At 68.9% G+C, this 56260-nt stretch carries 49 protein-coding genes and 1 pseudogene (1 of these 50 cut by a window edge); 19 read left to right on the forward strand and 31 right to left on the reverse strand.

Annotation, left to right across the window (positions count from 1 at the left end):
- Nucleotides 1–241: pseudogene (locus CJ022_RS08530) on the reverse strand (hypothetical protein); the annotation flags it as partial.
- Between the two features lie 576 nt (nt 242–817).
- Nucleotides 818–1744, reverse strand: coding sequence for a 5'-nucleotidase, lipoprotein e(P4) family (locus tag CJ022_RS08535; protein ID WP_101926238.1), 927 nt, complete (start codon nt 1742–1744; stop codon nt 818–820).
- A 112-nt stretch (nt 1745–1856) separates the two neighbouring features.
- Here CJ022_RS08535 and CJ022_RS08540 point away from each other — a divergent pair, with 112 nt between their 5' ends.
- On the forward strand, nt 1857–2507 hold the full coding sequence (locus tag CJ022_RS08540; protein WP_101926400.1) for a YceH family protein: 651 nt from the start codon (nt 1857–1859) through the stop codon (nt 2505–2507).
- A gap of 233 nt (nt 2508–2740) precedes the next feature.
- Here CJ022_RS08540 and CJ022_RS08545 read toward each other — a convergent pair whose 3' ends face one another.
- A complete protein-coding gene (locus CJ022_RS08545; RefSeq protein WP_101926239.1) occupies nt 2741–4732 on the reverse strand; it encodes a UvrD-helicase domain-containing protein in 1992 nt (663 codons plus the stop codon).
- Nucleotides 4733–4960: 228 nt separating this feature from the next.
- On the opposite strand from CJ022_RS08545, the gene CJ022_RS08550 reads away from it, so the two are divergent.
- Nucleotides 4961–5584: a thymidine kinase gene (locus tag CJ022_RS08550; RefSeq protein WP_101926240.1), complete on the forward strand. Its 624-nt coding sequence runs from the start codon at nt 4961–4963 to the stop codon at nt 5582–5584.
- Nucleotides 5585–5590: 6 nt separating this feature from the next.
- Here CJ022_RS08550 and CJ022_RS08555 read toward each other — a convergent pair whose 3' ends face one another.
- From CJ022_RS08555 to mutM, 3 genes are all read right to left on the reverse strand, one after another.
- Nucleotides 5591–8401, reverse strand: coding sequence for a serine/threonine-protein kinase (locus CJ022_RS08555; protein WP_101926241.1), 2811 nt, complete (start codon nt 8399–8401; stop codon nt 5591–5593).
- A gap of 11 nt (nt 8402–8412) precedes the next feature.
- A complete protein-coding gene (locus CJ022_RS08560) occupies nt 8413–8976 on the reverse strand; it encodes an ECF-type sigma factor (RefSeq protein ID WP_101926242.1) in 564 nt (187 codons plus the stop codon).
- Between the two features lie 83 nt (nt 8977–9059).
- On the reverse strand, nt 9060–9872 hold the full coding sequence (gene mutM / locus CJ022_RS08565; protein ID WP_101926243.1) for a bifunctional DNA-formamidopyrimidine glycosylase/DNA-(apurinic or apyrimidinic site) lyase: 813 nt from the start codon (nt 9870–9872) through the stop codon (nt 9060–9062).
- A 290-nt stretch (nt 9873–10162) separates the two neighbouring features.
- On the opposite strand from mutM, the gene CJ022_RS08570 reads away from it, so the two are divergent.
- On the forward strand, nt 10163–11371 hold the full coding sequence (locus tag CJ022_RS08570) for a DesA family fatty acid desaturase (RefSeq protein ID WP_101926244.1): 1209 nt from the start codon (nt 10163–10165) through the stop codon (nt 11369–11371).
- A 14-nt stretch (nt 11372–11385) separates the two neighbouring features.
- Nucleotides 11386–11757, forward strand: coding sequence for an EF-hand domain-containing protein (locus tag CJ022_RS08575; protein ID WP_101926245.1), 372 nt, complete (start codon nt 11386–11388; stop codon nt 11755–11757).
- A 149-nt stretch (nt 11758–11906) separates the two neighbouring features.
- Here CJ022_RS08575 and CJ022_RS08580 read toward each other — a convergent pair whose 3' ends face one another.
- The 4 genes from CJ022_RS08580 to CJ022_RS08595 all read right to left on the reverse strand — a co-directional run bounded on the left by CJ022_RS08580 (nt 11907) and on the right by CJ022_RS08595 (nt 16161).
- Nucleotides 11907–12425 carry a hypothetical protein gene (locus CJ022_RS08580; protein ID WP_101926246.1) on the reverse strand — a complete coding sequence of 173 codons (519 nt, stop codon included), beginning with the start codon at nt 12423–12425 and terminating at the stop codon, nt 11907–11909.
- Nucleotides 12426–12564: 139 nt separating this feature from the next.
- Nucleotides 12565–14337, reverse strand: coding sequence for a sodium:solute symporter family protein (locus tag CJ022_RS08585; protein ID WP_101926247.1), 1773 nt, complete (start codon nt 14335–14337; stop codon nt 12565–12567).
- Nucleotides 14338–14347: 10 nt separating this feature from the next.
- Nucleotides 14348–14605: a DUF4212 domain-containing protein gene (locus tag CJ022_RS08590; RefSeq protein WP_101926248.1), complete on the reverse strand. Its 258-nt coding sequence runs from the start codon at nt 14603–14605 to the stop codon at nt 14348–14350.
- Nucleotides 14606–14763: 158 nt separating this feature from the next.
- Nucleotides 14764–16161, reverse strand: coding sequence for a DcaP family trimeric outer membrane transporter (locus CJ022_RS08595; protein WP_101926249.1), 1398 nt, complete (start codon nt 16159–16161; stop codon nt 14764–14766).
- Between the two features lie 220 nt (nt 16162–16381).
- Between CJ022_RS08595 and acs the strand changes: the two genes are divergently transcribed.
- Both acs and CJ022_RS08605 read left to right on the forward strand, forming a co-directional pair.
- On the forward strand, nt 16382–18340 hold the full coding sequence (gene acs, locus CJ022_RS08600) for an acetate--CoA ligase (RefSeq protein WP_101926250.1): 1959 nt from the start codon (nt 16382–16384) through the stop codon (nt 18338–18340).
- A gap of 166 nt (nt 18341–18506) precedes the next feature.
- Nucleotides 18507–19181: a response regulator transcription factor gene (locus CJ022_RS08605; RefSeq protein WP_101926251.1), complete on the forward strand. Its 675-nt coding sequence runs from the start codon at nt 18507–18509 to the stop codon at nt 19179–19181.
- A gap of 143 nt (nt 19182–19324) precedes the next feature.
- On the opposite strand, the gene CJ022_RS08610 is transcribed toward CJ022_RS08605, so the two are convergent.
- The 11 genes from CJ022_RS08610 to CJ022_RS17065 all read right to left on the reverse strand — a co-directional run bounded on the left by CJ022_RS08610 (nt 19325) and on the right by CJ022_RS17065 (nt 33181).
- The gene (locus CJ022_RS08610) at nt 19325–19963 is read right to left on the reverse strand and encodes an exopolysaccharide biosynthesis protein (RefSeq protein ID WP_101926252.1); all 639 of its coding nucleotides are present in this window, start codon (nt 19961–19963) and stop codon (nt 19325–19327) included.
- Between the two features lie 207 nt (nt 19964–20170).
- On the reverse strand, nt 20171–22783 hold the full coding sequence (locus tag CJ022_RS08615; protein WP_343125138.1) for a NahK/ErcS family hybrid sensor histidine kinase/response regulator: 2613 nt from the start codon (nt 22781–22783) through the stop codon (nt 20171–20173).
- A gap of 862 nt (nt 22784–23645) precedes the next feature.
- Entirely contained in the window at nt 23646–25073 is a 1428-nt protein-coding gene (cls, locus tag CJ022_RS08620) for a cardiolipin synthase (RefSeq protein ID WP_101926253.1), read from the reverse strand.
- 124 nt (nt 25074–25197) lie between these two features.
- Nucleotides 25198–26706 carry a GGDEF domain-containing protein gene (locus CJ022_RS08625; RefSeq protein ID WP_233198660.1) on the reverse strand — a complete coding sequence of 503 codons (1509 nt, stop codon included), beginning with the start codon at nt 26704–26706 and terminating at the stop codon, nt 25198–25200.
- A gap of 543 nt (nt 26707–27249) precedes the next feature.
- On the reverse strand, nt 27250–27414 hold the full coding sequence (gene rpmG, locus CJ022_RS08630; RefSeq protein WP_047137659.1) for a 50S ribosomal protein L33: 165 nt from the start codon (nt 27412–27414) through the stop codon (nt 27250–27252).
- A gap of 11 nt (nt 27415–27425) precedes the next feature.
- Nucleotides 27426–27662 (reverse strand): 50S ribosomal protein L28, encoded by a 237-nt coding sequence (gene rpmB, locus CJ022_RS08635; RefSeq protein WP_096209782.1) that lies wholly within the window; start codon nt 27660–27662, stop codon nt 27426–27428.
- A 674-nt stretch (nt 27663–28336) separates the two neighbouring features.
- Nucleotides 28337–29152 carry a DUF2894 domain-containing protein gene (locus CJ022_RS08640; RefSeq protein WP_101926255.1) on the reverse strand — a complete coding sequence of 272 codons (816 nt, stop codon included), beginning with the start codon at nt 29150–29152 and terminating at the stop codon, nt 28337–28339.
- Nucleotides 29142–29786 carry an OmpA family protein gene (locus CJ022_RS08645; RefSeq protein WP_101926256.1) on the reverse strand — a complete coding sequence of 215 codons (645 nt, stop codon included), beginning with the start codon at nt 29784–29786 and terminating at the stop codon, nt 29142–29144. Before CJ022_RS08645 ends, CJ022_RS08640 begins: the two co-directional genes overlap by 11 nt.
- On the reverse strand, nt 29783–32134 hold the full coding sequence (locus CJ022_RS08650; protein ID WP_233198661.1) for a DUF802 domain-containing protein: 2352 nt from the start codon (nt 32132–32134) through the stop codon (nt 29783–29785). The genes CJ022_RS08645 and CJ022_RS08650 overlap by 4 nt, the downstream gene beginning before the upstream one ends.
- A gap of 10 nt (nt 32135–32144) precedes the next feature.
- Nucleotides 32145–32861 carry a DUF3348 domain-containing protein gene (locus tag CJ022_RS08655; RefSeq protein ID WP_101926258.1) on the reverse strand — a complete coding sequence of 239 codons (717 nt, stop codon included), beginning with the start codon at nt 32859–32861 and terminating at the stop codon, nt 32145–32147.
- 170 nt (nt 32862–33031) lie between these two features.
- Nucleotides 33032–33181, reverse strand: a complete 150-nt coding sequence (locus tag CJ022_RS17065) for a hypothetical protein (protein ID WP_158238380.1) — start codon at nt 33179–33181, stop codon at nt 33032–33034.
- A gap of 430 nt (nt 33182–33611) precedes the next feature.
- Here CJ022_RS17065 and CJ022_RS16745 point away from each other — a divergent pair, with 430 nt between their 5' ends.
- The 8 genes from CJ022_RS16745 to CJ022_RS08690 all read left to right on the forward strand — a co-directional run bounded on the left by CJ022_RS16745 (nt 33612) and on the right by CJ022_RS08690 (nt 40940).
- Nucleotides 33612–34268: a hypothetical protein gene (locus tag CJ022_RS16745; protein WP_143703920.1), complete on the forward strand. Its 657-nt coding sequence runs from the start codon at nt 33612–33614 to the stop codon at nt 34266–34268.
- 274 nt (nt 34269–34542) lie between these two features.
- Complete coding sequence (locus CJ022_RS16750) at nt 34543–35253, forward strand: hypothetical protein (protein WP_143703921.1); 711 nt, start codon at nt 34543–34545, stop codon at nt 35251–35253.
- Between the two features lie 85 nt (nt 35254–35338).
- The gene (locus CJ022_RS08660) at nt 35339–35554 is read left to right on the forward strand and encodes a DUF4287 domain-containing protein (RefSeq protein ID WP_101926259.1); all 216 of its coding nucleotides are present in this window, start codon (nt 35339–35341) and stop codon (nt 35552–35554) included.
- A 489-nt stretch (nt 35555–36043) separates the two neighbouring features.
- A complete protein-coding gene (locus CJ022_RS08670) occupies nt 36044–36511 on the forward strand; it encodes a DUF695 domain-containing protein (RefSeq protein ID WP_101926261.1) in 468 nt (155 codons plus the stop codon).
- A 57-nt stretch (nt 36512–36568) separates the two neighbouring features.
- Entirely contained in the window at nt 36569–36901 is a 333-nt protein-coding gene (locus tag CJ022_RS16755; RefSeq protein WP_143703922.1) for a hypothetical protein, read from the forward strand.
- A gap of 466 nt (nt 36902–37367) precedes the next feature.
- Entirely contained in the window at nt 37368–37784 is a 417-nt protein-coding gene (locus CJ022_RS08680; RefSeq protein ID WP_101926263.1) for a DUF4279 domain-containing protein, read from the forward strand.
- Nucleotides 37785–38592: 808 nt separating this feature from the next.
- Entirely contained in the window at nt 38593–38982 is a 390-nt protein-coding gene (locus CJ022_RS08685) for a Na+:solute symporter (RefSeq protein ID WP_101926264.1), read from the forward strand.
- 191 nt (nt 38983–39173) lie between these two features.
- Complete coding sequence (locus CJ022_RS08690) at nt 39174–40940, forward strand: DUF2207 domain-containing protein (RefSeq protein WP_158238381.1); 1767 nt, start codon at nt 39174–39176, stop codon at nt 40938–40940.
- Between the two features lie 137 nt (nt 40941–41077).
- Here the strand turns inward: CJ022_RS08690 and CJ022_RS08695 are convergent, their stop codons facing one another.
- The 4 genes from CJ022_RS08695 to CJ022_RS08710 all read right to left on the reverse strand — a co-directional run bounded on the left by CJ022_RS08695 (nt 41078) and on the right by CJ022_RS08710 (nt 47222).
- On the reverse strand, nt 41078–44248 hold the full coding sequence (locus CJ022_RS08695) for an efflux RND transporter permease subunit (protein WP_101926266.1): 3171 nt from the start codon (nt 44246–44248) through the stop codon (nt 41078–41080).
- 272 nt (nt 44249–44520) lie between these two features.
- On the reverse strand, nt 44521–45510 hold the full coding sequence (locus CJ022_RS08700; RefSeq protein ID WP_233198662.1) for an efflux RND transporter periplasmic adaptor subunit: 990 nt from the start codon (nt 45508–45510) through the stop codon (nt 44521–44523).
- Nucleotides 45507–46802, reverse strand: coding sequence for a TolC family protein (locus CJ022_RS08705; RefSeq protein ID WP_101926267.1), 1296 nt, complete (start codon nt 46800–46802; stop codon nt 45507–45509). Before CJ022_RS08705 ends, CJ022_RS08700 begins: the two co-directional genes overlap by 4 nt.
- Nucleotides 46803–46856: 54 nt before the next feature.
- The gene (locus tag CJ022_RS08710) at nt 46857–47222 is read right to left on the reverse strand and encodes a DUF2946 family protein (RefSeq protein WP_101926268.1); all 366 of its coding nucleotides are present in this window, start codon (nt 47220–47222) and stop codon (nt 46857–46859) included.
- Between the two features lie 148 nt (nt 47223–47370).
- On the opposite strand from CJ022_RS08710, the gene CJ022_RS08715 reads away from it, so the two are divergent.
- A complete protein-coding gene (locus CJ022_RS08715; RefSeq protein WP_101926269.1) occupies nt 47371–47991 on the forward strand; it encodes a hypothetical protein in 621 nt (206 codons plus the stop codon).
- 44 nt (nt 47992–48035) lie between these two features.
- Here the strand turns inward: CJ022_RS08715 and CJ022_RS08720 are convergent, their stop codons facing one another.
- The 4 genes from CJ022_RS08720 to CJ022_RS08735 form a co-directional block, all read right to left on the reverse strand.
- The gene (locus CJ022_RS08720) at nt 48036–48962 is read right to left on the reverse strand and encodes a ParB/RepB/Spo0J family partition protein (RefSeq protein WP_101926270.1); all 927 of its coding nucleotides are present in this window, start codon (nt 48960–48962) and stop codon (nt 48036–48038) included.
- Entirely contained in the window at nt 48959–49774 is an 816-nt protein-coding gene (locus CJ022_RS08725; protein WP_101926271.1) for a ParA family protein, read from the reverse strand. The genes CJ022_RS08720 and CJ022_RS08725 overlap by 4 nt, the downstream gene beginning before the upstream one ends.
- Nucleotides 49775–49971: 197 nt before the next feature.
- On the reverse strand, nt 49972–50610 hold the full coding sequence (rsmG, locus tag CJ022_RS08730; RefSeq protein WP_233198663.1) for a 16S rRNA (guanine(527)-N(7))-methyltransferase RsmG: 639 nt from the start codon (nt 50608–50610) through the stop codon (nt 49972–49974).
- Nucleotides 50611–50649: 39 nt separating this feature from the next.
- Complete coding sequence (locus tag CJ022_RS08735) at nt 50650–51264, reverse strand: 4'-phosphopantetheinyl transferase family protein (protein WP_101926273.1); 615 nt, start codon at nt 51262–51264, stop codon at nt 50650–50652.
- 96 nt (nt 51265–51360) lie between these two features.
- On the opposite strand from CJ022_RS08735, the gene CJ022_RS08740 reads away from it, so the two are divergent.
- Nucleotides 51361–52752, forward strand: a complete 1392-nt coding sequence (locus CJ022_RS08740; protein ID WP_425490823.1) for an AMP-binding protein — start codon at nt 51361–51363, stop codon at nt 52750–52752.
- Nucleotides 52753–52856: 104 nt separating this feature from the next.
- Complete coding sequence (locus CJ022_RS08745; protein WP_101926275.1) at nt 52857–53114, forward strand: GlsB/YeaQ/YmgE family stress response membrane protein; 258 nt, start codon at nt 52857–52859, stop codon at nt 53112–53114.
- Nucleotides 53115–53343: 229 nt separating this feature from the next.
- Here CJ022_RS08745 and xth read toward each other — a convergent pair whose 3' ends face one another.
- Nucleotides 53344–54117 carry an exodeoxyribonuclease III gene (gene xth, locus CJ022_RS08750; protein WP_101926276.1) on the reverse strand — a complete coding sequence of 258 codons (774 nt, stop codon included), beginning with the start codon at nt 54115–54117 and terminating at the stop codon, nt 53344–53346.
- Nucleotides 54118–54230: 113 nt separating this feature from the next.
- On the opposite strand from xth, the gene CJ022_RS08755 reads away from it, so the two are divergent.
- Nucleotides 54231–54593: a VOC family protein gene (locus tag CJ022_RS08755; protein WP_101926277.1), complete on the forward strand. Its 363-nt coding sequence runs from the start codon at nt 54231–54233 to the stop codon at nt 54591–54593.
- 12 nt (nt 54594–54605) lie between these two features.
- On the opposite strand, the gene CJ022_RS08760 is transcribed toward CJ022_RS08755, so the two are convergent.
- On the reverse strand, nt 54606–56003 hold the full coding sequence (locus tag CJ022_RS08760; RefSeq protein WP_101926278.1) for a coniferyl aldehyde dehydrogenase: 1398 nt from the start codon (nt 56001–56003) through the stop codon (nt 54606–54608).
- Between the two features lie 61 nt (nt 56004–56064).
- On the opposite strand from CJ022_RS08760, the gene CJ022_RS08765 reads away from it, so the two are divergent.
- Nucleotides 56065–56260 carry the 5' end (the start) of a gamma carbonic anhydrase family protein gene (locus CJ022_RS08765; protein WP_101926279.1) on the forward strand. Its footprint extends 347 nt past the window's final position, so only the first 196 of its 543 coding nucleotides appear in the window; it begins with the start codon at nt 56065–56067; its stop codon lies beyond the right edge, outside the window.

Genomic DNA, 56260 nt, shown 5'->3' on the forward strand with positions numbered 1-56260 from the left:
GCGCAGGCAGCGGCGGCGGCCCCAGCGTCGGCGGCAGACCGTTGCCCGGCAATGGCGATGCCGGCCGGGGCTGCCCGGCTCCGGTCGGCGCCTGGCCCTGTGGCGTGGGCGCACCGCTGGTCGGCGTCGACGGCGCGGCCGGCGTGTCCGCGGGCCGGCCGGGGTTGGCGAGCACCTGGGGCCACATGCGGAAGGGCGCGTTCTGCATGAGATCGCCGAAGCTGGTCCGCAGGGCGCTCAAGGGGTTCCCCGGCCCCCCCAGGCCGGGCAGCGGCGGCAGCGGCAGCCTGCCTAGAATTCCTGGCAACGACACGGGAGGCCTCCGGGGGAACGAGCCGGCCTGACCAGCTGTGTGGGGCGGTGGGGGACATCCCGAGGGTAGGCGCGTGTCGTCGGCGCCGCACCCTGGGGTCGACCCTAGGCAGGATCGTTCCGCGATCGGCGCCCGGCTGGCGTGTGACGCAGGTCGGGTGGTGGCGGCATCCGCGGCCGCGCGACGGTGGCGCGGTCGGCAGCCTGACGCCCCGGTCGCCAGTACGAAGCGGACGCCGACGTGTTCCAAAGCGGGAAGTCCGGCGGCATGAACCAGGCCGTCTCGCGCGCGCGGCCGCGTCGGCAGGGGAGCATTTCGAGCTCCGGCGCCCCGGCGCCCCGGCGTCGCAGGCGCTGGATCTCCGGACGGCGGACAAAAAAAGGGAGACTTTCGTCTCCCTGCAAGCCGGCAGAGCCGGAGGACTGTGTTGTGGCGCCCGCAGGGTACCGCGGGCGAGGATCTGATTCAATACTTTAAGTTTGTATCGATAAGTGATTGATCGATCTAGTCCGCCAGTTGCAAGGCCTCGCGCTTGAGGGTCCGGCGCGCGTCGCGCGGCTGGTCCCAGGCATTGTTGAACTGGGCCGGTTCCCACCCGCCGTAGGTCGGATTGGCCAGCATCCACCAGCGTTCGCCGAACCAGTCGCCGTACTCCTCGAGCAGGCCGGTGCGGGCATCGCTCGTGTTCGCGATCACCTCGACGAAATCGCCCAGCTGGTCGCCGAACTGCATCAGCACGCGGTAGTCGCGACCCGCCAGGCGGCGGCGGCAGGTCTTCTCCGAGCCGTTCTGCTCGCATCCGTCGACATGGGTGCCCAGGCCGAGGAACACGCTGTCGTCCTTCACCGGCAGCCCTTCGGCGCGCAGGTTGGCGAGCGTCGCCTCCTGCAGGTGCTGGGCGCGGTTGGACAGGTAGAGGATCGTCACGCCCTTCTGTTCGGCCGCCCGCGCGAAATCGACCACGCCGGGGACGGGCTTGGCCTTCTTCTCGGCGACCCAGGCGGCCCACGTCACTTCGTCGTACTCCAGCCCGTTGCGGACCAGGCGCGCCTGGTAGGGCGAGTTGTCGAGCACGGTCTCGTCGATGTCCATGATCACCGCGGGCGGCAGCGCACGCGCGTCGCCGGCGAGCTCGCGCTCCTCGGGCACCAGGGCGTCCCAGTTCGGCTCGGCGAGCGCGGCGTCGAGATGATCGGCGGCCGCGCGGAAGATCGACAGGCTGTTGGCGCGGTATTCCTCCGAGCGCTGCACCCAGAGCACCGCATTGAGGTTGTCGTTGCCGGCGTCCGACGCGGGCGCCGGAGCGGCGGTCGCGGGAGCCGGCGCCGATGCGCCCGGCGCCACCGCGTCGTCCGTCGGCGGCGCGGGTTTGCACGCGGCGAGCAGCAGGGCGGCGGCGAGCAGGGAAACAGCGGGCGGCGTCAGGCGCATGGCGGGTCCGTCTTCGAAGTGGCCCCGGAGTCTAACGAAGGCGTCCGCTGCGGACATGACAGCGCGGCGCCGCGCGGCCATGCTGTCGGCCCCCACGCCGTTCGAGCCGCGCATGACCGATTCCCCCGACTGGCCCGTGCTGACGGCCGCCGAAGCCCGCGTGCTGGGTTGCCTGATCGAGAAGCAGGCGACGACGCCCGACGTGTATCCGCTGACCGTGAACGCCGCGCAGTCCGCGGCGAACCAGAAGACCGCGCGCGAGCCGGTGATGGCGCTGTCGCCAGGCGATGTCGCCCACGCGCTGCGCCAGCTCGAAGGCCACCGCCTGGCGCGGCAGTCGTTCTCGTCGCGCGCCGAGCGCTACGAGCACGTCACCGCGACCGCGCTCGACCTGCCGTCGCCGCAGGTCGCCCTGCTCGGCCTGTTGCTGCTGCGCGGCGCGCAGACGGTGCACGAGCTGCTGGCCCGCAGCGAGCGGCTGCACGCGTTCGCCGACGGCGACGACGTGCGCCACCACCTGTCGCGGCTGGAAACGGGCAAGGCGCTGGTCGTGCGGATCCCGCGTGGCCCCGGCCAGCGCGAGGACCGGTATGCGCATCTGCTGTCGGGGGCGGTGGACATTGCGGCGATCGCGGCGAAGGCGGGCGCGTCGTCCGGTCCGGCGACCGCGGATCCCGCGCTCGAGGCCCGGGTCGAGGCGCTGGAGGCCGAACTCGCCGCCCTGCGCGAAACCGTCGAGACGCTCGCGGCGCGACTGGCGTAACCCGGGTCGCGATCCGCGCGGCGCACCCGCACGTCGCCGCTCGGCACGTGTCCGTGCCGGCGCATCTTCCGTGTCCGCACGCCGCCATCCCGACATGCTTCGTCGTGCCTGCAGGAGCGCGCTGGCGCGCGAGGGCGGTCCCAGCGAGCCTGTCGCGCACAATGCGCTCCTGCAGGGGACCCCGTGTTCGGCAGGCAGTTGTAAGCGTGAACGCAGACGCGATCGAGGCGCCCTCAGCTGTCCAGCAGCGCCCGGATCGACGCGAAGCCGTGGTCCGCGCGCTCGCGCTTGCGCGCCGCATCGGCGACTGGGTCGGCGCCGTCGCGCTGGATCTCCGCCTGCGGCAGTTCGTCGAAGAAGCGGCTCGGCTTCAGCCGCAAGCGCTCGCCCCAGCGCTGGGTCTCGCGCGCGTAGCTCAGCCACAGCTGCTCCTTCGCGCGGGTGATGCCGACGTACAGCAGCCGGCGCTCCTCGTCGATGCGGCCCTCGTCGATGCTGGCCTCGTGCGGCAACGTCGCGTCGTCCATGCCGATGATGAAGACGTAGCGGAATTCCAGCCCCTTGGCCGCATGCATGCTCATCAGCCGCACCTGGTTGCCGGCGTCGCCCTTGTCGGCATGGGTCAGCAGCGCCAGTTGGGCGGCGAGCTCGCCCGGCCCCGCGCCTCGGGCCTGGCCCTGGCCGGTGTGCTCGAACCACGAAGCGAGTTCGTCGAGGTTGCCGCGCCGGATCCGGAACATGTCCTCGGTCTTGCACTGCGCGCGCACCGCGGCCAGCAGGCCGGAGCGCTCGTTGAGCCGGCGTACCAGATCGCCCGGCGCGAGCTGTCGCGATTCGCCGCGCAGGTCGCGCAGGATGTCGCCGAACTCGCCGAGTGCATTGGCCGCGCGCGGATGCAGCTGCTTCAGCAGGCCCATCGACTCGATCGCACGCGACATCGGCATGCCGGCGGCGCGCGACAGCTCGGCGAGCTTGGCGAGCGTGGTCGCGCCGACGCCGCGGCTCGGCGATTGCACCGCGCGCAGGAACGCCGAATCGTCCTCGGGATTGACGATCACCCGCAGCCACGACAGCGCGTCCTTGACCTCGCCGCGCTCCAGGAACGCCGTGCCGCCGCTGAGGTGATAGGGCACGCGCAGCAGCTGCAGCGCCTTCTCAAGCGGTCGCGACAGATGATTGCTGCGGAACAGGATGCAGAACTCGCTCCATTCGACCTTGCGCGAGGACTGCAGGAAATGGATCTCGCCGGCGACGCGTTCGGCCTCGTGCGCGCTGTCCTTGCACTCCCACACGCGCAGGCGTTCGCCATCGGCCTGCGCGCTCCACAGCGTCTTGGGATGCTCGTGCGGATTGTTGGCGATCAGCGCGTTCGCCGCGCGCAGCACGCGGTTGCTGCAGCGGTAGTTCTGTTCGAGTTTGACGATGCGCAGGGCCGGATAGTCCTGGCCCAGTTGGCTCAGGTTCTCGGGATTCGCCCCGCGCCAGGCGTAGATGCTCTGGTCGTCGTCGCCCACGCAGGTGAAGTTGCCAGCCGGCCCGGCGATCGCCTTGAGCAGCCGGTACTGCGCATCGTTGGTGTCCTGGCACTCGTCGACCAGCAGATAGCCGATGCGCTCGCGCCAGCCCAGCACCGCGTCCGGATCGGATTCGAGCAGCTGCACCGGCAGCCGGATCAGGTCGTCGAAATCGACCGCGTTGAACGCCGCCAGCCGCGCCTGGTACTTCGCATACAGCGCCGCGGCTTCGAACTCGCGCGCGGTCACCGCCAGCCCGTGCGCCTCCTCCGGCGACAGTCCCGAGTTCTTGGCCCGAGACACCAGCCCCTGCATCTGCTGGATCACGTCCGGCTTCGCGCCGGGCAGCAGGTCCTTGATCTGCGCGGTCGCATCGTCGGCGTCGAAGATCGAGAAGCCGCGTCGCAGCCCCAGCCGTTCGTGCTCGATCTGCAGGATCTTCAGCCCCAGGGCATGGAAGGTGCAGATCGTCAGGCCCTCGGCCGCATCGCCGCGGATGCGCTTGGCGACGCGTTCGCGCATCTCCTTGGCCGACTTGTTGGTGAACGTGATCGCCGCGATCCGCTTGGCCGGATACCGGCCGGTCTGGATCAGGTGGGCGATCTTCTCGACGATCACCCGCGTCTTGCCGCTGCCCGCACCGGCGAGCACCAGCATCGGGCCGTCGACATGCGCGAGCGCGGCGGCTTGTTGGGGGTTGAGACCGTGCATCGGAAGACCTGCGACTGGCCGGACAGTCTACCGGGGCGGTCAAGCGCGCCCGATGGCCCGTGCGGCGCGCCATCACGCCAGGGCAGGCGAGACGCGCCATGGCAGGGGCGGGGCCGCCGATGGAAGGCCGCCGGCGCTGCGGCTCGCGCGTCCCGATGCCGGTGCGTCCGGGACGATGGACACGGACGCACCGCGAGGACGCCGCCGGCCGGCCGTTAGACTTCCCCGATGGCCAAGCTCTACTTCTACTACTCGGCGATGAATGCCGGAAAGACCACGACGCTGCTGCAGAGCGCGCACAACTACCGCGAGCGCGGGATGCGGGTGGCGATCCTGACGCCGCGGCTCGATCATCGCGCCGGCACCGGGCGGGTCGCGTCGCGGATCGGGCTGTCGTCGGACGCGATCGCGTTCGACCAGGCCGACGACCTGCATGCGCGCATCGATGCGCTCGTCGCCGGTGACGGGCCGTTGCACTGCGTGCTCGTCGACGAGGCGCAGTTCCTGACGCGCGCGCAGGTCTGGCAGCTCGGCGACGTGGTCGACGCGTTGCGCGTGCCAGTGTTGTGCTACGGGCTGCGCACCGATTTCCGCGGCGAGCTGTTCGAGGGCAGCCAGTACCTGCTGGCGTGGGCCGACGAGCTCACCGAGAGCAAGACGATCTGCCACACCGGCAAGAAGGCGACGATGACGGTGCGCGTCGACGCGCAGGGCGATGCGGTGCAGGACGGTCCCCAGGTCGAGATCGGCGGCAACGAACGCTACGTCTCGGTCAGCCGCGCGGAGTTCAAGCGCATCGTCAGCGGCCACGGTCGACTCGATCCCCAGCAGGCCAGCCTGCCGCTCGACTGACCTCGCTCAGCGGCGCGCCAGCATCGTCCGGCAGTCGCGCCGGATCGCGTCGACCTCGCGCACGATCGCGCCGCCCTCCGGCTGCGCCTGGCGCATCTGCGTTTCGAGCGCGTCGAGGCTCGCCTGCGCCTGGCGCCGCGCCTCGCCGTCGCAGCGCGCCTCGCCGGCATAGGCGCGCGCCAGCCAGGCGAGCTTGCGCAGCTCGGCGTCGGTCTCCGGACCCGTGCCCATGCGGTCGAGCTGCGCCAGCGCAGCGGCGTTGCCGCGCCCGGCATCGAAACGCGCCAGCGACAGCTGCGCGCGCAGGGTGTGCGAATGGTCGGGACCGTAGTCGGCAGTCGTCAGTGCAACCGCGCGCGCCAGCGCGCCACGCGCCGTATCGACTTGCCCCAGCGCCGCGTCCACTTCACCGAGCAACCGCCAGGTGTCGCCGATCAGGCCGTGGTCGGCGCCGAAGCGGTCGCGCCGCAGCGCGAGCGCGCGCTGCAGCAGTGGACGTGCGCGCGCCGCGCGGCCGGCATCGTGCAGCACCAGCGCCTGGTTGAAGAGCCCGTCGGCATGCAGGCTGCCGGGGCCGGTGCGTGCCCAGATCGCCGTCGCGCGCTCCAGGTCGCGCAGCGCGCCGTCGATGTCGCCGCGCTCCCACGCGATGATGCCCAGGCTGTTGTGGATGCGCGCGACATCCGCATGCTCGGTGCCGAGTCGCGTCACCGCCCAGCCGAGCGCCTCGCGGAACTCGGTGTCGGCCTCGGCAAACCGGCCCTGGTCGACGTGGATCGCCGCCAGCTGCCGCCGCGCATCGAGCGTGCCCGGGTGGCGCGGGCCATGCAGCTCGAACGCGAGCGCGACGGCATCGCCGCAGGTGCGCTCGGCGGCGCGCATGTCGCTCTGCGCGCGCTCCAGCGCGCACTGCGTGCGCAGCAGGTCGATCGCCAGCGGGTGGCGTGGGCCAAGCGTCGCGTCCAGTGTGGCGCCCGCGGCGCGAATCTCGGCGAGTGCTTCGGCGTTGTCACCGGCCGCGCTGCGCAGCGAGGCGAGATCGGCCAGGGTCTCGACGGTGCCGGCATCGTCCTGCAGGTCGCGGCGCAGCGTCAGCGCGCGCTGGAACAGCACCTGCGCCGTCTGCAGGTCGCCGCCGTCGCGGTGGCAGCGGCCCAGCTGCGTGTAGAACTCGGACGCCTGCCGCGGCAGCACCTGTTCGCGCTGCAGCGCCAGCGTGCGCTCGCGCTGCATCCGGTCGAGACAGTCGTCGTGGCGGCCCATCATGCGCAGCGTGCGGCCGAAATCAGTCGCCGCCTGCAGCTGCAGGCCGGGCGGTGGCGCGTCGAGCGAGCGCAGGATCGAATCCTGCCGTTGCAGCAGTGCCAGCGACTGGTCGTAATCGCCCAGCCCGAGCCGCAGCCGTGCGATCACGCCGTAGAGTTCCGCGCGCGCCGCCGGTTGCCGCGCCAGTTCGGAATCGCCGCGCTGCACGCCGGCGCTCAGCAGCTGGCGCACGTCGAGCGACGCGCCGCCGTGCGCGGCGCCGGCATGTTCGAACAGGCCGATGACGAAATCCTGCATCGCTTGGGCGCGCGCCGATTCGCGGATCGCCTGGCGCGCCTGCCACGTCACGGCGACCATCGACGCCGCGACCATCAGCACGACCAGCGTGCCGCTGGCGACGGCCCAGCGATGCCGGCGCAGGAACTTGCGCGCGCGGTAGGCCACGCCCTGGGCGCGCGCCTGCACCGGCTTGCCGTCCAGCCACCGGCGCAGGTCGAGCGCGAGCGCCTCGACCGAGGGATAGCGCTGTTCCGGACGCTTGGCCAGCGTGCGCAGCACGATGTTGTCGAGATCGCCGGCGATCGCCCGTACCTCGCGGCGGCGGACGCTGCCCGATGGCGACTCGCCGCGCTGCAGGGCCTGCGAGGGGCGTACGGGATCGGCATCGAGGATCGCCTCTTCCCACTGCGCATCGCTCGGCCGCTTCAGCTGGTAGGGCTTGCAGCCGGCCAGCAGTTCGTAGAGCACCATGCCGAGCGAATACACGTCGGTCATCGTCGTGACCGGCTCGCCGCGGATCTGCTCGGGCGCGGCGTAGTGCAGGGTGAACGCGCGCACGCCGGTGCGCGTCTGCTCGAGCGACTGTTCGGGCGTGTCGAGCAGCTTGGCGATGCCGAAATCGAGCAGGCGCACGTCGTCGAGCGCGGTGACGAGGATGTTGGACGGCTTGAGGTCGCGGTGCACGATCAGGTTCGTATGCGCATGGCTGACCGCGGCGCAGACCTGCAGGAACAGCGTGATACGCGCATGGACCGATGGCTGGCGCGCCGCGCACCAGTCGGTGATCGGCTCGCCGTCGATGTAGTCCAGCGCGAGATACGGCTGCTGGTCGATGCTGATGCCGGCGTCGAGCAGGCGCGCGATGTGCGGATGTTCGAGCCGCGCGAGGATCTGGCGCTCGCGGGTGAAGCGCAGCCGCAGGTTGGGATCGGCGAGGCCCGGGCGCAGCAGCTTCAGCGCGACGCGACGCTCGTAGAGTCCGTCGGCGCGGCGCGCGAGCCAGACCTGGCCCATGCCGCCTTCGCCGAGCAGGCGTTCGAGTTCGTAGGGGCCGACGTGGTGCCCAGGCAGCACGCCGGCCAGTGCGGCGACGATGGACTCGGCGAGGAAATCGTCGCGGTCCGCTTCGAGCGCCAGCAGCCGCGCCAGTTCGTCGGCGAGCGCCGCATCGTCGGCGCGGATCGATGCCAGCAGCGCGTCGCGCGGGGCCGGCTCGAGTTCCAGCAGCGCATCGAGCGCGGGGGACAGCCGCTGCCAGCGCTCGGCGTCCATCGCGCGTGCGGTCAGTCGCTCTTGAGCGAGGCCAGCAGGTACATCCGCGCCTTCTGCCAGTCGCGGCGGATGCTGCGTTCCGACCGTTCGAGGAGTGCGGCGATCTCGACTTCCGACAGGCCGGCGAAATAGCGCAGCTCGACGATATGGGCGAGGCGCGCATCGACATCCGCCAGCCGGGTCAGCGCCGCATCGAGCGCCAGCGTGTCGTCGTCGAGCCGCAGGCCGCTTTCGATGTTGTCCGGCAGTTCGCTCACGCGGTGCAGGTTGCCGCCGCGTTTCTGCGCGAGCCGCTGGCGCGCGTAGTCGACGACGACGCTGCGCATCGCGGATGCCGCGTAGGCGAAGAAATGCGCGCGGTCGTCGAAGCGCGCCTCGTGGCGGCCGATGAGCTTCAGATAGGCTTCGTGGACCAGCGCCGTCGCATCGAGCGTCTGCCCGTGCTGGCCGGCGAGCTGCCGGCGCGCCATCTGGTGCAGTTCCTGGTAGAGCGTCGCGAGCACGCGATCGAGCGCTTCGCGATCACCGCCGCGCGCGGCATCCAGCCATTGGGTGATCTCGGCGCCGTCGCTCATTCCCGCTCCCCGCCCCTGCGCCGCGACTATAGCGCGATCGCCTGCGCGGCGCGGCGGGCGCTGCAGCATGGTCGCGGCCGACCTCAACGCTGGCAGCGCGGGCACCAGACCGTCGTGCGCTGGCCGATCGACGCCTGCTTCAACGCACCGCCGCAGCGCGGGCACGGTTGGCCCCCACGTCCGTAGGCCGCGAGCTCCTGCTCGAAGTAGCCGGGCGCGCCATCGGGGCTGATGAAGTCGCGCAGCGTGGTGCCGCCACGACCGATCGCATAGGCGAGGATCCGCTTCACCTCGTCGGCGAGGCGCGCATACCGCGCGCGCGACACCTTGCCCGCATCGCGCAGCGGCGAGATGCCGGCGGCGTGCAGCGCTTCGGCGGCGTAGATGTTGCCGACGCCGACGACGATGCGCTGGTCCATCAGGAAGGTCTTGACCGGCGCGCGGCGTCCGCGGCTGGCGAAGAACAGATGGTCGCCATCGAAGGTATCGTCGAGCGGCTCCGGGCCGAGCGCGCGCAGCAGGGCGTGGGTCTCGCCGGATGTTTGCCACAGCAGGCAGCCGAAGCGGCGCGGGTCGTTGAAGCGCAGCACCTGGCCGGAATCGAGGGCGAGATCGACGTGGTCGTGCGGGCCGACCGCGGTCTGCGGCGGCAGTACGCGCAGGCTGCCCGACATGCCCAGGTGCAGCAGCGCGCTGCCGGCCCCGGTGTCGAGCAACAGGTATTTCGCGCGGCGGCGGATGGCGTCGATCCGCTGGCCCGGCAGCTGCGTCGCGATCTCCGGCGGAATCGGCCAGCGCAGGTCGGGGCGGCGCAGCACGACGCCCGTGACCGTGCGCCCGAGGACGTGCGGCATCAGGCCAGCGCGGGTGGTTTCGACTTCGGGCAGTTCGGGCATCGGGTGGGGGCAGGGCGGCGTGGGTCTCCATGATCGGGGTCCGCGACGCCGAAACCAACGCGGCCCGCGCGGGACGGACGCGGCGCCGGCGACGCATTCAGCGGGCGCGCCGACGAACGGTCGGGTCGCGTCCGCAGCGGGGTTCAGGCCCGATCGCGGCCGGCCGCCGATGCAATGCTGCGGCCCCGCGGGGACTGAACCGGGCGGCCACGTGCGCGCGTGGGCAGGGATGGCAAACGTCCGGAAGTGCCTCCATCATGGGTCGTGTCCTGCCTACCGTTGATGCCGCCATGCCTGCTTCGCTGCTCGATTTCCTGTCCTCCGGCCTGCTGCAGTTCGGCTGGGTCGCGATGCTCGTCTATCTGCTGGTCGCCACCCAGCTGACGATCTTCGCCGTCACCCTGTATCTGCATCGCAGCCAGGCGCATCGCGGCGTCGATTTCCACCCGGTGATCGCGCACTTCTTCCGGTTCTGGACGTGGCTCACCACGTCGATGATCACGCGCGAGTGGGTGGCGATCCACCGCAAGCACCACGCCAAGTGCGAGACCGAGGACGATCCGCACAGCCCGCGCTTCAAGGGCATCAAGACCGTGTTCTGGCAGGGCGTCGAGCTGTATCGCGAAGCACGCGGCATGCGCGCGGACATCGAGCAGTACGGCAAGGGCGCGCCCAACGACTGGATCGAACGCAAGCTCTATACGCCGTGGGCGACGTTCGGCCCGACCCTGCTGCTGTTCATCAGCTTCGCGCTGTTCGGCTTCAAGGGCATCGCCGTGTGGGCGATCCAGATGGCGTGGATTCCGTTCTGGGCGGCAGGCGTTGTCAACGGTCTCGGCCACTGGTGGGGCTACCGCAACTTCGAGACCACCGACACCGCGACCAACCTCACGCCGTGGGGCGTGTGGATCGGCGGCGAGGAACTGCACAACAATCACCATGCGTTCCCCAGCTCGGCGAAGTTCGCGCTGCGCAAGTGGGAATTCGACATCGGTTGGATGGTGATCCGGGGCCTCGAGTCCGTCGGACTGGCCAAGGTGCTGCGCGTCGCGCCGTCGCTCGACGTGCGGCCGAACATCCATGTGCCTGACACGGACACGATGAAGGCGCTGCTCGCGCATCGCTTCCAGGCGATGACCGACTACCAGCGCAACGTGCTCAAGCCGGCATTGCGCGAAGAAGCGCAGGCCGCGGGCGCGCGGCTGCGTCAGCTGCTGCCGCGCAAGCTGCGCAAGGGCCTGGTCGACGACGGCCGCTGGTTGCAGCCCGACGCGCGCCAGCAGTTGCAGCAGTGGGTCGAGCAGCGGCCGCGGATCCGCACCCTGGTCGAGCACCGCGCACGTCTGGCCGCACTGCTCGAGGCGCGTTCGCAGAACGCCAGCGAAGCGCTGCAGGCGCTGCAGGCCTGGTGCCGCGAGGCCGAGGCCAGCGGCAATCGCGCGTTGCAGGAGTATTCGGCGCGCCTGAAGGGCTATTCGCTGCAGAGCGTACGCGCCTGAACCGGCGCGCGCCGATGCGCACCACGCCTCGGCGGCCGATCCGGCGACGGATCGGCCGCTGTGTGTCTGCGCTGCTGATCTATGGCGTCGGCTTCGGCGCGTCCGCGCAGGTCACGCGCACCAGCGAATATCTCGCGCACATGGACAGCGACGGCGACGGTCGCGTCGCGCTGGCCGAATACCAGGCGTGGATGCGCTACGCCTTCGACCGCATGGACGGCAATGGCGACGGCGTGCTAACGCCCGACGAATTGCCGGGCGGCAAGGGCAAGCCGATCACGGTCGCCGAACACCTGGCCAAGCTCGCCGCGACGTTCAACCGCCAGGACACGAACCGCGACGGCTTTCTCGACGCACGCGAGCTGTCGGCGCCGCCGCAGCGCTGAGCGCACAGGCGCTGCGATGCCCCGTCGACGGACAGGGCATGACGTGCGCTGCCGTCCCGACATCCAGCCGTCGGCGCCTGCGTTGTGCTCCTCCGAGTCGCACCGCCTGCGATCCGCGTGACGCACCGCCGGTTGCGGTGCGCGCCGGATCAGTTGCTGCAGGCCGCGCGCAGCACCGGGTCGTCGGCCTCGAGCTGATTCCACTTGGCGTTCGCAAGCGCGCCATCGTCCTCGAACACCACCTGGTCGAGCAGGTCGGCGCGGCGGTGCCCGGCGCAGTCGAACATCGCGCCGAACTGCCGCGTGGGTTCCCAGCGACCGGCCAGCAGCACGTTGGTGAGCACCATGTCCGGATGGGCGGGATTGCGCTTGTCGAAGCGCTGGTCGATCGCGATCAGGCGATTGGTCAGCGGGACGACATAGGTCCAGGGGCGGTACCAGGAGCGGGTCTGGTTGGTCGACGCGATCACGATCCCGTCGGGATACGCCGAGGTCGTGCGTTCGAGCCACGAGTACTCGAGCCAGATCGCCATCGCCAGCATGCCCGCGCCGGCAGCGGCGGGCACCGTCCAGCCCGGCAGGCGTTTGCCGACGAGGAAGTTGAGCATCATGGCGAGGCCGGCGAGCCCGAGGCCCCCGGAGATGATGGCAATGAATTCGAGCAGCATGGAAGACGGTTCCGGCAACGGGCGAAGGCGCCCTCGATTATCGAACAGTCCCGGGCTGGGCATGCATCGGCGCAGGCCCGGAAACGAAACGGCCCGCCCCGGGAGGGGCGGGCCGCGTCACATCAGGATCGCATTGCGGTCAGTGATCGATCGCCGCGCCTGCGCCGCGCGGAACGCGGATGTCCTCGACCATGTGCTCGATGTGCGCCGGCACCGGTGCGGTCATCTTCATCGTGATGTAGGCGGCGAGGAAGTTCAGCAGTGCGCCGATCGCGCCGAAGCCCAGCGGCGAGATACCGAACAGCCAGTTCTCGGGCGCGTCGGCCAGCATGTTCGTCCCCGGGATGAAGAACCAGCCCTTGTAGGTGAACAGGTACACGCTGGTGGAGATCAGGCCGACCAGCATGCCCACGACCGCGCCGGTGGAGTTCATCTTCTTGGAGAAGATGCCCATCATGATCGCCGGGAACAGCGAGCTCGCCGCGAGGCCGAACGCGAACGCCACGGTCTGGGCCGCGAATCCGGGTGGATTCATGCCGAGCCAGGTGGCCACGACGATGGCCGCCGCCATCGACACGCGTGCCGCCAGAAGCTCGCCCTTGTCGGTGATGTCCGGCTTGAACGTGCGCTTGATCAGGTCATGACTCACCGCCGACGAGATCGCCAGCAGCAGGCCTGCCGCCGTCGACAGCGCCGCTGCCAGGCCACCGGCCGCGATCAGGGCGATCACCCAGCCGGGCAGACCTGCGATCTCCGGATTCGCCAGCACCAGGATGTCCTGGTTGAAGGTGATCATCTCGTTGCCCTGCCAGCCACGTTCGGCCGCCACCGCTGCAAACTCGGGGCTGGCTTCGTTGTAGGACTGGATCATGCCGTCGCCGTTCTTGTCCTCGAACGCCAGCAGGCCGGTCTTCTCCCAGTTGTGCATCCAGTCCGGGCGCGCCTCATAGGTGAGCGACGGTGCCTGGGTGCCTTCGGGGTAGATCGTCGTCATGATGTTCAGACGCGCCATCGCGCCCACGGCCGGGGCCACGGTGTAAAGCAGGGCGATGAACACCAGCGCCCAGCCCGCGGACTTGCGGGCATCGGACACCTTGGGCACGGTGAAGAAGCGGATGATCACGTGCGGCAGGCCCGCGGTGCCGACCATCAGCGACAGCGTGAACAGCGTCATGTTGAGGGTGGAATCGTGCAGCCCGGTGTAGTCGTTGAAGCCCAGGTCCACCAGGATCTGGTCGAGCCTGGCCAGCAGCGGCATGCCCGATTCGGTGTGGGTGGAGAACAGCCCCAGCGGCGCGATCGGATTACCCGTCAGCTGCATCGAGATGAACACTGCCGGGATGGTGTAGGCGATGATCAGCACGATGTACTGCGCCACCTGGGTGTAGGTGATGCCCTTCATGCCGCCCAGCACCGCGTACACGAACACCACGCCCGACGCGATCAGCAGGCCGGTATTGGTGTCGACCTCGAGGAAGCGCGAGAACGCCACGCCGGCGCCGGTCATCTGGCCGATCACGTAGGTGATCGAGATCATCAGCAGCGACGCCACCGCCACCAGGCGGGCCGTGCGGCTGTAGTAACGATCGCCGATGAAGTCGGGCACGGTGAAGCGGCCGAACTTGCGCAGGTACGGTGCGAGCAGCATCGCCAGCAGCACGTAGCCACCGGTCCAGCCCATCAGGTAGGCGGAGTTGCCGTAGCCGACGAAGGCGATCAGGCCCGCCATCGAAATGAACGAGGCGGCCGACATCCAGTCCGCGGCGATCGCCATGCCGTTGGTGACCGGGTGGACGCTGCGGCCGGCTGCGTAGAACTCGGAAGTGGACGCGGCGCGTGCCCAGATCGCGATGGCGATATAGACCAGGAACGAGCCGCCGACGAAGATGAGATTGAGCGTGAATTGATCCATGGCCGGCCCCTTATTTCTCGTCCACGTCGTACTCGCGATCGAGCCGGTTCATGTACCAGGTGTAGAAAACGATGATCGCGATGAAGGACAGGATCGAACCCTGCTGCGCGAACCAGAAGCCGAGATCCGTGCCGCCGATGCGGATGCCGCTGAGCAGCGGGCGCAGAAGGATGCCGAATCCGTAGGACACCAGCGCCCAGATCCCCATGCAGATGAAGATGATCTTGAGGTTGGCCTTCCAGTAGTTGCTTGCGGTCTTGTCTAACATGCGTCCCTCCTCGGAAGGTCTGTGTGGCGTTGGCCTGATGGCGGTCGTGGTGTCGCTGCTGCGGATCCGTGTCTGTCTCTGTTGGATGCACTGCGCTGGCGTCCTGCCCGGTGTGACGTCCGACGGGAACCGGCCTGCGCCGGCTCCCGCGGTCGGGATCAGAACGAGTAGCGGGCCATCGTGTGCAGGCGCATCAGCTCGCCGTCGGCGCCGGATTCGAGCGTGCGCTCGCCCCAGATCGCCTCGACGCCGAAGTCGAGCTTGGGCACCGGCGACCAGATCATGTTGGCGTGCAGCGAATGCACCTTCTGGGTCACGCCGAGGCCGGTCCATGCGGTGTCGTTGTCCCACTGCGAACGCGCGTAGAACAGGTTGCCGCGGACCTTCGGGCTGAACACCTGGCGCAGGCCGAAATAGCCGGCCCAGCCGCCGAGCGCGTCGAGGTTGCCGGACGCATCGACCATCGCGTCCTGCTGGATCGTGGCCAGGCCGATGTAGCGGCCGATGCCGTCGCCGCCGCTGACCTGGTAGCGGATGTCGGTGCTCTCGCCCAGCTTGACCAGGCCGCTGACGGTCGCGCCGTAGCCGGTGTCGGTGCTGTCGAGGCCCGGCGCGGGTTCGTACTTCAGCTGGCGCGCCATGCCGGCGAAGCTGACATGGCCCCAGTCGCCTTTGTGGGTATAGCGGGCGATGACGTCCGGGATCGCGCTGTTGTCGCCGGCGATGACGCGCGCTGGCGCAGGGCCACCCGCGCCGCCGAAGGGCTGCACCGTGGTCTCCGGGCTTTCGACCGAGATCGCCCACGGGCCGTTGGTGTAGCGCAGCTGCGGCTGGCGCACGAAGACCACCGCATCGGTCGGGCCGACGAAGTCGACCGCGTCCAGCAACGCGTTGGTGTCCATGAAGTTCGACCAGGTCTGGCCGACCAGCCAGTTGTTGTAGGTCAGGTAGGCGTGGCGCAGCGTCGCGCCGTAGGTGTTGGTCGCCGCCGAGTTGCCGAGCGCGCCGCCGAAGAAGTCGAGTTCGACGCGTGCGCCGAGCTTGTCGCCGGAATCAAGCACCGTGCTGGCGTCGAACCACAGGCGCGAGAACTTCAGGTGCGCGTCCGAATAGGTCTCCGGACCGTCGCCGCCGACCGGGATCGCGCCGGGCACGTAGAAATCGCGGCCCGCGGTGCCCTTGCCGATGTCGCCGTCGGTGGTCTTGGTGACCAGGCCGTCGGTGCGGATCATGCCGCCGACGGTGAACTTGGTGCCGGGGTTGGCGCCCGGGGTGATTGTCGTCGCCTGGATCGGCGCGGCGGCGCCGGTGCCCGCGGCCACCGCCGGTGCGGCCGGCTGCGCGGCCTGCGCGGTGCGCACTTCGGTCACGGCGGTTTCGGTCTGCTGCTGTTGCGAGACCAACTGCTGGACCATCTGCTCGAGCTGCGCGACGCGCGCTTCGAGTTCCCGTTCCTTGGCGGTCTGCGCGAATGCGGTACCCGGCAGCGCGAGTGCGGCGAGCACGGCGACGGCGAGCAGGCGTGGACGTGCCTTCACGGCGGATGGTTGCGTCATGGGTCCCCTCCCGAGGGATGAAATAAGCGGAGCACAATCGAACGGCGCGGGTCCGGACATCGGGACCCGTTCGCCCAGACTGCACCCATGGGACACCCACGCCCATTCGCCATTGGTCGATAGTCGTAGACACGGCGACGCTTAGACGAAGGTCTAGCCTGCCGTCCGGACGAATGCGTCACACTGGTGCGGCACGCTTTTCCGGAGGTCCCCCGACGTCATGAGCACGCCCACCCCCCTGTATCCCGTTCCCGCCGGTTTCGCCGGTCCCGACACCATTTCCGCCGACGATTACGCGCGCGATTACGCCGCCTCGGTGCGCGATCCCGACGCCTTCTGGGCCAAGGCCGCGACGCGTCTGGACTGGTACGTCGCACCCACCCAGATCCGCGACGTCAACTACGACCCGCAGGATTTCCGCATCCGCTGGTTCGCCGACGGCGAGCTCAACGTCAGCGTCAACTGCATCGACCGCCACCTGGCGACGAAGGGCGACAAGACCGCGCTGATCTGGGAAGCCGACGGCCCCGACACCGCATCGCTGCACGTCACCTACAACGACCTGCATGCGCGCGTCTGCAAGCTCGCCAACGCGCTGCGCAACCTCGGCGTGGGCAAGGGCGACCGGGTCACCATCTATCTGCCGATGATCGTCGAAGCGGCCGTGGCGATGCTGGCCTGCGCGCGCATCGGCGCAGTGCATTGCGTGGTCTTCGGCGGGTTCTCGCCGAACTCGATCGCCGACCGCGTCGCCGACTGCGGCAGCAAGCTGATCATCACCGCCGACGAAGGCCTGCGCGGCGGCAAGAAGGTGCCGCTCAAGGCGAACGTCGACGCAGCCCTGAAGCTGCCGGGCACCAACACCGTCGAGACCGTGCTGGTCGTGCGCCACACCGGTGGCGCGGTCGACATGCAGATGCCGCGCGACCGCTGGTACGACGCCGTCGTCGACGACCAGCCCGCGACCTGCGAACCCGAGCGCATGAACGCGGAAGATCCGCTGTTCATCCTCTACACCTCCGGTTCGACCGGCAAACCCAAGGGCGTGCTGCACACGACCGGCGGCTATCTGCTGTTCGCCAGCTATACGCACGAAGCGATTTTCGACCTGCGCGACAGCGACGTGTACTGGTGCACGGCCGATGTCGGCTGGGTGACCGGCCACAGCTACATCGTCTACGGTCCGCTGGCGAACGCCGCGACCTCGCTGATCTTCGAAGGCGTGCCGAACTACCCCGACGCCTCGCGCTTCTGGCAGGTCATCGACAAGCACCAGGTCACGATCTTCTACACCGCGCCCACCGCGATCCGCGCGCTGATGCGCGAGGGCGAGGCACTGGTCAAGTCGACATCGCGCCGCTCGCTGCGGCTGCTCGGCAGCGTCGGCGAGCCGATCAACCCCGAAGCCTGGCGCTGGTATTACGAAGTGGTCGGCGATTCGCGTTGCCCGATCGTCGACACCTGGTGGCAGACCGAGACCGGCGGCATCCTGATCTCGCCGCTGCCCGGCGCGATCGACGCCAAGCCGGGCTCGGCGACCAAGCCGTTCTTCGGCGTGCAGCCGGCCCTGGTCGATGCCAACGGCACCGTGCTCGAGGGCGCGGCCGAGGGCAATCTGGTCATTACCGATTCCTGGCCCGGCCAGATGCGCAGCGTCTACGGCGCCCACCAGCGCTTCATCGACACCTACTTCAAGGCGTATCCGGGCAGCTACTTCACCGGCGACGGCTGTCGCCGCGACGAGGACGGGTACTACTGGATCACCGGGCGCGTCGACGACGTCATCAACGTCAGCGGCCACCGCATCGGCACCGCGGAACTGGAAAGCGCGCTGGTGCTGCATCCCAAGGTCGCCGAGGCCGCGGTGGTCGGCTTCCCGCACGACATCAAGGGCCAGGGGATCTATGCCTACGTCACCCTCAAGGATGGCGTCGAGTACAGCGAAGAGCTGCGCAAGGAGCTCGTGAAGCACGTGCGCACCGAGATCGGTCCGACCGCGTCGCCCGACCACATCCAGTGGGCACCCGGCCTGCCGAAGACGCGCTCGGGCAAGATCATGCGCCGCATCCTGCGCAAGATCGCCGAGAACGCGCCCGACCAGCTCGGCGACACCAGCACGCTGGCCGACCCGGGCGTGGTCGACGCGCTGGTCAAGGACCGCTACATCCCGAAGGCCTGATCGTGGCGCGCGCGCTGTTGGTGGAGGTCCGTGCGGCGCGAGGCTCCGCCGTGCCGCCCGCACCGCGCGCGCTGCTCCGCCCGTCGGCCAGGGCGGCGACAGGCGAGCCGGGCCGCGCCGCACCGACGCTCCACGCCTTCCCTCTCCAAGGACAGCCCACGCGCCAATGACCACCCTGCTGATCGCCGACGACCACCCGCTGTTCCGTGAAGCGCTGCGGGGCGCCATCGCGCGCGCGGTGCCGAACGCACGGCTGCGCGAGGCCCACAACATCGATGCGCTGTACGCGATGGTCGAAGCCGAGCCCGATGCCGATCTGCTGACCCTCGACCTCAACATGCCCGGTGTGCACGGCTTCAGCGCGCTGGTGCACCTGCGTGCGCAGTACCCGCAGCTGCCGGTGTTGATGGTGTCCGCGCGCGAGGAACCCGCGGTGATGCGGCGGGCGCTCGATCACGGCGCCGCCGGTTTCGTGCCGAAGTCCGCCGATGCCGAAACCCTGGCCCGCGCGGTCGCACAGGTGCTCGACGGCGACCGCTGGATTCCCGAAGCCGCCGCGTCGGCGCCGGGCGTCTCGTCGAACGAACACGACGTCGCCTCGCGCCTGCGCGACCTCACGCCGCAGCAGTTCCGCGTGCTGCAGATGCTCGGCGACGGCATGCTCAACAAGCAGATCGCCTACGAGCTGGGCGTCTCCGAAGCGACCGTCAAGGCGCACATGACCGCGGTGCTGCGCAAGCTCGGCGCGTCCAATCGCACCCAGGCCGTGCTGATCGCCGGCAAGCTGTCGGTCGATCCGGACACGATGACCCTGCCGCCCGAGGACGCCGACGGCGGTTGAGCCCGAAGCCGCTTTAGGATCGCGTCTGCAGGAGCGCGCTCGCGCGCGACAAGCGACCGCAGCAGGCAGGGGCCAGGCGCACCGCGCGTCGCGGCAGGCGCGTCGGGGGGAAGCGTCCTGTCAGCACGCGACCCGCGCCGGCGTCAGCCGCTGACCCGCTGCCACAGCCCCGCGGCCAGATACCCGCCGCCGCCGATCAGCACGCCGAAGTACACGACCGTCGCGATCGTCGCGACATGGCCGAGCAGGATCGCCCCGCCGTCGCGCTGGATCAGGCCGATCGCATAGAACAGCAACGCGATTGCCGGGAAGGTGTTGCTGAAAGGCACGAAGCCGAACGGCGCCATCAGCAGCAGCGCGGCGAAGATGAAGGCGAGATTGTTGAACAGGTCCTGGGCGCGGCCCTCGGACAGCGCTGCCAGCCGTCCGGGCCGGCTGACGCGCTCGAGCCGGCGCACCCAGCCCAGGCCGCGGCCGAGTCCGGCGCGCAGCTTGTCGGCCGGCAGATGCCGGTCGCGCAACCGGCCCGGCAGCCACAGCGGTCGCCCGGTCAGGCGGCTCAGGCCGATCAGCACCAGTGCCGCGCCGAACACCGTGCTGACGCCGGGAATCGACACCGGGATCAGGAATACGATCGTCAGCAGCATCGACAGCATCAGCAGGCCGTCGTTGCCGATGCGCGCGACCATCTCGCCGAGCGTGAGCCGGCTGCCGTCGAGGGTGGCGATGATGCGTTCGAGGCGGTCGCCGAGCGCGTCGGGCGTGTCGTGGGCTGCAGTCATGGGCGGAAACCGGAATGGGAGCGGAGCGCCGGCCTGACCGCACCGGGCGCGCAGTCTAGCAGCGGGCCGTTCGGTGGCCGTGGTCGCAGGCCGGGGACTGCCTTCGCGCACGGGCGCGCTTCGGCACAAAAGCGGCCGGGCGTGCAGACCAAGGGGGCGAGACGGCTCCGTCTCGACAGCAACCCGAGCCACCGCACACCGCACGCATTACCGGGCCGTGCGCAACCGCTGCTGCGCGGCGAGGAAGGCACGCATCGAGGCCGGCTTCACCGGCTTGGTCAGCACGCGGTAGCCGCGGATGCGTGCGGTCTGCTTCAGCGCATCGCTGCCGTCGGCGGTGAGCAGCGCACCCGGCACGTCGGGCGCGATGCCACGCAGCGCATCGAGCGTGTCGAGTCCGTCGAGCCGGTCGTGCAGGTGGTAATCGACCAGCAGCACGTCGGGCTGGGCGTCCATGCAGGCGATCGCTTCGTCGATGGTCTTCGCGCACAAGGGCTCCACGCCCCAGCGTTGCAGCAGCGCGCGCATGCCGGCGAGGATGTCGTCGTCGTTGTCCACGCACAGCACGCGCAGGCCGCTCAGCGACGTATCCGGCACGGTGCTCGGCGCCGGGGTCGGCACCAGCGGCTGGGTGCTGCGCGGCACCGTGATCGAGAACATGCTGCCCTTGCCGACCGTCGCGCGCGCATCCAGCGTGTGGCCGAGCAGGCGCGAGATCCGCTGGCAGATCGACAGGCCCAGGCCGAGGCCGCGGCCGTCCCAGTCGAAGGGTTGCTCGTAGCGGTGGAACTCGTCGTAGATCTGCCGCATGTGGTGGTCGGGAATACCGGGGCCGGTGTCCCAGACCTGCAGTGCGATGGTGTCGCCGCGGCGCCGGCAGGCCAGCACGATGCGCCCGCTGCGGGTGTAGCGCAGCGCATTGGCGAGGAAGTTCTGCAGCACCCGGCGCAGCAGGCGGCGGTCGCTGCGCACCGGCGTCGGCGGCAGGTGCAGGCGGATCTCGAGATTGCGCGCCGCGGCCATCGGCGCGTACTGGCCGGCGAGCTGGCGCAGCAGGTCAGCGGCGTCGAAATCGACGATCTGCGGCTGCAGCGCGCCGGCGTCGAGGCGGGAAACGTCGAGCAGGCCGTCGAGCAGTTCCTCGGCCGCGCGCAACGAGGTGTCGACGCGTTCGGCCAGATGCTTCTGCTCCGCGCCGTCCTGGGTCTCGCGCAGCGCCGAGGTGAACAGCCGTGCGGCGTTCAGCGGCTGCAGCACGTCGTGGCTTACGGCGGTGAGGAAGCGCGAGCGCGATTCCTGGGCGACTTCCGCTTCGCGCGTGCGGTCGGCGACGCGCTGCTCCAGCGTCTCGTTGATCTCGCGCAGTTCGCGTTCGGCGCGCTTGTAGTCGGTGACGTCGCTGTAACTGGTCGCGTAGCCGCCGCCGGGCAGCGGCTGGCCGCGCAGCTCGACGACCTGGCCGTTGCCGAGCACGCGTTCGGACACGTGCGGCGAGCCTGCGCGCATGTAGGCGATGCGCTTGTCGATCTCGCGTTGTAGCGGATCAGGTCGGCGACCGGGCGGCCGACGTAGAGCATGTTGTCGGGATACCCGAACAGGCGCTGGTAGCTGCGGTTCCACGCGACCAGCCGCATCGTGCGGTCGACGACGCTGACGCCGTGGTCGATGTTCTCCAGCGTCGACGACAGCACCTCGCGGTTGAAGCGCAGCTCCTGGCCGGCCTCGTCGAGCATCGCGACGACCTCGTCGACCTCCATGCCCGAGCCTTTCAGCGCACTGGTCATCAGCAGGCGCGCCGACGAGGCGCCGACGGCCGCGGCGAGCTGGCGTTCGGTGAACTGCAGCCAGGTGCGATCGCCCGACACGTTGAGCGCCAGCGGGCGGCCCTGCAGCTGCGCCTGCTCGTCGAATGCGCGCTGCGCGTTGCGGTCGCCGATGATGCGGCCGGTCAGCGTCAGCAGGTCGCCGACGCGCACGTTGCCGTGCCAGTCCTCGGAGGCCAGCGTGCGGCGTTCCGCATAGGGATCGAGGAACGGCGCCGCGCGCAGGCGCTCGTCGAGCGTGGGCCGCCAGCGCGCAGACACCAGCAGCAACGCGCCGACATTCAGCAGCAGCGACCAGAACGTGCCGTGGGTCAGCGCGTCCCAGCCGTCGAGGCCGAACAGCTGCCGCGGCCGCAGCCAGCCGATGCCCAGCGGCCCGGTCGCCAGCCAGCCCGGATCGAGCCAGCCCGAATCCGTCAGCGTCGGCAGCAGCAGCGTGTAGATCCAGACGCCGAAGCCGATCAGCATGCCGACCTCGACCCCGGTCCGGCTGGCACCGCGCCAGTACAGGCCGCCGATCAGCGCCGGTGCGAACTGCGCGACCGCGACGAAGGCCAGCAGGCCGTAGGCGGCCAGCGTGGTGTCGGAACCGCTGACGCGGTAGTAGCCGTAGGCCAGCGCCGCCAGCCCGACGATCGCGACCCGGCGCACCCACAGCACGGCCGAGGCGACGTTGCCGCCGTGGCGCTCGGCGTAGCCGCGGCGCAGCAGCAGCGGCATCACCAGGTCGTTGCTGATCATCGTCGCCAGCGCGACGCTGGTGACGATGACCATGCCGGTCGCCGCCGAAAAGCCGCCGATGTAGGCGAACAGCGCCAGCGCGTTGGCGTTCTCGGCCATCGGCAGCGCCAGCACGAAACTGTCCGGCGCCACCGGACCGTCGCGGCCGAACAGCTCCACGCCGGCGCTGGCGATCGGCAGCACCATCAGGCAGATGACGATGAGATAGCCGCCGAACAGCCAGCGCGCGCGGCGGATGTCGCGCACGTCGCCGCATTCGACGATCGCCACGTGGAACTGCCGCGGCAGGCAGATCAGCGCGGCGAACGCGAGCAGGGTCTGGGCGACGAAACTCGTCGGCGGTGCCGATTCGATCAGCGTCCGCGTCGCCTCGACGACGCGCAGGTCGCGGTCGTCCAGCCACAGCACCGCGAACACGCCCACCGCGACCAGCGCCACCAGCTTGACCAGCGATTCCAGCGCGACCGCCAGCATCATGCCGGGACGATGCTCCGTCGCATCGACCGTGCGCGTGCCGAACAGGATCGCGAACAGCGCCATCAGCGCGGCGACGTAGAACGCGGGGTCGCCGAACGGCGTGACCGGATCGTCCGGCCCGCCGAGCACGCCCAGGCTCGTCGCCACCGCCTTGTACTGCAGCGCGAGGTAGGGCACCGCGGCCATCAGCGCGATGCCGGCGATCATGCCGGCCAGGCGCTGCGAGCGGCCGTAGCGGCTGGCGAGGAAGTCGGCGATCGAGACCGTGTTCTGCGACTGCGCGATCAGCGCCAGGCGTTCGAGGATGCGCCAGCCGAACAGCAGCAGCAGCAGCGGGCCGAGATAGATCGGTAGATAGCCGATGCCGTAGCGCGCCGCGGTGCCGACCGCGCCGTAGAACGTCCACGACGAGCAGTAGACCGCCAGCGCCAGGCTGTAGACCACCGGTCGCAGCCACGGGCGGTCCGGGTAGAGCGGGCGCCGGTCGCCATACCACGCGGCGCCGAACAGCAGCGCGGCGTAGCCCAGCGACACCAGCAACAACATCCAGCCCGGCAGCATGCCGTCCCCTCGCTACCACGATCGCCGGAGTTTACGTGGCGCGCCTGCCGCCGCCTAACCCGGTGGCACGATGCGACGGCTTACAGGAACGAATCGGCGAGCCGCGCGATGCCCTCCACGCTGCGCCGCCAGGTCGGGCGACGCTGCCAGGTCGCCGCGTCCAGCACGTCGGCATCGGCCAGGTAATCCGCTTCGATGGCGCGCAGCCGCGCGACCACCGCGCGGTCGTAGCACAGCAGGCCGGCCTCGGCGTTGAGCAGGAACGAACGGATGTCGAGATTGCAGGAGCCGACCAGTGCGATGTCGTCGTCGATGCTGACGTGCTTGGCATGCAGGAAGTGCGGCCTGTACAGCGCGATGCGCACGCCGGCCGCCAGCAGTTCCTCGTAGAACGCCGCCTGCGCCCACGCCGTGAGCCGCTGGTTGTTGCTCTGCGACAGCACCAGCTGCACCTCGACGCCCGACAGTGCGGCGATGCGCAGCGCGCCGAGCGTGGCCTCGTCGGGCACGAAGTAAGGCGTGACCAGCACCGCGCGCCGGCGCGCGCGCTGCAGCAGCGCGACGACGACGTTGCGCGCGTTCTCGAACGGATACGCCGGACCGCTCGGCAGCAGCTGCGCGACGACCATGCCACCCGGCGCCGCCGGCGCGCCGTCGACGGCCAGCACCTCGCCGGTCTCGATGTACCAGTCGCTGGCGAACAGCGCCTGCAGCTGGGCGACCACCGGGCCTTCGACGCGCGCGACGACCTCGCGGTTGGGCCGGCCGCGGACGAAGCCCGCGTCGGCCAGGTTCTGCGACCCGGTGTGGCCGATCCGGCCGTCGATCACCGCGATCTTGCGATGGTTGCGCAGGTCCAGCCGCGCGCTGCGGCGCAGGGCCAGGCCGCCGTTGGCGAGTGTCGGCTGCACAGTCACGCCGACCGCGCGCAGGCGACGCGTGTACGCGCGCAGGCCGCGTTTCGCGCCGACCGCGTCGAGCAGCACCCGGCAACGCACGCCGCGCGCGGCGGCGGCTTCCAGCGCGGTCGCGAACGCGGCGCCCACCGCGTCGTCGTACATCAGGTAGTAGAGCAGGTGGACCTCGCGCGTCGCCGCTGCGATGTCGTCGAGCAAATGCTGCAGCGACGCGTCGTAGTCGTCGAGCAGCGCGACGCGGTTGCCGGTCATCGGCATGAAATCGCCGAGCCGTTCGGTCAGTCGCGCGATGTCGACGGCATCGCTGCCGGGCTCCGCCGGCGCCCAGCGCAGGGCCGCCAGCGGCTGCTGGCCTTCGCGGATCAGCGCCGACGCCTGCTGCTGCCGCAAACGCCGCCGCGCCGACAGCCACGGATGGCCGAGCACCAGGTAGAGCGGCAGGCCGAGCAGCGGCACGAAGCCGATCAGCAGCAGCCAGCTGCGCGCCGCCGCCGGCCGCGTGCGCGACGGAATCCACAGCAGCGCCGCGATCCGGATCAGCCAGTCGGCGATCAGGATCCACAGCCCGGGATGGTCGGCGAAGAAGCGCATCCCGGGATCATGCGTGGCGGCGCGGCGCGCGCCAAATCGCCGGCGGAGGCGCTCCCGGCGCGCACCCAGGCAGGAGGCGTGCGCGGGCCGGCGGACGAAGCCGCGAGGCGGTCCCTCGCGGTCGTCAGCCGGGCGCAGCCATGCTCCGGTCCTTGCCTTCGCGCTTGGCGCTGTACATGGCCAGATCGGCACGCTTGAGCAGCGATTCGAAGGTCTCATTCGGGCGCCGCATCGCGACGCCCGCGCTGAAGGTCATCGCGATGCGTGCCGCGTCGTGCGCGACGGACCGGCGCGCCAGCACCGTACGCAGACGGGCGAGTGCGGCCAGCGCGTGCGGCATGCTGGTGGCCGGCATCAGGATCACGAATTCCTCGCCGCCGAAGCGCCCGATGACATCGCGGTCGCGCAGCGTCAGCCGGGCCACGTCCGCAAAGTGACGCAGCGCCGCGTCGCCACCCAGATGGCCGTGCACCGCGTTGAGCCGGCGGAAATCGTCGAGATCGGCGAGCGCCATGCACAGCGGGCGATCCTCGCCCATACGGGCCGCCTCGCGGTCGAAGGCCTCGTCGAAGCCGCGGCGATTGAGGCAGCCGGTCAGTTCGTCCTCGCGCGCCAGCCCGGACGCGGCGCTGAGTTTCTGCTCCAGCTGGAGGATGCGACGTTCGCTTTCCTCCAGCTCGTGACGCGCGGCCACCAGGTCGTCACGCGCGCGAATCGCGCTTGCCTGGATTCGGCCGGTATCGTCGAGCACGGTGTCGAGCAGGCCGTTGAGCTCGGCGATGCTACGTGCCTCGCGGATCTTGCTGGCGTGGCCGGCCAGCCGTTCCTGGTACTCGCCGGTATGCGTGGCCATGCCGTCGAGACGCTCGACGAACGTGCTCATCATCGAGCGCATCGCGGTGCGGGACTCGTCGATGCCCTTCTTCAGCAGCGCCTGCTGGTACAGCACCTGGCGCAGGCCGGCGCACGCCTCCCCGATCGTCGTCTTGTTCATTGGACCCGCGAGCAGGCCGCGGATCTGTACGACCTGGCCATGCAGCCAGCTCTTCTCCTCCAGCAGTTCGCCGACGTTGTCCAGCAGCACGTCGAACAGGCCGATCAGCAGCGAGATCTGTTCTTCGTTGTCCTGGGTGTGCATGCCGACGCTGTGGCACAGGTTGGTCAGCCGCCGTGACAGCGCAGACAGGTCCTGACCCGGTGTCCAGGTGCGGAACGCCGAGGCGAGCGATATCGCCTCGTCCGACAGCGCGGGATCGTTTCGGAGCAGCGCCGCCAGCGCCGCGCCGAGGGTGTGCCGCAGCAGGTCGCGCAGGCGTTCGGCGTCGGCGCTACCCGGCGCAGGCGTCTCCAGATCGACATGCCGGACGTATTTGTCGATCAGCTGGCGCATCGCGCGGCCGTAGGTCAGCCAGTCGCGGGATGCGCAGGCCGACTTCAGGTAGCGTCCCAGGTCGCCGAGTTCATCGTGCAGGCCGGCCATGCCGTCCGCGAAGGCCGCCAGCAACCCCTCCGGCTGATCGACGCCCTGGAACCGCGCGAGCAGCGATTCCGGGCTGATCGCGCCATCGACGCCATGCGCCCGCACCCGGGGGTCAGACGAGACGCTGGTCGGGGAGGCTTGCGACCTGGACATGGGGCTCACGGCGGGATGAGGGCGAGGACAGGCGCGGCAGCCGTCGGACAATAACGCACGACGCGTTAGCGGCTCAGCTGCGCACCACTTGAGTGCGGGGGCGCGGACGTGCCGGCGGGTTCGTCCCATGCATTCCCGGCGGGCGGTGTCCGGCCGCAGACGACTGCCGCAGGGGTGACCGGCGCGACACGGGGCGTGTTGTTTTTGGCGGGGCCCGCGTTACGCGACCGTCCTGGACATCAGCGTGCCGCGTTCGCATGCGGGTGGGGAGCCGCATGACGGAGGCCGCGCACGTGGCCCTTGGCGGCGATGACGCCGTCACAGGCGATTGCCGGCTGCCGCTTTCCGCGCATGACAAAGCCCGCCTTGCGCGGCGGGCTTCTGGAGGACCCGTTCTTCGGACTGTCGAGACGCACTCCCCGCCTGCGCGGGGATGACGCGTGGGCAGCCGCGCGTGTCTACGCGAGGGCCACAAAACAAAACCCGCCATGCGGCGGGTTCTGCGGAGGCAACGTCAACCGCGCTGACGCGCGGGTCGTGGCATCACTTGATCTTGCCTTCCTTGTAGATCACGTGCTTCCGGACGACGGGATCGTACTTCTTGATCTCCATCTTGCCGGGGGTGTTCTTCTTGTTCTTGTCCGTGGTGTAGAAATGCCCGGTGTTGGCCGAGGAAATCAGACGGATCTTGTCGCGCTTGCCTGCCATGTTCTAACTCCTCAGACCTTTTCGCCGCGGGCACGAAGCTCGGCGAGGACGACGTCGATGCCGTTCTTGTCGATGGTGCGCAGGGCCTTGGTGGAAACTCGCAGCTTGATCCAACGGTTCTCGCTGGCAACCCAGAAACGACGCTCATGCAGGTTGGGCATGAAGCGACGGCGGGTCTTGTTCATGGCGTGCGACACATTGTTGCCATGCGTCGTACGCTTGCCGGTGACTTGGCAGACTCGGGACATTGCGCACCTCGAAGTGTGTTTGGTATCGCCCTTAGCCAGGGAGATGGCGGCCCCGATGGCAAGGCCATCGCGCGGTACGGGAGGGGTGAACGCCTCGCTGCACACTGCCGGGAATCGCGCTTCCGGCGGGCAGGTCAGGCCATGTCGCCATGGCGCTGGACGCAGCGAGCCGGACATTCTGCTGATCTTCCCCTTGCGGCGCAAGGCCTTGGGCGATTTCGGCCAGTCCTGGATGCCGTCAGCGACCTGCGACCCGACCGGTTCCCCGCGCCTCAGCCGTGCAGGAGCGCGCACGCGCGCGACCGGGTATTCGCAGGGATTCCTGTCGCGCCCGAGGGCGCTCCTACACAGGCGGCGACTGGGTCCGGGCGGCCCGAATCTCTGCGGAATCAACGTGTTACGCCTAACTAGTGACCGATCGACGCTCGCCCCTTCGTCGTAGAAGCGCGCTTGCGCGCGACCGGGCGGTCATCGGGAATGCCCATCGCGCCCGAGGGCGCTCCTACAGAAGGCCGGGCTGGCCTCTGGCCATCGGCCGGAACGACGCGAGGCCGCCGGCGCTGCACGCTCCAGACCCCATCCCCGGCCGCAACCCGGCCGCAACGGCCACTCCGACCTCGACCGCCACGCATCCCGACGGTATCCCGACCCCGGAACGCACGCTTCCCGTTCCGCTACGCCTTGCGCTTCCTCGGCTTCGCCTTTGCCCGCGGTTTGCCGCTGGCGGTCGGGGTGGCCTCCTTGCCGGTCAGCACGCCGGCGTCCTGCAGCGTTTCCAGCCAGGACAGGGTGTCGGCGTAGGCCATGAACGCACGCAGGTAATCCGGCGACAGCGTGCGCATCAGGGTCAGGGCGCGGTGGGCCAGCGCTCCGGAATTCAGCGGCCCGGCGCCGGTCGGGACCCGGGCCAGCGACTGCCGGACCTGGCTGCCGGTGCGCAGCTGCGACCACAGCTGGCGGAACTCGTCGAGCGCAGGCAGTTCCGGGTACGCCGCTGCGGTCAGATCGTCGCTGCCCCGGTTCCGGGCGACCAGCGCGTCGGCCAGCTCGCCGAGCAACGAGCGCGCGTGCACGCCGGCAGGCGTCGCCGGGAGGTCGGAAGCCGTCGAGTCGTCAGCCTTGGTCAGGGACGCAGGAGCCGTCGAGCCGTCAGGCGTCGTAGAAACGCCGCGAGCCTCGGAACTGTCGCGTGCGGTGGGATCGTCAGAACGCGCTCGGCCGCGGCGCCGCGACCGGTCGCCCGTGTGGGCATGCGCGGCATCCGCATCCGCGCCACCCAATCTATTCCGCGCCGCGTCCAGCTGCGCCGCATACCCCGCGACCAGTCCGGCCAGGTGCGCTTCCAAGGCCTGCCGCACCGCGCCATCGCGTCCTGCCGCACGCCGCTGCAGGGCGGCGATGCGCTGGAACGCCAGCGTATCCACGCGGTCGGCGCCGGACCGGCGCCAGTCCGCCAGCACCGTGGCGATGTCGGTCGCGTCAGCGGCCATCGGGCTGGGCGGCGGCCTGCCGTCGCGGCACCGGCGCCATCTCGACGCGGCGGTTCTGCGCACGGCCTTCGGCGTCGTCGTTCGAGCCCACCGGCTGCTGCGCGCCGAAGGCGGCGGCGAAGACCGAGTCGGCCGGCACGCCGTCGCCGATCAGCGCCCGCGTCACGGTCAAGGCCCGCTGCGCCGAGAGCTCCCAGTTGTCGGAGAACCGGTTGCCGTCGCGCACCAGGCGGTCGTCGGTGAAGCCGCTGACCATCAGGATCTCGTCGCGCGCGCCGAGGTATTCGGCCAGCGGCCCGGCCAGGCTCTGCAGCAGGTCGCGGCCTTCCGGCTGCAACTGGTCGGACGCCTGCGCGAACAGCACGCTGCCGCGGATGCCGATGCGGCCGTCGACCAGGGTGATGCGGCCCGCGGCCAGCGGCGCGGCCAGCGCCTGCTCCAGCGTCTGCCGGCGCTGTTCTTCCGCTTCGCGCTGGGCAATTTCCGCGTCCAGCTTCATTTCCAGCTGCAGCTGCACGCCGATCACGCCGACCAGGATCAGCACGAACACACCCAGCAGCACCGACATCAGATCGCCGAACGCGGCCCAGACCGGCGCGGTCGAATCGTGGTCGCCGTCCAGTTCCACGCTCATGCGTCGCGCGCCTGCCGGCCGCCGAGCTGCTGCAGGTCCTCGAGAATCTGCTTCTGCGCCAGCACGCTGAGATCGACGACCTCACGCGCCTGCGCCACGTAGTACGCCAGCTGTTCGTCGCTGCGCGCCAGCGATTTTTCCAGCGCGTCCTCGATGCCCTGCAGGCGCTCGGCCAGCGCCTGGTTCGAGTCGCCGAACACCGCGACCGCGGCGCCGAAGGCCTCGCCGAGGCTGGCGACTTCGATCGCGCCGACGCTCAGATCGCTGGCGATCGTGCCGAGCTTGCCGGTCTCGGCTTCGATGTGATCGGTGAAGCGCGTGCCCACGCGTTCCAGCAGATCGGCCGAGGTCGCGACCAGCGCGTCGATGGCCGCGCGCTGTTCGGTCGACGCGTGGTTGACCGCGCTGAGCAGGGTGTCGAGCGTCGACAGCATCTGCGTGCGTTCTTCCAGCATCGCGGTGTCGCGCACCATGCTGTCCGACAGCGACTGGCGCAGTTCGGCGATGACCTCGGCCGCCGCGCGCGGCGCTTCCGATGCGGTATCGACCAGGCGCGAGATCTCGGCGATGGTCTCGCTGGCATGCGCCTGCGTCTGCGCGCCGATGGTGTCGGCGGTGCTCGCCAGCGTGTCGCAGATCGCCTGCTGCTGGCGCGTGGTCTCGGCGCCGGCCTGCGCCCAGTCCTCGCGCAGCGCGGCGCCCATCGCGGTGAGGCTGTCGGTCCACGCGGTGAGGCGCTGGGTGTCCTGCGCGGCGAGTGCGGTCTGCAGGTCGGCGTGCGACGCGTCGAGCTGCTGCAGCAACGCCGCCGAATGCGTCTCGAAGGTCGAAGCGGCCGCGGTCAATGCCTGCTGGTGCTGCGCGCTCATGGCCTCGTTGGTCGCGGCCTGGGTCGCCAGCGCTTCGCTCCATGCGGCGCTCACGCTGCCGGCCGTCGCATCGAGACGCGTGGCGACACCGTCGACCAGTGCGGTCGCGCGCTGCTCGAAGGTCGCGCCGATGCCGTCGAGCGTGCTGCGCAGATCGGCGGTCAGGCTGTCGTGCGACGCCTGCTGCGCGCTCAGCGCCTGCTGCCAGCGCTCGGCGACGCTGGCGGTCGAGGCGTCGAAGCCGGTCGTCAGTGCAGCCAGCTGGCGATCGACGGCGCCGGTCACGGTGTCGTGCAGCACGGTGGTCTGCGCGGTCGCCGCATCGAGGCGGCTGGCGACGTCGCCGAGCAGGCCGCTCGCGCGCTGCTCGAAGCTCGCATTGAAACCGTCGAGTGCGGCGCGCAGGTCCTGCGCGAGTGTTGCGTTCGCCGTCTGCTGGCCGTCCACGGCCTGCTGCCAGCGTTCGGCCACCGTGGCTGTCGAGGCTTCGAAGCCGGATGTCAGCGCCTGCAGCTGCCGCTCGACGGCCGTGCCGACCGTCGCCTGCAGTGCGGCGGTCTCGCGCGCCAGCGCGGCCATCGTCGTTTCGAACACCGGCTGCAGCGCGGCCGTCGCGGCGCGCGCGCTGTCGGCGACGCTGGTCTGCAGCGATCGCTCGACCGACGCGGCCAGCTGCGTGTAGACCGCTTCGGTCCGCACGTGGAAGGCGTCCTGGCTCGCGGCGTGGCGTTCGCCGGCAGCCGCGCTTTGCTGGCCCATCGTCGCCATCATCGTCTGCAGCGTATCGACCAGCGCCGGCATCACCTCGGTCTGCTGCTGCAGCAGGCGCAGGGTTTCTTCGCGCTGGTGCGCCTGCGAATGCGTGCGCAGCGTGGTCGCGGCGGCCACGTCCAGCAGCTGCACCGTGCGCGCGCGTTCGCGGCGCAGCAGGGCGGACGCCAGGCCCAGCATCGCCGACGTCGCGATGCCCGCGATCGACGTGCCGAACGCGACACCCAGACCCTGGATCGGCGCGGCCAGCGAATCGCGCATCGCCTGCAGGTCGGTCGCCGTTTCCAGCGCCATGCCGGTGCCGCGCAGCATCACCATCATGCCCAGCAGCGTGCCCAGCATGCCCAGCAGTACCAGCATGCCGACCAGATACGGCGTCAGCGCCGGCACCGGCAGCGCGACGCGCTCGCCTTCGACCCGCAGGCGCACGGCATTGCGCAGGCTCGTGTCCAGCCCGCCCAGCCACTCGCCCAGTGACGGCGGCGGTGCGGACAGCGTGTCCACGGCCTCGGACAAGGTGGTGGTGGCGCGCCGGTAGCGCAGCAGCTCGACACCGCCGGCGATGTAGCACGTGGCGATCAGCAGCGTGACGGCGAGCGCCAGCGTGTTCGAACTGATGTAGCCGATGGCGATCCAGCCGACGACGGCCAAGCCGAGGGCGAACACGATTGCGGGAAGGAGGGTGGTGCTGCGACTGCGTGAGGACATAAGGACTGCGTCAGTGGGTGCGAAGCGCTGCGAGCAGCCCCTCGACCGGTTGGAAACGGACATCCAGCTCGGCGATCAGCACGCCCTGCATGTCCCTGCGAAAACCATCGAGCCAGGCCGCGGACGGATCCGTGGCCGATGTACCTGCGGCGGCCCGCAGCCGCTCGAAGTGCGTCTCGAGCAGCGCCGGTACCGCGCCGAACAAGGCGTGCTCGCGCGGACTCAGCGCGCCTTCCATCACCGCGTCGACCTCGGCCAGCCGCGCCATGTCGGCCGAGCGCTGCGCCAGCCGATCGCGCAGATCGCCGCGCAGCCGACCCGTCGCCATCTGCATCGACCGCTGCAGCGCCAGGTGTCGTTGGCGGAACGGCGCGAAGTCGAACGCGGCTGCCGGCGCGGCGTCGGCTTCGGCATAGCCCGGTGTCCCGGCCGCAGGCGGTTGCGGAATCGCCAGCTCAGGCGCCTCGGCGATCGCCGCCAGCAGCGCCGCCCGCGCCCTCGCGCAGAAGGCGGCGTCATCACGATCAATCACTTGCGTCGCTGGTTCAGCCTCGGCGGGCTTCGCGTCCAGCACCTTCGACAGCACCACCGCCCGCGTCCAGTCGATCCACTGGCTCAAGCGGTCCGCCAGCGCCGGGCTGCCAGGCGGCAGCTCGGCATCGGTCAGACGGGCCAGCAACCGGACGAAGGTCGGGCCGCGGACAGCGGGGCGGGGCAGGGAATCCAAGGGTGCGGCGCGCAAAAGACGGCGATTTTACAGTGCCGGGCGGGGCGGTACCGCTCCGACCCTCGACGCCCGCTAACTCACCCATGGCGACGAGGCATGGACGGAGCGTCAGCAGCGTGAGTTCTTGCGTCCGTTGCCGCGACCCACCGGTTCCGCTTCCCGTGCATATTTCACTTTTCGAGCTGTTTCCGGTCAAACACCGCAATTTGTTCGATATGCAATATCACGCTGGCAATGCGCAAACGGAGGAGGCCAGCGATAAGCGGCTGATTTACAAAGTCTTGCTCGCTGTTGACACCCACCTTTGCGTTGTCGACCATCGACGCATATCGCGCTTTTCGGGCGCTACTTGGTGTTAGGCCCCTAATGCTCCCTCAGCACCTGCTGACAGAATCTACAGAGAGCCGTGTCACTTGCCTGGAGTCCGGCCAGACAGGGACACTCCGCGTCAGAGTCGTGTATCAGGCTCGTGGCCGTGAGCAGCAGAGATCGCCTCTGTACCTCGCGCTCTTCACCCCTGACGATGAATATCAGCAGTGGGATGAGGAGGATCAGGATTACAGCCGAACCAGCATCGCTGCCGAATTCAAAACGCGAGATGAGTTGGAAGCTTATGTGTCCGGTGGGTACAGTTCGGCTTAGGCATCCCTCGCCCGGTTGCAGCGAGGCACGTGGCCTAACAATTCATTCAAGCCGATGCCGCTTCGCGGCACGGCTTAACTCAAGCGTTAGAGGTCACAGGAGACGTTCATGCCAGATCAGGATGCTCCGGCCGACGATCTTAGGTCGTTCAATGAGCGCACCTTCTCGGAACTTAAGACTGAGCTGTTCAAGCGTCAAGTCTCGAACGCAGAAAACTTCGATAAAGCGATACTTACCTTCTCAAGCGGAGCACTCGCGCTTTCACTTGGCTTTCTTAAAGACTTTGTTTCTCTCGACACGGCGAGTTTGCCTTACTTCCTGTACGCATCATGGTTCTTGTTTGTTTTCTGCATAATTATCACAGTCGCATCCTTCCTTGTCAGTCAGATTGGGATCGAGAAACAGCTTAAGCTTGCCAAGCGTTACTACCTCGACTCTGATGAAAGCGCGCTGCAAGAGAAAAATGGTCCGTTGAAGTTAAGTAATGGCCTCAACTGGATTTCCGGAGCGCTTTTTGGACTGGCTGTTTTTTCAACTGCGGTTTTCGTAGCCACAAATGCTGAGGAGGCTTCAATGACAAGCTCACGGAACAATCCGTCCGACGAAGTTATTTCAAAGATCATTAGCGGCGAGACTAGGATCATAAAAGGAATCACTGCCGCTGAGATTACCCCAAGACCGGCGTCATCTAAACCTGTGCCGACACCTGAAACAACTCCAAGCGAAAAGCCGGGCGCACAAGACACCACAGGTAAGCCTCGATGATGACGGCTTGTGACCTCTAGCAATTCATTCAAGCCGAACTTGCTTCGCAAGTCGGCTTAATTCAGGTGTTAGCGCTCACTTCATGCCCACAGGAATTTGCCGTCTCTGCAAACGCGAAGCTGATCTGCAACTCAGCCACGTCGTGCCCGCCTTCGTCTTTCGATGGCTGCGGGAATCATCGGGCAACGGATACATGCGGAGCACGGCATCCCCGAACTTAAGGGTACAAGACGGGCCGCAGAAGCACTGGCTTTGCTCCGAGTGTGAGGCTCGGTTGGGGCGTTCCGAAACTGCATTTGCAAAAGAACTGTTCCATCCCTACCTAACGGAATCGGGGCGGAGATTCCGCTATGGTCCCTCGCTGCTGCGGTTCTGCGTATCGGTATCTTGGCGAAACCTGCTTATTCAGATTGAGCATCTAAACGATCAAGATTTCACAAAGAAAGAGCGAGGTTGGATCGCCAACGCCGAGTTGGCGTGGCGTCAATTCCTGCTAGATGAAGCGCCTCACCCGGGAGCATTCCGCCAATTTCTGTTGCCTCTGGACCGCATCGAGAGCGCTCGTAGCGATCTGCCCCCGAACATAAATCGATACTTGATGCGCGCCATTGATATCGACCTTTGTCACGGCGGCCAAGCGCTTTTTACCTATACAAAGCTCGGCAGATTCTTCATCCTCGGTTTTGTCAATGAGCCAAACCAAAGCCGCTGGATTGGCGGGAGAGTAAACGCAAACGAGGGAACGGTAGAGCCTCGGCATTACACACTTCCCGCGCCGTTCGGCACTTATCTAATGGAGAAAGCCGGGCGGGTTCGAGAAGCCATGCAGGGAATCTCACCCCGACAAACAGCAAGAATTGAACAAGCATTTCGAGCAAACGCAGATCAGATCGTGGGCAGCGACTTCTTCGAAGCCATGCAGGCTGACGTTGAAATGTTTGGTTCAGCGGCATTCACTCCGCAAGATGGCGGCGGTGAGCGCTAACAATTCATTCAAGCCGAAGCCGCTTCGCGGCACGGCTTAATTCAGGCGTTAGCCCCCCCTATGACCGTCCACGGAGACTCAGGCCATGGCGAGTGACGAGAAGCCCAAGGGTCCGGCTTCGTACTTCCCCTCCATCGAGAAGACGTACGGGAAGCCCGTAGCGCACTGGTTCAAGGTGATCGATTCTCTGAAGCACTTGAAGCACATGGAGCAGGTGGCGCATCTCAAGCAAGAGCATAAGATTGGCCATGGCCATGCCAACGCCCTTGTTGCGTATCGCCGTGCGCAGTCGGGGGCCTAACAGTTCATTCAAGCCGACGCCGCTCCGCGGCGCGGCTTAATTCAGGCGTTAGAGCGCACGTGAAGCTATTCGGTCGGCATTTAATCTACATCCAAGTCTTCCCTGACCACTTCACGGGGCGGGTGCTCGGTGAAAAGCGCACGATCCGGCGAGACTGCCACTCTCTTGATAATCGTCGTAATGAACTCAAAGATTTCTCCCGCGTCAGAGTGACCTTGAATGCCATGTTCACGGAGCTTTCGCCCGGCTTCTCGTTGCGGAGGCCTGTTGCTCTTATGCACTTTGTGCCAGAGCATTACGTCCCTACTCAGACGGAGCTCGAGCTGTTCAAGAAGACCGCGGAGCGTGCGGGCGTGTCCTTCTGCTGGATGTCAAAGTGGGAGACGCCACACAGGAACCGAGAGCTGGAGTTGGTCTGGAGTGCGCTCTAACAATTCATTCAAGCCGAATCCGCTTCGCGGATCGGCTTAATTCAGGCGTTGGGCGTCTATGTCCGAAGATTCCGTGACCATCGTGGTGCCAGATCCGCACTACACGCTCTTCAACGGCAGTCGCGACGGCCTGCCCGAAGTAGTTGTGGTAAACGATGCTCTGCTGACTTTCAAGCATACGGATATCTTCGCTTGGCACCTCGAGGTAACGCTGCATGCCGTCGATTTGGCTGACGAAGGCATGCCGGCCCCTGATGAGAGCAAACTTCTCTTCGAGGCTGGTGACAAGATCGAACAAGCCATAGTTGGATACAACGCGCTATTCCTAGCCCGGAGCACCTGGAACGGCCTCAGGCAGCTCACGTACCGTGTCTACGACCCCGACGTGGCGAATGAGGCGCTTCAAGAGTTGTTGAAGGGCGAGCAGCCACGCTTCTGGGAGTTCCGTATGGACCATGATCCGTCATGGGAGCGAGCCGGCTTTTACTTTCAGCTGTTTCCGTTGGCGTCAGGCAATGACGCCTAACAATTCGTTCAAGCCGATGCCGCTTCGCGGCACGGCTTAACTCAGGCGTTAGGCCCCATGTTGAGACTCACCGCAGCGTTGCTAGTGGTTCTCACGCTTGCAGGCTGCGGCGATGGCAGCACGGCGTTGGCTGTTGAGAACCGGTCTTCTTCCAAGATCGAGTCAGTCCAGGTACGCGGACCCGGATTCGCGGCATTCGTTGGGGACATTGAGCCAGACCAGCGGAAGAAGCTGAGGATCTATCCCCGTGGCGAAGCTGGCGTGGGCTTGACGTTCTCCGTATCCGGACAAGAGCACAGCTCTCCTGTGTCGGGATACTTCGAGCCTGGCTACGAGGTGCTAGCCGTGGTCGCAGCGGATATGACGGTCTCGGTAGACGCAGAGTTCTAGGTGGGGCCTAACGAGTCGTTGCAGCCGACGTTGCATCTGTCTGTGGCCCCGGGCGGCAGGTAAAGCTTGCCACCTGGTCCCCAGCCCGCTACAACGCGGCTGAATTCTGGTGTTAGGCCCTAATGAGGTTTTGCATATGACTCTTGGCTGGTCCCTGTTCCTTGTTGGCGTTCTGCAATTCCTCGCGGCTTGGCTATTCTTCCGTCACCCCGGCCAAAGGTTTTGGGTCATTGCGCCCATCTGGCGAGCTGGTCAGTTTTTGCTGCCTGCTGGGGTTGCGCTATGGGTCGGGGGAATGACGCTCATGGCCGTGGGCTTGGTGTCCAACGTTGCGGACCGCATCGCGTAGCAGTCAAAGAACTCGGCCCTTCAAGACTTAGTCCCAGGAAACTCCGGGGCGGGGCCTAACAATTCATTCAAGCCGCACCCGCTTTGCGGGTCGGCTTAATTCAGGCGTTAGCGCGCTATGGGAATTCCGGACCACTCGATAGTCTCATTCCGTATCTTCGGAGACGACCTCGTTCCATCAGAAGTCACAGGCCTGCTGGGCTGTGAGCCAACAGAGGCCTTCGCAAAGGGAGATGTCCGTGTCGGCTCCAAGACGGGGAACCGGTATGTCGAGAAAACGGGTCGGTGGAGCCTTGCAGCGGAAGACCGCCACCCCGAAGACATTTCCGCTCAGATCTTAGAGATCCTCAGCAAGCTGGCTGAGGATTCGGCGGCCTGGGACTCGTTGCGGTCGCGCTTCACGATGGACTTCTTCTGCGGGGTCTTCATGGGTTCTACCAACGATGGGTTGGAATTCTCCCCGGAGGTGCTTGGGCAGCTTTCGTCACGTGGCATCTCGCTTGGCCTAGACATCTACAACCCGAGCGAAGACTGAGATGCATGGCGCGCACGCTAACAATTCGTCCAAGCCGACGCCGTTTCGCGGCGCGGATTAATTCAGGTGTTAGGCCGCTATGTCGATCTTATGCAAGCTGTTAGGTTCTTCAACTGTTTTGCTGTTACTTGTTGCGTGTGCAACTCAGGCGCCGTCTGCTCTTGAAGCAAATGATTGCGATATGTCGTGGCTGGACGAGAGTGCTATTTCTTCACAAAAGGCGTGCGAGCTGCGTGTTCTGGCCAAGCGTTGCGCGGTTTCTGACCGCTGTTACATCAGGTGCGAGGCAAGAGGTGGCGCTCCGACTGTCGGTGGTGGCTGTGAGCACATATGCACGGGTGGTGGTGCAGCACAGACTGACGAGGAAATTGCAAGGAACGGTGGTTTGTATGCAACGGAGGAGTCAGTTGCTTGCTATAACCAAGCCCGGTAAGCGACTTAACAATTCATTCAAGCCGAGCCCGCTTCGGGGGTCGGCTTAATTCAGGCGTTAGGCGCCACAGACCACTTACTCGCGACTAAGCAAGGAAGCTAGTGAAGTCGGAACTCGCTTAGGAACAGCGCATTTAGCAGCGTGTCCGCCATCCTTGAGCAGAGAGATCATCGGCATGGCTCGACTGAAACGAGATCTCGCACGAACGGAGCGTCCCGCCGCACGCGCCACGCGCCTGAGTGGTGAATGTCATGCGTTATGCGCTTGCTGTGAGGCTTGGCAGCGTTGCAACCGCGTCGGTTACGATCGGTCACCGACGCGCGCCCGGGTAGAGCAGGCGCTGCCGCGGATCGGCCCCACTCGAACGCAGGTTTCATGCTCATTACCCATCGACGCGCAGTTCTCATCGGAATCGGGGCTATCGCCTGCGTGGTGGCGCTGCAGGCGTTCAACAGCTTCGCGTGCTACCAGCACGATCTGCTCGAGTTCCTTTCGGTCACGGGCATGTTCCTCGCGCTGCCGCTGCTGCCTGCGCTGGTGTCGCTGGTCACCGCCAACCCGCTGCGGGCGGTCGGTGCATGTCTCGGCGTCGCGCCGTGGCTGATGACCGCGTACTACATCGACTGCGTGCAGCCCTACTCCGGCGGCGGCGCGTCGATGATCTACGTCGCGGTGGTGCTGTGGGGCACGCCGTGCGCCATTCTCGGCGCCCTGGTCAGCGGTCCCGTGTTGCGGGCCTGCGGCGTCTCGGTGGGCAAGCGCTAGCGCGAGGTCACGCGGATCGCCGATTGCCGATTGCCGGAGTGGCGCATCGTCGCGACCGGGGTGGAGACGACCGCGCATTCCGGGCGATGCCGACCATGCGACGCCTGCACTGCATCGCGTCCGCGTTAGCATCGCCAGCTGGACGCGTCCTGCCCGGGTGCCGGATGCGCATGACCCACTGGAGTTGCCCGATGTTCCGTCTGCTGCTGTCGATCCTGCTGTTGCTGTGCGCTGCGCCCCTGCTGGCGCAGGAACGCATCCTGTCCTACGACAGCGATCTGCAACTCGATGCGGACGGCAGTCTCGATGTCACCGAGCGCATCCGCGTGCGGGCGGAGGGCGAGAACATCCGCCGCGGCATCTACCGCACGTTCCCGACGCGCTACAAGGACCGGCTCGGCAACCGCATCGCGGTCGATTTTGAGATGCTGGGCCTGCAGCGTGACGGGCAGCCGGAGCCGTTCTTCATCGAGAACCTGGCCAACGGCGTGCGCATCAACACCGGCAACGACGATGTCCTGCCGGTGCCGGCCGAGTTCACCTACACGCTGCGCTACCGCGTGACGCGGCAGATCGGGTTCTTCGACACCCACGACGAGCTGTACTGGAACGCGATCGGCACCGGCTGGGACTTCCCGATCGACACCGGCAGCGCGACGCTGCGCCTGCCCCGGGCCGTGCCCGCGGCCGACCTGCTGGCGGAATGCTGGACCGGTCCGCAGGGCTCGCGTGCGCAGGCCTGCCGTGCGGCGGTCACGGCGCCGGGCGAGGCGCGCTGGACGCTGACTGAACCGCTGCAACCGGGCGAAGGCCTCACGACGACGCTGGCGTTCCCCAAGGGGCTGATCCCCGAGCCGACGCGCAACCAGCGCCTGCTGTGGCTGCTCGACGACAATCGCGCGGCGTTGATCGCGCTGGCCGGGCTGCTCGCGATGTTGGTGTTCGGCGTGCTGCGCTGGCGCCAGGTGGGTCGCGACCCCAAGCCGGGCACGGTCGTCGTGACCTACGATCCGCCCGACGCGCTGCCGCCGGCGACGCTGCGCTACATCGAGAAGAATCACGTCGACACGCGCGCGTTCTCGGCGGACGTGCTGGCGCTGGCCGTGGCCGGACACGTGACCGTGCATCGCGAGGGCAAGTTGCTGGACGAGGACTGGCACGTCGCGCGTGCATCCGGTGGCGGCACGCTCGATGCCGGGCAGCAGGCGCTGCTCGCGGACCTGTTCAAGACCGGCGACACGCTGGCCTTCGACAAGAAGAACGCCAGCCGCATGCAGACGATCCTCGCGGCCCACCAGCGGCGCATCAAGCAGGCGATGGGCACGCGCTTCCGGCAGGGACTCTACAAGTACAACGCCGGCAGCATCGGCGCGATGGCGCTGATCGCACTGGCGTTCTCGGTCGCGGCGGTCGTGTTCGGCGTCGGCACGGGCACCGGCCTGGTCCTGGCGATTCCGGTGATCGGGGCGATGGTCGTGACGTTCATCGTGTTCGCGTTCCTGTTGCCGGCGATCACGCCGGAAGGCCGCGCAATGCGCGATCGCATCGAAGGCTTCCGCCGTTACCTCACCGTCGCCGACAAGCAGGACCTGCAGCGCCTGCAGGGCCCGGGCGACGCCGAACCCACATTGGACGCGGGACGCTTCGAATTCCTGTTGCCCTACGCGGTGGCGCTGGAGGTCGAAGATGCATGGACGCAGAAGTTCACCGCCGCCGTCGGCAGCGCCGCCGTCGCCGCCGCGACCTCGTCGATCGCCTGGTACCACGCGACCGGCCGCGGCGGCGGCACCGGCATCGGCGATATTGCCGGTTTCAGCAAGGCAATCGGCAGCGGCTTCGCCTCGCAGATCGCCTCGTCCGCGTCACCGCCCGGTAGCTCGTCGGGCAGTTCGTTCGGTGGCGGTGGTGGCGGGTCTTCGGGTGGCGGCGGTGGGGGCGGGGGTGGTGGCGGGCGCTGAAGACAGAAGCGTCGCGGGAAGTGCCCTCACGCATTTCTCCCATCGGGCGCGATCGCAGCACCAGGTGCCCGCGTGAGCGAGACCTTCGGGTTGCCGGGCCCGGTACCGGCCGTCGAGCCGGCGTTCTCCGGTAGCGCTCATACAGGCGCGTCCCGCCGATGCACCCACCGGTACAGCACCGGCAACACCAGCAGGGTCAACAGCGTCGACGAGATGATGCCGCCGATGACCACCGTCGCCAGCGGGCGCTGCACTTCCGCACCGGCGCCGACGTTGAACGCCATCGGCACGAAGCCGAGCGAGGCGACCAGTGCCGTCATCAGGACGGGGCGCAGGCGCCCGAGTGCGCCGTCGACGATCGCGGTGTGCAGGTCGAGACCGTCGTCGCGCAGCTTGCGGACGAAGGTCAGCATCACCAGGCCGTTGAGCACGGCGACGCCCGACAGTGCGATGAAGCCGACGCCGGCCGAGATCGACAGCGGAATGCCGCGCGCCGCCAGTGCGAGCACGCCGCCTGTGAGCGCGAGCGGCACGCCGCTGAAGACCACCAGCGCATCGCGCAGCGAGCCGAACGCCATGAACAGCAGCGCGAGGATCACCGCCAGTGTCAGCGGCACGACCAGCGACAGACGCTGGCTGGCCGAGGCCAGCTGTTCGAACGTGCCGCCGTAGTTGATCCAGTACCCGGTGGGCAGCGTGACCGAAGCGGCGACCGCGGTCTGCAGCTCGCCGACGAAGCCGCCCAGATCGCGCCCGCGCACGTTGGCGGTGACGACGATGCGGCGCTTGCCGTTCTCGCGGTTGATCTGGTTCGGCGCGAGTTGCGTGCCGATCGTCGCCACCTCGCGCAAAGGCGCGGTGCGTGGCGTGCCACTGGCCCAGCTGCCGCTGCGGTCGGATTCGTCGGCGCTGTCGGCTGCGGTGCCCGCGAGCGGAATCGGCAGGTCGGCGAGCGCTGCGGGATCACCGCGCAGCGATTCGGGCAGGCGCACGACGATGTCGAACCGCCGGTCGCCGTCGAACAGTTGCCCCGCCGTCTCCCCACCGATCGCCGCGGCGACCACGCGTTGCACATCGCCGGGATTGAGCCCGTAGCGCGCCATCGCACGCGGCTCGGGCGCGATCTCGAGCAGCGGCAGGCCGTCGACGGCTTCGATGCGCACGTCGGCGGCGCCGTCGATGCCCTGCAGCACACGTTCGGCCTCGGTCGCCACGGCCTGCAGGGTCTCGAGATCGTCGCCCTGGATCTTCACCGCCACGTCGCTGCGCACGCCGGAGATCAGTTCGTTGAAGCGCATCTGGATCGGCTGGGTGAACTCGTAATTGTTGCCGGGCATGGTCTCGGCGATCGCTTCGAGTTCGCCAACCAGCGTGGCGCGTGGCTTGCGCGGATCGGGCCAGTCGGCGCGTGGCGCGAGGATCAGGAAGGTATCGGCAACCGACGGCGGCATCGGATCGTTGGCGACTTCGGCGGTGCCGATCTTCGAAAACACGCGTGCGACTTCCGGCACCTGCAGCAGACGGCGTTCCAGTGCACGCTGCATCGCCACCGATTGTTCGATGCCGGTGCCGGGCACACGCATCGCATGCAGTGCGATGTCGCCCTCGTCGAGGCCCGGGATGAACTCGCTGCCCATTCTCGTGGCCAGCCAGCCGCAGGCCAGCACCAGCACCAGCGCGCCGCCGACGAGCCAGCGTCCGTGTCGCAGCGCCCAGTCGAGCGCGGGCGCATAGCCGCGACGTGCCGCGCGCATCACCCGGTTGTCGTGCTCGGCGACGCGGCCGCGCAGCAGCAACGCGATGGTCGCCGGCACGAAGGTCAGCGATAGAAGCATCGCGCCGGTCAATGCCAGCACGACGGTGATCGCCATCGGATGGAACATCTTGCCTTCCACGCCTTCGAGCGCGAACACCGGCAGATAGACCGCGGCGATGATGCCGAGCCCGAACAGACTGGGCCGGATCACCTCGGCGCTGGCCGAGGCCGCGACCGCGTGCCGCTCGCGCGTATCGAGCAGGCGGCCGAGCCGCTGCTGCGCTTCGCCGAAGCGGCGCAGGCAGTTCTCGACGATGATCACGGCGCCGTCGACGATCAGACCGAAGTCCAGCGCGCCCATGCTCATCAGATTCCCGGACACGCCGCCGTGGCGCATGCCGATGACGGTGAACAGCATCGTCAGCGGGATCACCAGCGCGGTCAGCAGCGCCGCGCGCACGTTGCCGAGCAGCAGGAACAGCACCACGATTACCAGCAGGGCGCCTTCGATGAGGTTTTTGGCGACGGTGCGGATGGTGCGGTCGACCAGCGCCGTGCGGTCGTAGACCGCGACTGCGCGCACGCCGTCGGGCAGGCTTGCATTCGTCGCCTCCAGCCGCTGCGCCGCAGCCTGCGCCACGGTGCGGCTGTTCTCGCCGAACAGCATCAACACCGTGCCGAGCACGACTTCCGCACCGTTCTGCGTGGCCGCGCCGGTGCGCAGTTCCCGGCCTTCGCCGACGCTCGCCACATCGTGCACGTGGATCGGCACGCCATCGCGGCGCGCCATCACGATGTTGCCGATCGCCTCGACATCGGCCACCTGGCCCGGCACACGCACCAGCAACTGCTGGCCGTTGCGTTCGATGTAGCCGGCGCCGACGTTGCGGTTGTTGTTGGCGACCGCGGTGACGACATCCTCGAACGTGAAATCGAGCGCGACCAGCAACGCCGGATCCGGCGTGATGTGCACCTGCCGCGCGAAGCCGCCAATGGTGTCGACCTCGGTCACGCCACGCACGTTGCGCATCTGCGGCCGCACGACCCAGTCCTGCAACGTGCGCAGATCGGTCGCCGTGAACGGCGTGCCGTCCGGCTTGCGTGCATCGGGTGCGGCCTCGACCGTGTACATGAAGATTTCGCCGAGTCCCGTCGCGACGGGGCCGAGCGTCGGGTCGACATCGTCCGGCAGTTGCCCCTTCACCTGCTGCACACGCTCGGCCACCTGCTGCCGCGCGAAATACAGATCGGTGCCGTCCTCGAACACGACGGTGACCTGCGACAGGCCGTACGCCGACAACGAACGCGTGTAGTCGAGACGCGGCAATCCCCCGAGCGCGGTCTCGATGGGAAAGGTGACGCGCTGTTCGGTTTCCAGCGGCGAGTAGCCCGGCGCCGAAGTGTTGATCTGTACCTGCACGTTGGTGATGTCGGGCGTCGCGTCGATCGGGAGTTTGGTGAAACTCCAGCCGCCGACGGCGATGAGCAGCAACGTCGCGGCGAGCACCAGCCAGCGGTGGCGGATGGAGGCGTGGATGAGGGGCTCAAGCATGGGGAGCTCCGATGCTTGGGTGTCTCGCGTCTGCAGTGAGCATTAGTGCAGCGCCCAGCCGCTGCACGGACATTTGCGATTTCCCGTTGTGTCGACAGCTTCCTTCACCGTCATTCCCGCGCAGGCGGGAATCCAGTGACTTCCGTGACGGCATTAGGTGGTCTGAGGCGAGAACGAAAAGCGAAGTCCCTGGATTCCCGCCTGCGCGGGAATGACGAGGCCCGAGTGGTCCGGGAAGCCTCAGGGCCCCGCACGATCTGAGCACCGCACCCTCAATGCGCATGACCCGCTCCCGCCTTCTCCAGATCCGCCTTGATCGTGTAGCTCTGTTCGATCACCACGTCCTCGCCCACCGCCATGCCCTCGACGATCTCGACCCGTCGCGCATCGCGCCTCCCGAGCGTCACCGTGCGTTTCTCGTAGCGATCGCCCTCGCGCACGAACACCACGTCGCGGCCGTCCATCTGTTGCAAAGCGGTCAGCGGCACGACGAGATCCGCCGGCTGCGTCGACACGGTGACCATCGCGCGCACGGCCGAGCCGGGGCGCCACTGGCCATCAGCGTTGTCGAGCGTGGCGCGGGCGATCGTGCTCTGGCTCGCGGTCGCGGTGCCGGGCAGGACGCGGTCGATGCGCGTGTCGGCAGTCGCGCCGTCGCCGAGGCGGCTGATCGTCACCGGCGAGCCGGCGGCGAGATGCTCGGCATCGCGGCCGAACACATGCAGGTCGACCCACAGCGTCGACAGGTCGGCGATCTCGTACAGCACCGCGCCCTCGCCGGCGCTCTGGCCAACGGACGCATTGCGCGCGAGCACCGTGCCGCTGATCGGCGCGGTGACCGTGTACGTCGACAGACTGAGGTTGCTCTCGATCGTCGCCAGCACTTGGCCGGCGCGCACGCGGTCGCCGACTTCGGCGTGCAGGCGGCGGATCGGGCCTGGGAAGCGTGCGGTCACGCGGGCGTTGCCGGTTTCCAGCGTGGTCAGCAGGCCTTGCACTTCGTGCTGGTCGGCGATCGTGCCGGCCGCGGCGGGTGCGACGCGGATGCCGACGTCGTCGGCGATATCAGCCGCGATGGTCGTGGCGTCGTCTGCATGCGCGTCGTCTTCGTGCCCGTCATCGGCATGGTCGTCCGTGGATACCTCGGCAGGCGCGCCGGTTGTGTCGGCGGCAGGCGTGGTCGACGGCGCGCTGCACGCGGGCAGTCCCAGCATCAGTGCGAGGGTGAGCGGCGCCGCGGCGACATGTTTGAACGTCCTCATCGGGCGTCTCCTTCGAACGGTGTGGGCGTCGCGGTCGCGACGACGAGGGACTGGCCGGTCAGGCGCTGCAGTTCGATCAGGGCGATCTGCGCGGCTTCGGCGGCGTCGAGTTGCTGGCGCTGCGCATCGCTGCGCGCGTCCTGCAGTTGCGACCATTCGAGAGACGACACGGCGCCCGCGCGCCACGCGTGTTCGGTGGCGCTGGCGGCACGGGTCAGACGCGGCAGGACATCGCGCGCGAGCAGCGAGACGGCCGTCTGCGCGACGCGATACCGGCCGTGTGCTTCGGCCAGGGTGGCCTGCAGCGCACGCTCCCCGGCGTCGCGTTCGATCGAGACGAGGGCCAGCTCCGCCGCCGCCGCGCGCATGCCGGGCTGCGCGCGCGTGCGACTGCCGAGCGGCACGACGAAGCCGCTGACCAGCGAGGTATCGCCATTCTCGCGCTGATGGCGGATGCCGGCCTGCCATCCGATGTCGGGCGTGGCGTCGCTGCGCGCGAGCTGCAGTCGTGCTTCTGCGATGCTTTCACGATCGTTGAACTGCAGCAGCTCGGGCGATCGCGCGAGCAGGGCGCGCAGCGCGTCGAGATCGGCGATGTCGGGCAGCGCCAGCGGGTCGCCTTCGACGATGTCGAAGGCACCCTCCGGATCACCCCACAGCATCGATAGGCTGCGCTGCGCGGTCTCGATCTCCTGTCGCGCATTGGCAGCCAGCAGTTCGGCCTGCGCCTGCGCCGCCTGTGCGGTCAGCACGACCGCTTCGGGGGATGCGCCTGCCGCGAAGCGCTGGCGCGCGGATGCAACGAAGCGCGTACGTTGCGCGACATCGGCCTGAGCGATGGCCAAGCGACGCGTCGCGATGACGATGGCGAGATGCCGACGCGCGGTTTCGGCCAGCAGATCGACGCGCGCGGTTTCGCGTTGCAGGGCGAGCGCATCGATGCGGGTCTGTGCGAGCGCGCGTCGTGCATCGGGTTTGCCGCCGCGTTCGAACACACCGGCGAGCGTCAGCGTGGTTTCGAGCGTGCGGGCAGGGGAAGCGAGGCCGAGGTTCTCGATCTCGATGCCGGCCTCCAGCGGCGGTCGTTGCGCAGCGACCTCGCGTTCGGCATCGAACACCGCGCGCTGGCCGTCGAACAGACGCAGATCCGGGTGGGCCTGCGCGACACGCGCGAACGCGTCATCGAGGGTCAGGCCCTGCGCGCTTTCGCGCACGGGCAGGGGCGCCGACTGCGCGGCCACAAGGCACGGCGCAGCGGCGAGGGCGGCCAGGGCCGCCAATCGCAACAACATGGGAATGCTCCAATTTCGGGATGACGAAAAGCCGGCTTCAGGCCGGCGCGGGCGTCATGCGGAAATCGGCGGGCGCAGCAGGGAATCGGGCCGGCGCGTCGGTGCGGTGTGGGCCACAGCCGCCTCGAAAGGCTGTGCAGACGCAGGGCCGATCATCGTCGGTGTGGCCGGCAGCGCCGAGGTGTGACCGCCGCAGGTCGCGCAATGCATCGCGGCATGCAGCAGGCCGGCGGCGCCGTCGTCTTCATCGCCCGCATCGGCATGTCCGATGTCGTGCGTGTGAGCGGTCCTTCCGGCGTCGTGGAACAGGTCGTGGGTGCTGCCGATCGCCGCCAGCACCGGCGCGCCGATCACGCCCAGCACCAGCAGCGCCAGCAACAGCAGGCGCGTCCAATGGGCGGGGGTGGGGCGACGGAACATCGGCGCAGGGTAGTGGCCGCATGCCGCGTTACACAATTCCAGCGATCGCCGCTGCAGGCCGCGTCGGGCGCGATGGTCGCGCGCCGCCGCGTTTCGCGTTGGGTCTGGAGACACCGGCGATTCCGCGCCGGGACCTCCGGGGATCGTCATGCGTCGTCTCGTCATCCGCGCGGCCTGCGGGCTCGCACTGCTGCCTGCATTCGCGCCATCGCTGTCGGCCGCGCCGCCGTTCAGTCCCGAACTGGTCGCGGCGTTCGCGGACTGGCAACCGCCCGACATCTCGCAGGTCACCCGCCTGTGTGCGCAGCCGTTCGAGAACAGCGGCAGCTTCGTGCTGCAGCCGCGGGTCACCGCCGGGGGCGCCGCCTCGGATTTCATTCCCGCAGACCGCCATCTGGAGATCCGCGAGGTCCGCGCGACGCTGCGCGGTCCCGGGCTGCGGGCCGGCGATCTGGCGGTGAGCGTGGATGGCGAGAGCGGCTGGTACGGCATGCGGCGCGAGGGGGCTGCGATCGTCTGGACCGCGGCGGCGGACGGGCCGCTGCATGCCGACCGCGGCAGCCGCATCAAGTTCGTCGCCTATCGCGACGCGGAGACGGATCGCGCGGTGAGCGGCGATTACCGGATGCGCGGCTGCCTCGTCGCACGCGTGCCGTCGCGGCTGACGCGGCCCGATCTCGACGTGCCGCGGTTGCCGGAGAAGCGGCTGACGCCGCTGGAGCCTGTGGAACGGGTGCCGCTGCGTCGCGAGGGGATGCGCGGCCGCTGACGCGCAGCGCATGGGCTGCGGCGTCCGCGAAACGGGCGATTCGATCAGCGCTGCGCGCGCAGCCGCTCCAGCACGCCGTCGAGGGTGTCGAGGCTGCTGTAGTGGATCACCAGCCGGCCCTTGTTGCCGCGGCCGTTGGCGATCGATACGCGGGTGCCGAGCGATTCCGACAGCTCGTTCTCGAGCGAGGCGATGTCGGCCTGCGGGCGCGCCTTGGCACGTGCGGCGGTGCGGGTGTTGCCGCCCGGCACCTTGCCGGCGGCGAACTGCTGCGCGCGGTGTTCGACTTCGCGCACCGACCAGCCGTGCTCGACGGCCTCGGACGCGAGCCGGCTGGCGAGCTCCGGCGACAGCGTCAGCAGCGCGCGGGCGTGGCCCATCTCGAGCTGCTTGGATTCGACCAGGATGCGGATCGCGGTGGGCAGTTCCAGCAGGCGCAGCAGGTTGGACACGGCGGCGCGGGAGCGGCCGACGGCCTCGGCGGCCTGCGCATGGGTCAGGTCGAATTCGTCGATCAGGCGCTGCAGCGCGGTGGCTTCTTCCAGCGGATTGAGGTCTTCGCGCTGGATGTTCTCGATCAGCGCCATCGCGACGACCGTGCGGTCCTCGACGTTGCGCACGACCACCGGAATCTCGGTCAGGCCCGCCTGCTTCGACGCGCGCCAGCGACGCTCGCCGGCGATGATCTCGAAGGTACGGTCGGGCAGCGGCCGCACGACGATCGGCTGGATCACGCCCTGCGCCTTGATCGACTCGGCCAGCTCGGTGAGCTTGTCGGCGTCCCAGTGCTTGCGCGGCTGGTACTTGCCGGCGATCAGCGCGTCGACCGGCAGCGTGCGCAGCGTGTCCTGCTCGGTGGCTTCCAGCACCGGCGCCTCGGCGGCGGCCTTGGGGCCGAGCAGGGCTTCGAGGCCGCGCCCGAGGCCGCGCTTCTTCGCCGGTGCCTTCGCCGGCGTCTTGGGCGTCGTCATGCCGCGGTCTCCGTCCCTGTGATGTCCGGCGTGGCCGCCGTCTGGTCGCGCTCGCGCTGGCGGCGCACGATCTCGCCGGCCAAGCCGAGATAGGCGATCGCGCCGCGCGAGGCCTTGTCGTAGCCGACGATGCTCTGGCCGTGGCTCGGCGCTTCGGCGAGACGCACGTTGCGCGGCACGATGGTGCGGAACACCTTGTCGCCGAAATGGTTGGTCAGCTCGGCCGAGACCGCGTTGGCGAGGTTGTTGCGCACGTCGAACATGGTGCGCAGCACGCCCTCGACCTCGAGGCCGGGATTGAGGTTCTGCTTGATCGCGTCGATGGTCTGCAGCAGCGCGGTCAGGCCTTCCAGCGCGTAGTACTCGCACTGCATCGGCACCAGCACCGAGTCGGCCGCGGTCAACGCGTTGAGCGTCAGCAGCGACAGCGCCGGCGGGCAGTCGATGAGGATGTAGTCGTACTGGCCGCGCAGCGGTTCGAGCGCGCGCTTGAGGCGCTGCTCGCGGCCTTCCTGGTCCATCAGCTCGAGCTCGGCCGCGGTCAGGTCGGTGTTGCCGGGAATCAGGTCGACGTCTTCCTCGGTCTGCACGATCGTGTCGATCGCCTCGACCTCGCCCAGCAGCACGTCGCAGGTCGACGCGTGCACGAGGGTCTTGTCGATGCCCACGCCCATCGTCGCGTTGCCCTGCGAATCGAGGTCCACCAGCAGCACGCGCTTGGGCGTGCGGGCCAGGGCCGCCGCCAGGTTCACGGCCGTCGTCGTCTTGCCGACGCCGCCTTTCTGGTTGGCAATGGCGATGATGCGGGCCATGGGCTCCGGGGGGGGTGAGGAAGGAAGTCCGGCTGGCGCGGGCGACGGCCGGACCGGGGATTATGCCCCCCACGGGTCGACGGGGGTAACCCGGGCCCGGCGGGTCGTGGCTGCGCGCTGCGGATGCGTGTGGGACCGGTCTCGGCGCGGGATCGGCCGTGCCGGACCGTTGCCGTCGTCGCCGGTGCGTCCGGCGCTCAGACGCGCGCGACGACCACCAGGTGCCGCTCGGCATCGAGGCCCGGCACCTGCAGCGGGTGCACCGCGGTCACGCTCCAGCCCGCCGGCAGCGCGGCGATCTCGTCGTCGGGGCGCACGCCCTTCATCGCCAGCAGGCGGCCGTCGGCGGCGAGCAGGTGACCGCCGGCGGCGAGGATGTCGGGCAGGGTCGCGAGCGCCCGCGCGGTGATCGCGGCGAACGCGCCCGGCCGGTCGACCGCTTCGATCCGCGCCTCGGCGACCTCGGCATTGGCGAGCGTCAGCGTGCGCACGGCCTCGCGCAGGAAGCGCGCCTTCTTGCCGTTGGATTCGACCAGGGTGACCCGCAGCGACGGCAGCGCGATCGCCAGTGGAATGCCCGGCAGGCCCGGACCGGTGCCGAGGTCGGCCAGCGTCGGCACGTCGGTCACGAAGGGCACCATCGCCAGCGAATCGAGCAGATGGCGCACGACCATGTCGTGCGGGTCGCGGATCGCGGTGAGGTTGTAGGTGCGGTTCCAGCGCGCCAGCAGCGCGAGATAGGCCAGCAGCGGCTCGGCGAGGGCGGGGTCGAGCTGCAGGGTGCGCAGCCCGGCCGTGAGGGTGTCGCGCAGCGCGGGATCGTCGGGTTCGCTCATGGCGCGCATTGTAGAAGGCCGCGGTGCGGTGACGGGCGCTCAGGGGGCGACGCGCGTCGCGCGCCACGCCAGCGTCGCCAGATAGCCGGGCGCCGGGACGAACGCGTGCAGGGCCCAGTCGGCCGGCGTGCCGAGGGCCGGATCGCAGTCGACCAGCCGCCAGCGGTCGCCCTCGGCGGCGAAGCAGAGACGATGCAGGCCGAACGACAGGCCGTGGCCGTGGGCCTTGAGCACGGCTTCCTTCGCGCACCACAGGCGTACGAACGCGGCCTCGGCCTCGGCCGGCGGCAAGCGTGCCAGCGCCGCCGCTTCCGACGGCGCGAAGAAGCGGTCCGCCAGCGCCATCGAGCGTGGCCGTGGCCGCAGCCATTCGATGTCGACGCCGACATCGACGCCGTCGCCGAGCGCGACCAGCAGATGCTCGCCGCTGTGGCTCCAGTTGGTGTCGAACCGGCCGCCGAGGTCCGCGCGACCGGCGACCGCGAGCTGCGGCCGGCCATAGGCATCGCGCTGCAGGCCGAGCGCATCGACCGGCACGCGCAGCGCGGCGGCGAGCCAGGGGCGGACCAGGGATTCGGCGCGCTGCCCGCGCCGGTAGTCGCGCCAGGCGCAGCGGACCGGGCCGGCCCGCAGGCTGTTGTGTTCGCTGAACATCCCGCGTTTGGCGTCGGACAGGGCGCCCAGCGTAAGCTAAAAGGCGGTTTCGACGCGCCGTTCCGGGCGCGCGGACGCGTCAGGAGCGAAGGATCGATGTCGGTAGTGATGTGCGCACAGACCCTGCAGGACCGTCGGCTGTTGCCGCTGGTCGCGGGCGATGCCGACCGGGTGGTCGCCTTCGATGCCGGCCACCGGGTGCCGCTGGCGACTTTCGTCGCGCACGTCCACGGCGTCGCCGCGCTGCTGCCCGACGTGCCGCAGGCGCTGAACCTGTGCGAGGACCGCTACCGCTTCCTGGTCGCGTTCTGCGCCGTGGCGCTGCGCGGCCAGACCACGCTGCTGCCGCCGTCGCGGACCCGCGGCGCGATCGACGACGTGCGCGCGCGGCATCCCGACAGTTACTGCATCGGCGATCGCGACCACTGCGGCTGCGACGCGATGCCCGGCGTCGTGCCCACGCCGCCGCATTACCTGCGCCTGCCCGACGTGCTGCCGCTGCGCGAAGGCGCGCCGCCCGCGCTCGATGCCGACGCGCTGGTCGCGATCGGCTTCACCTCCGGCAGCACCGGCACGCCGAGCGCGAATCCCAAGACCTGGGGCAGCTTCCACGCGAGCACGCGGCAGAACCTCGACGCGCTCGCCGATCTGTTCGGCGCGGGCACGACGCCGGTCGTCGCGACGGTGCCGCCGCAGCACATGTACGGGCTGGAGATGTCGATCCTGCTGCCGCTGCTCGGCGACGTGTCGGTGCATGGCGGGCGTCCGTTCTTCGCCGAGGACATCGCCTCGGCGCTGCGCGATGCGCCGGGGCCGGCGCTGCTCGTGACCACGCCGGTGCACCTGCGCGCGCTGGTCGAATCGGGCGTCGCGCTGCCGCCGCTGGCCGGCATCGCGACGGCGACCGCGCCGCTGCCGCAGGCGCTGGCCGCGTCCGCCGAGGCGCGCTTCGGTTGCGAGGTGCGCGAACTGTTCGGGTCCACGGAGACCTGCATCCTCGCGCGTCGCCGCACCGCGACCGACACCGCTTGGACGCCGTTCGCCGGCGTGCGCCTGCAGCCGGTGCCCGACGGCACCCTGGTCGGCGCGCCGCATCTGCCCGCGCCGGTGATGCTGGCCGATCTGGTCGAACTCGATGCCGACGGCCGCTTCGTGCTGCGCGGGCGCCAGGCCGACATGATCGAGATCGCCGGCAAGCGCGCCTCGCTGGCCGACCTCACGCGCCGACTGCTGGCGATCGACGGCGTGCGCGACGGCGTGATCTGCCAGTGCGAGACGCCGGGCAGGACCGGCGTGCGTCGCATCGTCTCGGCCGTCGTCGCCGACCCTGCGCTCGACGACGCCACGCTGCTCGACGCGCTGCGCGCCGGCATCGATCCGGTGTTCCTGCCGCGGCGCATCCGCCGCGTCGACGCGCTGCCGCGCAACGAAACCGGCAAGCTCACCCGCGCCGCGCTCGATGCGCTGTTCGGCGTCGAGCCAACCTGAATACTGACGCCTCCGTCACGGACCGGGGCAGATGCTGGCGCCGGCCTTCGGGCCAGCACGCGCCCGTTTCCCGATTTCCCGTGATCCGCAACAGGAGTACACGCATGAACTTCATCATCTACATCATCGTCGGCGGCATTGCCGGCTGGTTGGCCAGCATCCTGATGCGCACCAATGGTCAGCAGGGCATCCTGCTCAACATCGTCGTCGGCATCATCGGCGGCTTCATCGGTGGCTGGCTGCTGCCGATGGTGGGCCTGTCGATCGGTGGTGGCTGGGTCGGCTTCCTGATCACCGCGCTGATCGGCGCGATCATCCTGCTGGCGATCGTCAACCTGTTCCGGCGTGGGAGCGCGCGCTAACCGCGCACGCTCGACAGTTCGCCCGAGGGCCCGGCATTGCCGGGCCCTCTTTTTTTGGGGAATGCGCTGTGGCGTGCGGCGGCGACGCCGCGTGGCCCGCATCGTGTGCCGCAGGGCCGCGCTTACGCGCGATGCGGCGTTCCGCAACGCGACCCGATCGCGCGCGAGCGCGTTCCCACTGGTGCTGGGTCGATCGCGTCGTGCGGTGTCCGCACCCTGACGCCGCCACTCAGCGGGCGAGGGTCACCCACGCCGGCGCGTGATCGCTGGGGCGTTCCCAGGTCCGCGGTTCCCGGTCGATGCCGGACGCGATGGCGTCGGCGCGCAGCGCGTCCGACACCAGGGTCAGGTCGATGCGCAGGCCGAGGTCGCGGCGGAAGCCGGCCTGGCGGTAATCCCACCAGCTGAAGACGCCGGCCGTGTCGTGGTGCAGGCGGAACGCGTCGTGCAGACCCAGGCCGAGCAGGCCGCGCAGCGCGTCGCGTTCGGCGGTCGAGGTCAGGATGTGGGCCTCGTTCCACACCGCCGGATCGTGCACGTCGCGGTCGTCGGGAGCGATGTTGAAATCGCCGAGCACGACGAGCTTCGGATGCGCGGCAAGCTCGCGCGCGACCCAGTCGTGCACCGCCGCCAGCCAGCGCAGCTTGTAGGCGTACTTGTCGGTGCCGACGTCCTGGCCGTTGACGACGTAGAGATTGATCACGCGCACGCCGTCGACCGTCGCGGCGATGACGCGCTTCTGCTCGTCCTCGAATCCGGGAATGCCGATCTGCACGTCGTCGAGGGCACGCCCGCGCGCCAGCAGCGCGACGCCGTTGTAGGTTTTCTGGCCGGCGAACACGCTGCGGTAGCCGAGCGCGGCCAGCGCGCTGTCGGGGAACTTCGCGTCCTCGAGCTTGGTTTCCTGGATGCCGACGACGTCCGGCTGCGTGTCGCGCAGCCACTGGTCGAGATGCGGCAGCCGCACGTTGAGCGAATTGACGTTCCAGGAAGCGATGCGCATGGCGGGACACGGAAGAAAACCCGGCGTCATTCTAGGCCACGCCTGCGCGCGCGTCAGCGCTATGCTCGCCGCGTGGCGTCGGCGACCTGCGGCGGGCGATCGGGAGAAGGCGGATGGGCGTGACCGGCATCGGCGGTGTTTTCTTTCGCGCGCGCGATCCGGACGCCCTGGCGGCCTGGTACCGGCAGCATCTCGGGATCGGCCCTTCCGAGGACGCCTGGCTGTGGCCGCAGCAGGCCGGGCCCACGGTGTTCGCGCCGTTCCGGGAGGACAGCGACTACTTCGCCGCGGACCGGCGGTGGATGTTGAACCTGCGCGTACAGGGGCTGGACGCGCTGCTCGCGCAGCTGCGCGAGGCCGGCATCGACGTCGTCATCGACCCGGCGTGGGACACGCCGCAGACCGGACGCTTCGCGCGCATCCACGATCCCGAAGGCAATCCGCTGGAACTGTGGGAGCCACCCGAGGCCCCGTGACGCGCCACGCGTTCAGCGCACCAGCAGATCCAGCAGCCGCGAGATCCGCGCATACGGCGGTCGCAGCAGATCGCTGGCCGCGCGTCGCGACTGCCACAGGATCGGCAGCGCCTTGGTCATCGCGTCGAAGCCGGCGCGGCCGTGGTACGCGCCCATGCCGCTGGCGCCGATGCCGCCGAACGGCAGTCCGTTCGCGGCGAAGTGCAGCAGGGTGTCGTTGACGGTGATGCCGCCGGCCAGCGTGCCCTGCACGATGCGTTCGATGTCCGCGCGGGTGTGGCCGAAGGGGTACAGCGCCAGCGGCCGGTCGCGCGCGTTGACGAAGGCGATCGCGTCGTCGAGCGAGCGGTAGGACAGCACCGGCAGGATCGGCCCGAAGATCTCCTGCTGCATCACCGCGGCGTCGGCGCCGGGATCGACCACCAGCGTCGGCGCGAACAGGCGCTCGCCGTCGAGTTGCAGCAGCGGCAGCACGGTGAGCCCGCGCGTGCGCGCATCGTCGAGCAGCCCCTGCAGCCGCGTGTGCTGGGCCTCGTTGATGATGCGGGCGAGGTCCTGCGCGGCGTCGTCGCGGTAGCGGCGCTGGACCTCGAAGCGGAGTGCCTCGAGCAGCGCGTCGCGGCGCGCGGCGTCGATCAGCACGTAGTCCGGCGCGATGCAGGTCTGGCCGGCGTTGAACAGCTTGCCGGTAACGAGCCGCGCGGCGGCGCGGTCGAGCGGATAGTCCGGGCAGACGATCGCCGGCGACTTGCCGCCGAGCTCCAGCGTCAGCGGCGTCAGGTTAGGCGCGGCGGCGGCCATGACCTGGCGCCCGACCGCGGTCGAACCGGTGAACACCAGATGGTCGAACGGCAGCGCGGCGAACGCGGCGCCGACGTCGGCGTCGCCGAGCGCGACGGCGACGCGCTCCACCGGAAAGACTTCCGCCAGCAGCGAGCGCAGGAAGGCGCTGGTGCGCGGCGTGTGTTCCGACGGCTTGAGATAGACGTGGTTGCCGGCGGCGATCGCGGTCGCCAGCGGGATCAGCGCGAGGTTGACCGGGTAGTTCCACGGTGCGATGACGCCGACCACGCCGACCGGCACCCGCCGCAGCTCGGCGCGCGCGGGCCAGAGCCGCCAGCCGGCGCCGACACGCTGCGGCCGCATCCAGCCGCGCAGCTGCCGGCGCAGGCGGTCGAGTTCGCCGAGCACCGTCATGCCGTCGGCGATCAGGGTCTCGTGGCGCGGGCGGTGGCCGAAATCGGCCGAGACCGCGTCGACCATCTCGTCGAGGCGACGTTGCAGCACCGCACGCAGGCGGGCGAGATCGTCGCGCCGCTGGGCCGCATCCGGACGATGCGCCCGCCAGGCGCCGCGCAGCGTCGCGAGCGTGCGGGGCAGGGCGTCCAGTGCGGTCGGGCGTGCATCCATGCCGGCAGTGTAGCGGTGCGCGCCGCTGCATCGCGGTGGCGCCAGCAGGCATACTGCGCCGATGAATCTGCGTTCCTATCGCGGGGTGTCCCCGCAACTCGGCGCCCGGGTCTACGTCGATCCGGCCGCGACGGTCATCGGCGACGTGCAGCTCGACGACGACGTGTCGATCTGGCCGGCGACGGTGATCCGCGGCGACGTCAACCACGTGCGCATCGGCGCGCGTACCAGCGTGCAGGACGGCACGGTGATCCACG

Origin of the sequence: Luteimonas rhizosphaerae (assembly GCF_002849595.1) — a bacterium.
Classification (GTDB): Bacteria; Pseudomonadota; Gammaproteobacteria; order Xanthomonadales; family Xanthomonadaceae; genus Luteimonas; species Luteimonas cellulosilyticus.

Excerpts from the sequence above, each read along its gene's own strand:
- CJ022_RS16755 (WP_143703922.1), top strand. The coding sequence starts at position 36,569 with ATGTTGAGACTCACCGCAGCGTTGCTAGTGGTTCTCACGCTTGCAGGC.
- CJ022_RS08570 (WP_101926244.1), top strand. The coding sequence starts at position 10,163 with ATGCCTGCTTCGCTGCTCGATTTCCTGTCCTCCGGCCTGCTGCAGTTC.
- CJ022_RS08550 (WP_101926240.1), top strand. The coding sequence starts at position 4,961 with ATGGCCAAGCTCTACTTCTACTACTCGGCGATGAATGCCGGAAAGACC.
- CJ022_RS08645 (WP_101926256.1), bottom strand. The coding sequence starts at position 29,786 with ATGAGCGTGGAACTGGACGGCGACCACGATTCGACCGCGCCGGTCTGG.
- CJ022_RS08580 (WP_101926246.1), bottom strand. The coding sequence starts at position 12,425 with ATGCTGCTCGAATTCATTGCCATCATCTCCGGGGGCCTCGGGCTCGCC.
- CJ022_RS08715 (WP_101926269.1), top strand. The coding sequence starts at position 47,371 with ATGCGTCGTCTCGTCATCCGCGCGGCCTGCGGGCTCGCACTGCTGCCT.
- CJ022_RS08735 (WP_101926273.1), bottom strand. The coding sequence starts at position 51,264 with ATGTTCAGCGAACACAACAGCCTGCGGGCCGGCCCGGTCCGCTGCGCC.
- CJ022_RS08650 (WP_233198661.1), bottom strand. The coding sequence starts at position 32,134 with ATGTCCTCACGCAGTCGCAGCACCACCCTCCTTCCCGCAATCGTGTTC.
- CJ022_RS08540 (WP_101926400.1), top strand. The coding sequence starts at position 1,857 with ATGACCGATTCCCCCGACTGGCCCGTGCTGACGGCCGCCGAAGCCCGC.
- CJ022_RS08535 (WP_101926238.1), bottom strand. The coding sequence starts at position 1,744 with ATGCGCCTGACGCCGCCCGCTGTTTCCCTGCTCGCCGCCGCCCTGCTG.
- CJ022_RS08745 (WP_101926275.1), top strand. The coding sequence starts at position 52,857 with ATGAACTTCATCATCTACATCATCGTCGGCGGCATTGCCGGCTGGTTG.
- CJ022_RS08670 (WP_101926261.1), top strand. The coding sequence starts at position 36,044 with ATGTCCGAAGATTCCGTGACCATCGTGGTGCCAGATCCGCACTACACG.
- CJ022_RS08575 (WP_101926245.1), top strand. The coding sequence starts at position 11,386 with ATGCGCACCACGCCTCGGCGGCCGATCCGGCGACGGATCGGCCGCTGT.
- CJ022_RS08700 (WP_233198662.1), bottom strand. The coding sequence starts at position 45,510 with ATGAGGACGTTCAAACATGTCGCCGCGGCGCCGCTCACCCTCGCACTG.
- CJ022_RS17065 (WP_158238380.1), bottom strand. The coding sequence starts at position 33,181 with ATGGTCGACAACGCAAAGGTGGGTGTCAACAGCGAGCAAGACTTTGTA.
- CJ022_RS08545 (WP_101926239.1), bottom strand. The coding sequence starts at position 4,732 with ATGCACGGTCTCAACCCCCAACAAGCCGCCGCGCTCGCGCATGTCGAC.
- acs (WP_101926250.1), top strand. The coding sequence starts at position 16,382 with ATGAGCACGCCCACCCCCCTGTATCCCGTTCCCGCCGGTTTCGCCGGT.
- CJ022_RS08680 (WP_101926263.1), top strand. The coding sequence starts at position 37,368 with ATGGGAATTCCGGACCACTCGATAGTCTCATTCCGTATCTTCGGAGAC.
- rsmG (WP_233198663.1), bottom strand. The coding sequence starts at position 50,610 with ATGAGCGAACCCGACGATCCCGCGCTGCGCGACACCCTCACGGCCGGG.
- CJ022_RS08720 (WP_101926270.1), bottom strand. The coding sequence starts at position 48,962 with ATGACGACGCCCAAGACGCCGGCGAAGGCACCGGCGAAGAAGCGCGGC.
- CJ022_RS08615 (WP_343125138.1), bottom strand. The coding sequence starts at position 22,783 with ATGCGGCGACGTGCGCGACATCCGCCGCGCGCGCTGGCTGTTCGGCGG.
- CJ022_RS08725 (WP_101926271.1), bottom strand. The coding sequence starts at position 49,774 with ATGGCCCGCATCATCGCCATTGCCAACCAGAAAGGCGGCGTCGGCAAG.
- CJ022_RS08690 (WP_158238381.1), top strand. The coding sequence starts at position 39,174 with ATGTTCCGTCTGCTGCTGTCGATCCTGCTGTTGCTGTGCGCTGCGCCC.
- CJ022_RS08585 (WP_101926247.1), bottom strand. The coding sequence starts at position 14,337 with ATGGATCAATTCACGCTCAATCTCATCTTCGTCGGCGGCTCGTTCCTG.
- CJ022_RS16745 (WP_143703920.1), top strand. The coding sequence starts at position 33,612 with ATGCCAGATCAGGATGCTCCGGCCGACGATCTTAGGTCGTTCAATGAG.
- mutM (WP_101926243.1), bottom strand. The coding sequence starts at position 9,872 with ATGCCCGAACTGCCCGAAGTCGAAACCACCCGCGCTGGCCTGATGCCG.
- rpmB (WP_096209782.1), bottom strand. The coding sequence starts at position 27,662 with ATGTCCCGAGTCTGCCAAGTCACCGGCAAGCGTACGACGCATGGCAAC.
- CJ022_RS08610 (WP_101926252.1), bottom strand. The coding sequence starts at position 19,963 with ATGACTGCAGCCCACGACACGCCCGACGCGCTCGGCGACCGCCTCGAA.
- CJ022_RS08710 (WP_101926268.1), bottom strand. The coding sequence starts at position 47,222 with ATGTTCCGTCGCCCCACCCCCGCCCATTGGACGCGCCTGCTGTTGCTG.
- CJ022_RS08590 (WP_101926248.1), bottom strand. The coding sequence starts at position 14,605 with ATGTTAGACAAGACCGCAAGCAACTACTGGAAGGCCAACCTCAAGATC.
- CJ022_RS08625 (WP_233198660.1), bottom strand. The coding sequence starts at position 26,706 with ATGTCCAGGTCGCAAGCCTCCCCGACCAGCGTCTCGTCTGACCCCCGG.
- CJ022_RS08555 (WP_101926241.1), bottom strand. The coding sequence starts at position 8,401 with ATGGACGCCGAGCGCTGGCAGCGGCTGTCCCCCGCGCTCGATGCGCTG.
- CJ022_RS08705 (WP_101926267.1), bottom strand. The coding sequence starts at position 46,802 with ATGTTGTTGCGATTGGCGGCCCTGGCCGCCCTCGCCGCTGCGCCGTGC.
- CJ022_RS08660 (WP_101926259.1), top strand. The coding sequence starts at position 35,339 with ATGGCGAGTGACGAGAAGCCCAAGGGTCCGGCTTCGTACTTCCCCTCC.
- CJ022_RS08595 (WP_101926249.1), bottom strand. The coding sequence starts at position 16,161 with ATGACGCAACCATCCGCCGTGAAGGCACGTCCACGCCTGCTCGCCGTC.
- cls (WP_101926253.1), bottom strand. The coding sequence starts at position 25,073 with ATGCGCTTCTTCGCCGACCATCCCGGGCTGTGGATCCTGATCGCCGAC.
- CJ022_RS08640 (WP_101926255.1), bottom strand. The coding sequence starts at position 29,152 with ATGGCCGCTGACGCGACCGACATCGCCACGGTGCTGGCGGACTGGCGC.
- CJ022_RS08755 (WP_101926277.1), top strand. The coding sequence starts at position 54,231 with ATGGGCGTGACCGGCATCGGCGGTGTTTTCTTTCGCGCGCGCGATCCG.
- CJ022_RS08740 (WP_425490823.1), top strand. The coding sequence starts at position 51,361 with ATGTCGGTAGTGATGTGCGCACAGACCCTGCAGGACCGTCGGCTGTTG.
- rpmG (WP_047137659.1), bottom strand. The coding sequence starts at position 27,414 with ATGGCAGGCAAGCGCGACAAGATCCGTCTGATTTCCTCGGCCAACACC.
- CJ022_RS08560 (WP_101926242.1), bottom strand. The coding sequence starts at position 8,976 with ATGAGCGACGGCGCCGAGATCACCCAATGGCTGGATGCCGCGCGCGGC.
- xth (WP_101926276.1), bottom strand. The coding sequence starts at position 54,117 with ATGCGCATCGCTTCCTGGAACGTCAATTCGCTCAACGTGCGGCTGCCG.
- CJ022_RS08695 (WP_101926266.1), bottom strand. The coding sequence starts at position 44,248 with ATGCTTGAGCCCCTCATCCACGCCTCCATCCGCCACCGCTGGCTGGTG.
- CJ022_RS08760 (WP_101926278.1), bottom strand. The coding sequence starts at position 56,003 with ATGGATGCACGCCCGACCGCACTGGACGCCCTGCCCCGCACGCTCGCG.
- CJ022_RS08685 (WP_101926264.1), top strand. The coding sequence starts at position 38,593 with ATGCTCATTACCCATCGACGCGCAGTTCTCATCGGAATCGGGGCTATC.
- CJ022_RS08605 (WP_101926251.1), top strand. The coding sequence starts at position 18,507 with ATGACCACCCTGCTGATCGCCGACGACCACCCGCTGTTCCGTGAAGCG.